The 55,243-nt window shown below is 58.0% G+C and carries 55 protein-coding genes, 1 tRNA gene and 5 pseudogenes (1 of these 61 cut by a window edge); 43 read left to right on the plus strand and 18 right to left on the minus strand.

The features are described from left to right. Window positions 1-127 (minus strand): annotated as a pseudogene (locus AAEZ06_RS22575) (ribonucleotide-diphosphate reductase subunit beta); the annotation flags it as partial. A 589-nt stretch (window positions 128-716) separates the two neighbouring features. Here AAEZ06_RS22575 and AAEZ06_RS22580 point away from each other — a divergent pair. The 3 genes from AAEZ06_RS22580 to AAEZ06_RS22590 are packed head-to-tail and all read left to right on the plus strand — an operon-like array spanning window position 717 to window position 1,471. Beyond that, complete coding sequence (locus AAEZ06_RS22580; RefSeq protein WP_350616427.1) at window positions 717-1,121, plus strand: colicin E3; 405 nt, start codon at window positions 717-719, stop codon at window positions 1,119-1,121. After that, window positions 1,051-1,209, plus strand: coding sequence for a colicin E3/pyocin S6 family cytotoxin (locus AAEZ06_RS22585; RefSeq protein WP_149415350.1), 159 nt, complete (start codon window positions 1,051-1,053; stop codon window positions 1,207-1,209). Before AAEZ06_RS22580 ends, AAEZ06_RS22585 begins: the two co-directional genes overlap by 71 nt. Then, a complete protein-coding gene (locus AAEZ06_RS22590; RefSeq protein ID WP_306108741.1) occupies window positions 1,181-1,471 on the plus strand; it encodes a colicin E3-like toxin immunity protein in 291 nt (96 codons plus the stop codon). Before AAEZ06_RS22585 ends, AAEZ06_RS22590 begins: the two co-directional genes overlap by 29 nt. Before the next feature lie 81 nt (window positions 1,472-1,552). On the opposite strand, the gene AAEZ06_RS22595 is transcribed toward AAEZ06_RS22590, so the two are convergent. Further along, the gene (locus AAEZ06_RS22595; RefSeq protein WP_149415349.1) at window positions 1,553-1,822 is read right to left on the minus strand and encodes a DUF2790 domain-containing protein; all 270 of its coding nucleotides are present in this window, start codon (window positions 1,820-1,822) and stop codon (window positions 1,553-1,555) included. A 394-nt stretch (window positions 1,823-2,216) separates the two neighbouring features. Between AAEZ06_RS22595 and acs the strand changes: the two genes are divergently transcribed. Then, the gene (acs, locus tag AAEZ06_RS22600) at window positions 2,217-4,172 is read left to right on the plus strand and encodes an acetate--CoA ligase (RefSeq protein WP_149415180.1); all 1,956 of its coding nucleotides are present in this window, start codon (window positions 2,217-2,219) and stop codon (window positions 4,170-4,172) included. Between the two features lie 132 nt (window positions 4,173-4,304). On the opposite strand, the gene AAEZ06_RS22605 is transcribed toward acs, so the two are convergent. After that, window positions 4,305-5,738, minus strand: a complete 1,434-nt coding sequence (locus AAEZ06_RS22605) for a M48 family metalloprotease (protein WP_133101888.1) — start codon at window positions 5,736-5,738, stop codon at window positions 4,305-4,307. A gap of 95 nt (window positions 5,739-5,833) precedes the next feature. Between AAEZ06_RS22605 and AAEZ06_RS22610 the strand changes: the two genes are divergently transcribed. Further along, complete coding sequence (locus AAEZ06_RS22610; protein WP_133101887.1) at window positions 5,834-6,073, plus strand: sulfurtransferase TusA family protein; 240 nt, start codon at window positions 5,834-5,836, stop codon at window positions 6,071-6,073. A 29-nt stretch (window positions 6,074-6,102) separates the two neighbouring features. After that, window positions 6,103-7,173 (plus strand): AI-2E family transporter, encoded by a 1,071-nt coding sequence (locus tag AAEZ06_RS22615; RefSeq protein WP_149415178.1) that lies wholly within the window; start codon window positions 6,103-6,105, stop codon window positions 7,171-7,173. A gap of 108 nt (window positions 7,174-7,281) precedes the next feature. Here AAEZ06_RS22615 and AAEZ06_RS22620 read toward each other — a convergent pair whose 3' ends face one another. Beyond that, window positions 7,282-7,755 carry a peroxiredoxin gene (locus tag AAEZ06_RS22620; protein WP_350616327.1) on the minus strand — a complete coding sequence of 158 codons (474 nt, stop codon included), beginning with the start codon at window positions 7,753-7,755 and terminating at the stop codon, window positions 7,282-7,284. A gap of 10 nt (window positions 7,756-7,765) precedes the next feature. Then, entirely contained in the window at window positions 7,766-8,326 is a 561-nt protein-coding gene (locus AAEZ06_RS22625; protein ID WP_350616329.1) for a glycine cleavage system transcriptional repressor, read from the minus strand. A 261-nt stretch (window positions 8,327-8,587) separates the two neighbouring features. Between AAEZ06_RS22625 and dapA the strand changes: the two genes are divergently transcribed. The 21 genes and pseudogenes from dapA to AAEZ06_RS22730 all read left to right on the plus strand — a co-directional run bounded on the left by dapA (window position 8,588) and on the right by AAEZ06_RS22730 (window position 29,163). Then, window positions 8,588-9,466 (plus strand): 4-hydroxy-tetrahydrodipicolinate synthase, encoded by an 879-nt coding sequence (dapA, locus tag AAEZ06_RS22630; RefSeq protein WP_350616331.1) that lies wholly within the window; start codon window positions 8,588-8,590, stop codon window positions 9,464-9,466. A gap of 17 nt (window positions 9,467-9,483) precedes the next feature. Beyond that, a complete protein-coding gene (gene bamC / locus AAEZ06_RS22635) occupies window positions 9,484-10,599 on the plus strand; it encodes an NlpB/DapX family lipoprotein (RefSeq protein ID WP_350616333.1) in 1,116 nt (371 codons plus the stop codon). Between the two features lie 6 nt (window positions 10,600-10,605). Then, window positions 10,606-11,364, plus strand: a complete 759-nt coding sequence (locus AAEZ06_RS22640) for an MBL fold metallo-hydrolase (protein ID WP_350616335.1) — start codon at window positions 10,606-10,608, stop codon at window positions 11,362-11,364. 28 nt (window positions 11,365-11,392) lie between these two features. Next, window positions 11,393-12,106, plus strand: coding sequence for a phosphoribosylaminoimidazolesuccinocarboxamide synthase (gene purC, locus AAEZ06_RS22645; protein WP_133101880.1), 714 nt, complete (start codon window positions 11,393-11,395; stop codon window positions 12,104-12,106). A gap of 83 nt (window positions 12,107-12,189) precedes the next feature. Further along, window positions 12,190-12,279: transfer RNA gene (locus tag AAEZ06_RS22650), tRNA-Ser, on the plus strand. Between the two features lie 723 nt (window positions 12,280-13,002). Beyond that, window positions 13,003-13,521, plus strand: a complete 519-nt coding sequence (locus AAEZ06_RS22655; protein ID WP_350616338.1) for an Hcp family type VI secretion system effector — start codon at window positions 13,003-13,005, stop codon at window positions 13,519-13,521. A gap of 134 nt (window positions 13,522-13,655) precedes the next feature. Beyond that, window positions 13,656-16,478, plus strand: coding sequence for a type VI secretion system Vgr family protein (locus AAEZ06_RS22660; RefSeq protein WP_350616340.1), 2,823 nt, complete (start codon window positions 13,656-13,658; stop codon window positions 16,476-16,478). Next, window positions 16,475-21,139, plus strand: coding sequence for an RHS repeat-associated core domain-containing protein (locus tag AAEZ06_RS22665; protein ID WP_350616342.1), 4,665 nt, complete (start codon window positions 16,475-16,477; stop codon window positions 21,137-21,139). The genes AAEZ06_RS22660 and AAEZ06_RS22665 overlap by 4 nt, the downstream gene beginning before the upstream one ends. 8 nt (window positions 21,140-21,147) lie before the next feature. Next, on the plus strand, window positions 21,148-21,540 hold the full coding sequence (locus AAEZ06_RS22670; RefSeq protein ID WP_350616344.1) for a hypothetical protein: 393 nt from the start codon (window positions 21,148-21,150) through the stop codon (window positions 21,538-21,540). Between the two features lie 117 nt (window positions 21,541-21,657). After that, window positions 21,658-22,416: pseudogene (locus AAEZ06_RS22675) on the plus strand (RHS repeat domain-containing protein); the annotation flags it as partial. Window positions 22,417-22,427: 11 nt separating this feature from the next. After that, window positions 22,428-23,036 carry a hypothetical protein gene (locus AAEZ06_RS22680; RefSeq protein WP_350616346.1) on the plus strand — a complete coding sequence of 203 codons (609 nt, stop codon included), beginning with the start codon at window positions 22,428-22,430 and terminating at the stop codon, window positions 23,034-23,036. A gap of 188 nt (window positions 23,037-23,224) precedes the next feature. After that, window positions 23,225-23,710 (plus strand): DUF4265 domain-containing protein, encoded by a 486-nt coding sequence (locus AAEZ06_RS22685; protein ID WP_350616348.1) that lies wholly within the window; start codon window positions 23,225-23,227, stop codon window positions 23,708-23,710. A gap of 36 nt (window positions 23,711-23,746) precedes the next feature. Next, the gene (locus tag AAEZ06_RS22690) at window positions 23,747-24,250 is read left to right on the plus strand and encodes a DUF4265 domain-containing protein (protein WP_350616350.1); all 504 of its coding nucleotides are present in this window, start codon (window positions 23,747-23,749) and stop codon (window positions 24,248-24,250) included. Window positions 24,251-24,422: 172 nt separating this feature from the next. Then, window positions 24,423-24,686 carry a PAAR domain-containing protein gene (locus AAEZ06_RS22695; RefSeq protein ID WP_350616352.1) on the plus strand — a complete coding sequence of 88 codons (264 nt, stop codon included), beginning with the start codon at window positions 24,423-24,425 and terminating at the stop codon, window positions 24,684-24,686. A gap of 51 nt (window positions 24,687-24,737) precedes the next feature. Then, window positions 24,738-25,682 (plus strand): annotated as a pseudogene (locus tag AAEZ06_RS22700) (RHS repeat-associated core domain-containing protein); the annotation flags it as partial. 251 nt (window positions 25,683-25,933) lie between these two features. After that, on the plus strand, window positions 25,934-26,455 hold the full coding sequence (locus AAEZ06_RS22705) for an Imm15 family immunity protein (RefSeq protein ID WP_350616354.1): 522 nt from the start codon (window positions 25,934-25,936) through the stop codon (window positions 26,453-26,455). A gap of 249 nt (window positions 26,456-26,704) precedes the next feature. Next, window positions 26,705-26,971: an Imm32 family immunity protein gene (locus AAEZ06_RS22710; RefSeq protein WP_350616356.1), complete on the plus strand. Its 267-nt coding sequence runs from the start codon at window positions 26,705-26,707 to the stop codon at window positions 26,969-26,971. 3 nt (window positions 26,972-26,974) lie between these two features. Beyond that, window positions 26,975-27,616 (plus strand): annotated as a pseudogene (locus AAEZ06_RS22715) (RHS repeat-associated core domain-containing protein); the annotation flags it as partial. Window positions 27,617-27,918: 302 nt separating this feature from the next. Continuing rightward, window positions 27,919-28,242 carry a hypothetical protein gene (locus AAEZ06_RS22720; RefSeq protein WP_350616358.1) on the plus strand — a complete coding sequence of 108 codons (324 nt, stop codon included), beginning with the start codon at window positions 27,919-27,921 and terminating at the stop codon, window positions 28,240-28,242. Between the two features lie 43 nt (window positions 28,243-28,285). Next, window positions 28,286-28,549 carry a PAAR domain-containing protein gene (locus AAEZ06_RS22725; protein ID WP_350616360.1) on the plus strand — a complete coding sequence of 88 codons (264 nt, stop codon included), beginning with the start codon at window positions 28,286-28,288 and terminating at the stop codon, window positions 28,547-28,549. A 467-nt stretch (window positions 28,550-29,016) separates the two neighbouring features. Then, entirely contained in the window at window positions 29,017-29,163 is a 147-nt protein-coding gene (locus tag AAEZ06_RS22730; protein ID WP_178114513.1) for a hypothetical protein, read from the plus strand. A 39-nt stretch (window positions 29,164-29,202) separates the two neighbouring features. Here AAEZ06_RS22730 and AAEZ06_RS22735 read toward each other — a convergent pair whose 3' ends face one another. Then, window positions 29,203-29,595: a VOC family protein gene (locus AAEZ06_RS22735; protein WP_149414101.1), complete on the minus strand. Its 393-nt coding sequence runs from the start codon at window positions 29,593-29,595 to the stop codon at window positions 29,203-29,205. Between the two features lie 59 nt (window positions 29,596-29,654). Here AAEZ06_RS22735 and AAEZ06_RS22740 point away from each other — a divergent pair, with 59 nt between their 5' ends. Beyond that, entirely contained in the window at window positions 29,655-29,837 is a 183-nt protein-coding gene (locus AAEZ06_RS22740) for a hypothetical protein (RefSeq protein ID WP_149414102.1), read from the plus strand. Window positions 29,838-29,873: 36 nt separating this feature from the next. Here AAEZ06_RS22740 and AAEZ06_RS22745 read toward each other — a convergent pair whose 3' ends face one another. Next, window positions 29,874-30,059 carry a hypothetical protein gene (locus AAEZ06_RS22745; RefSeq protein WP_149414127.1) on the minus strand — a complete coding sequence of 62 codons (186 nt, stop codon included), beginning with the start codon at window positions 30,057-30,059 and terminating at the stop codon, window positions 29,874-29,876. Window positions 30,060-30,188: 129 nt separating this feature from the next. Here AAEZ06_RS22745 and AAEZ06_RS22750 point away from each other — a divergent pair, with 129 nt between their 5' ends. Further along, window positions 30,189-31,118 carry a LysR family transcriptional regulator gene (locus AAEZ06_RS22750; RefSeq protein ID WP_149414103.1) on the plus strand — a complete coding sequence of 310 codons (930 nt, stop codon included), beginning with the start codon at window positions 30,189-30,191 and terminating at the stop codon, window positions 31,116-31,118. Window positions 31,119-31,198: 80 nt separating this feature from the next. Beyond that, window positions 31,199-31,564, plus strand: coding sequence for a 5-carboxymethyl-2-hydroxymuconate Delta-isomerase (locus AAEZ06_RS22755; protein ID WP_149414104.1), 366 nt, complete (start codon window positions 31,199-31,201; stop codon window positions 31,562-31,564). 28 nt (window positions 31,565-31,592) lie between these two features. On the opposite strand, the gene AAEZ06_RS22760 is transcribed toward AAEZ06_RS22755, so the two are convergent. The 3 genes from AAEZ06_RS22760 to AAEZ06_RS22770 all read right to left on the minus strand — a co-directional run bounded on the left by AAEZ06_RS22760 (window position 31,593) and on the right by AAEZ06_RS22770 (window position 35,596). Further along, window positions 31,593-32,534, minus strand: a complete 942-nt coding sequence (locus tag AAEZ06_RS22760; RefSeq protein WP_350616364.1) for a LysR family transcriptional regulator — start codon at window positions 32,532-32,534, stop codon at window positions 31,593-31,595. Between the two features lie 150 nt (window positions 32,535-32,684). Further along, a complete protein-coding gene (locus tag AAEZ06_RS22765; RefSeq protein WP_350616366.1) occupies window positions 32,685-33,872 on the minus strand; it encodes a cyanate transporter in 1,188 nt (395 codons plus the stop codon). Window positions 33,873-33,970: 98 nt separating this feature from the next. Continuing rightward, window positions 33,971-35,596, minus strand: coding sequence for a 5-guanidino-2-oxopentanoate decarboxylase (locus tag AAEZ06_RS22770; protein ID WP_350616368.1), 1,626 nt, complete (start codon window positions 35,594-35,596; stop codon window positions 33,971-33,973). Window positions 35,597-35,706: 110 nt separating this feature from the next. On the opposite strand from AAEZ06_RS22770, the gene AAEZ06_RS22775 reads away from it, so the two are divergent. Next, the gene (locus tag AAEZ06_RS22775) at window positions 35,707-36,573 is read left to right on the plus strand and encodes a LysR substrate-binding domain-containing protein (RefSeq protein ID WP_350616370.1); all 867 of its coding nucleotides are present in this window, start codon (window positions 35,707-35,709) and stop codon (window positions 36,571-36,573) included. 693 nt (window positions 36,574-37,266) lie between these two features. Here the strand turns inward: AAEZ06_RS22775 and AAEZ06_RS22780 are convergent. After that, window positions 37,267-37,881 carry an NAD(P)-dependent oxidoreductase gene (locus AAEZ06_RS22780; protein WP_149414109.1) on the minus strand — a complete coding sequence of 205 codons (615 nt, stop codon included), beginning with the start codon at window positions 37,879-37,881 and terminating at the stop codon, window positions 37,267-37,269. Window positions 37,882-37,914: 33 nt separating this feature from the next. Then, window positions 37,915-38,787, minus strand: coding sequence for an MBL fold metallo-hydrolase (locus AAEZ06_RS22785; RefSeq protein ID WP_149414110.1), 873 nt, complete (start codon window positions 38,785-38,787; stop codon window positions 37,915-37,917). A gap of 104 nt (window positions 38,788-38,891) precedes the next feature. On the opposite strand from AAEZ06_RS22785, the gene AAEZ06_RS22790 reads away from it, so the two are divergent. Both AAEZ06_RS22790 and AAEZ06_RS22795 read left to right on the plus strand, forming a co-directional pair. After that, window positions 38,892-39,797: a LysR family transcriptional regulator gene (locus tag AAEZ06_RS22790; RefSeq protein ID WP_350616373.1), complete on the plus strand. Its 906-nt coding sequence runs from the start codon at window positions 38,892-38,894 to the stop codon at window positions 39,795-39,797. Window positions 39,798-39,896: 99 nt separating this feature from the next. Next, on the plus strand, window positions 39,897-40,073 hold the full coding sequence (locus AAEZ06_RS22795) for a hypothetical protein (RefSeq protein WP_178114512.1): 177 nt from the start codon (window positions 39,897-39,899) through the stop codon (window positions 40,071-40,073). Here the strand turns inward: AAEZ06_RS22795 and AAEZ06_RS22800 are convergent. Continuing rightward, entirely contained in the window at window positions 40,066-40,956 is an 891-nt protein-coding gene (locus tag AAEZ06_RS22800) for a helix-turn-helix domain-containing protein (RefSeq protein WP_149414112.1), read from the minus strand. The genes AAEZ06_RS22795 and AAEZ06_RS22800 overlap by 8 nt on opposite strands. Before the next feature lie 189 nt (window positions 40,957-41,145). Here AAEZ06_RS22800 and pobA point away from each other — a divergent pair, with 189 nt between their 5' ends. Then, the gene (gene pobA, locus AAEZ06_RS22805) at window positions 41,146-42,330 is read left to right on the plus strand and encodes a 4-hydroxybenzoate 3-monooxygenase (RefSeq protein WP_178114517.1); all 1,185 of its coding nucleotides are present in this window, start codon (window positions 41,146-41,148) and stop codon (window positions 42,328-42,330) included. 72 nt (window positions 42,331-42,402) lie between these two features. Continuing rightward, window positions 42,403-43,935: an MDR family MFS transporter gene (locus AAEZ06_RS22810; protein WP_502948046.1), complete on the plus strand. Its 1,533-nt coding sequence runs from the start codon at window positions 42,403-42,405 to the stop codon at window positions 43,933-43,935. Window positions 43,936-43,939: 4 nt separating this feature from the next. On the opposite strand, the gene AAEZ06_RS22815 is transcribed toward AAEZ06_RS22810, so the two are convergent. From AAEZ06_RS22815 to AAEZ06_RS22825, 3 genes and pseudogenes are all read right to left on the minus strand, one after another. Next, complete coding sequence (locus AAEZ06_RS22815) at window positions 43,940-44,779, minus strand: cache domain-containing protein (protein ID WP_149414115.1); 840 nt, start codon at window positions 44,777-44,779, stop codon at window positions 43,940-43,942. A 127-nt stretch (window positions 44,780-44,906) separates the two neighbouring features. After that, the gene (gene cynS / locus AAEZ06_RS22820) at window positions 44,907-45,377 is read right to left on the minus strand and encodes a cyanase (protein WP_149414116.1); all 471 of its coding nucleotides are present in this window, start codon (window positions 45,375-45,377) and stop codon (window positions 44,907-44,909) included. A gap of 29 nt (window positions 45,378-45,406) precedes the next feature. Beyond that, window positions 45,407-45,823 (minus strand): annotated as a pseudogene (locus AAEZ06_RS22825) (carbonic anhydrase); the annotation flags it as partial. On the opposite strand from AAEZ06_RS22825, the gene cynR reads away from it, so the two are divergent. Further along, a complete protein-coding gene (gene cynR, locus AAEZ06_RS22830) occupies window positions 45,773-46,654 on the plus strand; it encodes a transcriptional regulator CynR (protein ID WP_350616376.1) in 882 nt (293 codons plus the stop codon). The pseudogene AAEZ06_RS22825 and the gene cynR overlap by 51 nt on opposite strands. On the opposite strand, the gene AAEZ06_RS22835 is transcribed toward cynR, so the two are convergent. Beyond that, window positions 46,629-47,408 (minus strand): transporter substrate-binding domain-containing protein, encoded by a 780-nt coding sequence (locus tag AAEZ06_RS22835; protein ID WP_149414118.1) that lies wholly within the window; start codon window positions 47,406-47,408, stop codon window positions 46,629-46,631. The genes cynR and AAEZ06_RS22835 overlap by 26 nt on opposite strands. 426 nt (window positions 47,409-47,834) lie before the next feature. Here AAEZ06_RS22835 and AAEZ06_RS22840 point away from each other — a divergent pair, with 426 nt between their 5' ends. The 5 genes from AAEZ06_RS22840 (at window position 47,835) to AAEZ06_RS22860 (ending at window position 52,600) form a co-directional block, all read left to right on the plus strand. After that, window positions 47,835-49,217, plus strand: coding sequence for a glutamine synthetase family protein (locus AAEZ06_RS22840; protein ID WP_350616378.1), 1,383 nt, complete (start codon window positions 47,835-47,837; stop codon window positions 49,215-49,217). Window positions 49,218-49,324: 107 nt separating this feature from the next. Then, the gene (locus AAEZ06_RS22845; RefSeq protein ID WP_149414120.1) at window positions 49,325-49,999 is read left to right on the plus strand and encodes a class I SAM-dependent methyltransferase; all 675 of its coding nucleotides are present in this window, start codon (window positions 49,325-49,327) and stop codon (window positions 49,997-49,999) included. Between the two features lie 122 nt (window positions 50,000-50,121). Then, the gene (gene rnd, locus AAEZ06_RS22850) at window positions 50,122-51,255 is read left to right on the plus strand and encodes a ribonuclease D (protein ID WP_149414121.1); all 1,134 of its coding nucleotides are present in this window, start codon (window positions 50,122-50,124) and stop codon (window positions 51,253-51,255) included. Beyond that, on the plus strand, window positions 51,252-51,545 hold the full coding sequence (locus AAEZ06_RS22855; RefSeq protein ID WP_149414122.1) for a YcgL domain-containing protein: 294 nt from the start codon (window positions 51,252-51,254) through the stop codon (window positions 51,543-51,545). Before rnd ends, AAEZ06_RS22855 begins: the two co-directional genes overlap by 4 nt. 122 nt (window positions 51,546-51,667) lie before the next feature. Further along, entirely contained in the window at window positions 51,668-52,600 is a 933-nt protein-coding gene (locus AAEZ06_RS22860) for a D-2-hydroxyacid dehydrogenase (RefSeq protein WP_149414123.1), read from the plus strand. A gap of 853 nt (window positions 52,601-53,453) precedes the next feature. Here the strand turns inward: AAEZ06_RS22860 and AAEZ06_RS22870 are convergent. Next, on the minus strand, window positions 53,454-54,047 hold the full coding sequence (locus AAEZ06_RS22870; RefSeq protein WP_350616381.1) for a nitroreductase family protein: 594 nt from the start codon (window positions 54,045-54,047) through the stop codon (window positions 53,454-53,456). A gap of 299 nt (window positions 54,048-54,346) precedes the next feature. On the opposite strand from AAEZ06_RS22870, the gene AAEZ06_RS22875 reads away from it, so the two are divergent. Both AAEZ06_RS22875 and AAEZ06_RS22880 read left to right on the plus strand, forming a co-directional pair. Next, window positions 54,347-54,796 (plus strand): YcgN family cysteine cluster protein, encoded by a 450-nt coding sequence (locus AAEZ06_RS22875; protein WP_350616383.1) that lies wholly within the window; start codon window positions 54,347-54,349, stop codon window positions 54,794-54,796. Window positions 54,797-54,807: 11 nt separating this feature from the next. Beyond that, a protein-coding gene (locus AAEZ06_RS22880) for a hypothetical protein (RefSeq protein WP_350616385.1) crosses the window boundary here: on the plus strand, window positions 54,808-55,243 show its 5' portion. The gene runs 803 nt beyond the window's last position; only the first 436 of its 1,239 coding nucleotides appear in the window; the start codon lies at window positions 54,808-54,810; the stop codon falls past the right edge of the window.

Raw genomic sequence — 55,243 nt, forward strand, 5'->3', positions numbered from 1 at the left:
CGATGGCGGCGGCAGCGCCGGCACCGTCGAGGCGGTCCATGTTGGCTTCGGTGGCGTGGCCGGCGTTGGCGCCTTTGGCGGTTACTTCGCCTTGCTCTTCTTTGTCGAATTCGTCCCAGCTCAGCATGACGTGTCGTCTCCTGCGTGAGGGCCAAAGGTGCCCGTGTGAAACCGGATGGTTGGGTGTTCACACGGCCCAGAGGCCGCGGTGGATCTTAAGGAATCGTTTCTTGCAACAGCTGACGCCAGGCATTAAACGGAAATTGTCTCGGGTGCTCTGCTTGAGGTTTGAGGTGCGCAGCGACGGTTGCTTGCTCCGGCGGGGCCTCAGGTCTGGCTCTTCGTCCCATGTAAAGGGATATTGCAGGTCCGATTTACTCGCGCATTATAGGGAAAAAATTGCTTTTGTGTTGCGGCAGATGGCCTCAGTGGCCGGCCAAAATGGCGGCATTTCAGGTCGGAGTGCTGGTTTTCAAGGGCTTGCGGCGTGAGGATTTTTTTGGTGGGTCGTGGGGGAGCTTACAGGCGGTCACTTCATCGCCCTGTGGCTGGCATATGTAAGGGTGCCTCCGTTAGGCACGCTGTGCCCTACGATCGTCCCCAAGTCAGCAGTACTTAACAGATCTGTCCTACATTCAGTCCCGTCCCGCTTGCAATAACGTCAGCCTCCCGGTTTCAACGCCGAATGTAGTTATGTAGCAAGCCAGGAGGGCGCGATGGCAAATAACAAGGACATACCCCAGGTCTGGCGGTCTTACGGGACCGGAACCGGTGGCTACCGGCGTCTCGAGCATATGAACGAGCGCGAACTGGCTGATCGTGACGCCCGGCAAAAAGCTTACGACGCCATGCTCGTCCGCCAGGAGGCTTACGAGGCCCGTGTCAGGGTTGAGCCCCAACCAGCATTACCGCCCTTTGTGGGCTGTGTATTCGCCAAATCCTGCAATCTGCCGCACGCGCACATCAATCACAACAACCCTTGCGGCTATATCCCTACGGAGCTGCTGGCGGATTACGGCGCCTTTGCGTTACTCGGTGGCCGCGAGCGGGATGACACTGGCTTATTACAATTGCGGCAGCTCGGGGGTACAAAGCCGCCTGCCGGGATATCGAGCACGTGATGGTAGTCATCTAGGTGCTTTCGCCCCGTTTACTGGCGAGCAGATAGGCTCGGCTAAAGATGAACGAAGCATCAGCAAATATCTGTGAGATAGAAATGGGTCTGAAAATAATACTTGAGTGGTATGACGTGGATACGGAGCTCTGCGAGGGAGAGGAGTCCTCGACGGATCTCGGGGAGGATAGCTCTGTGATGGATGCCATTGGCATAGCTAGCGCTGATAACGTCAACAACGGTGGCTTTGATGTTAAAAGCGACTGGATACCGACCCTGCAGCCATTTTTTGTTCACCCGATCAATCCAGTTGTCTACATCTATCAGGTGGCTTTTGAATATCGGGACGTAGAGTAGCCTCGGGGCTGGGTTTCTTTGCCGCAAGAACGATTTCTTGCGGCGAATACTGTCTGGGATAACTACCCACTAACGAGTTGATTAACCGTTAGAGCAACCATTGCCCATGACTTTGTAATTAAGAATATGACGCTGACCTTGATGGTCTTCATATTCCATACGCGCCGGTACAACTTCGCAAACATTCGGAATTGAGCTCATGGACACGACTTTGGCGATGTCCAGGTTGGAGGAGTAGCTGTACTCCTCGGTAATGGCGGTGTTCTGGCTGGCTACGTCAGTCGGGGTCTCGTCGGCCAGGGCGGCGGTAGCGCACAAGCTCGTAAGGGCCATAACTAATAAAGCTTTCATTTCTATTTTTACCTTTTGCGGTCGAAGGGGGTCACGGGGCCCTTGTGAGGCCACGTGTGTAACTTGATTGGAGAGTTCGGATTAACGTGCCTTCGTGGGGGCTGCAACTTGGTTAATCACGGTGCCTTTGTTGGCGAGGCTGATTTTAGGCGTCCTCGTTATATTCATATACCCGTGCTTTTGATAAAGACTGTTGGCGGTTTTTGTAACAATCCCGACTTGAAGGTTTTTTTGAAGCAGTGAAAAGCGACGTAGGCCGTGGGCCAGAGGGCTGTGGGCGTAAAGCAGGGTAATTTGTAGGGGCTTGTTACTACCATCGTCGAATGGTTCTATAGGCCCACCCCGGCTACAACAGGGGCATACAACAACAACTATTGTCACCGAGGTAAGAAAGATGAGTGCGGCTTCTCTGTACCCCGTTCGCCCCGAAGTAGCAGCAAACACGCTAACCGATGAGGCGACCTACAAGGCCATGTACCAGCAGTCGGTGGTCAACCCCGACGGTTTCTGGCGCGAGCAGGCTCAGCGTCTTGACTGGATCAAGCCTTTCACCACGGTGAAGCAGACTTCGTTCGACGATCACCATGTCGACATCAAGTGGTTTGCCGATGGCACCCTCAACGTTTCCTACAATTGCCTGGACCGTCACCTTGCCGAGCGTGGCGATAAGGCAGCAATCATCTGGGAGGGCGACGACCCTGCCGAGAGCCGCACCATCACCTATCGCGAGCTGCACGAAGAAGTCTGCAAGTTCGCCAACGCCCTGCGCGGCCAGGATGTGCACCGCGGCGACGTGGTGACTATCTATATGCCGATGATTCCCGAAGCTGTGGTCGCCATGCTGGCCTGTACCCGGATCGGTGCGATTCACTCGGTGGTGTTCGGCGGTTTCTCGCCAGAAGCTCTGGCCGGCCGGATTATCGACTGTCGTTCCAAGGTGGTGATCACCGCCGACGAAGGTATTCGTGCCGGTAAGAAGATTCCGCTCAAGGCCAACGTCGACGACGCCCTGACCAACCCGGAAACCAGCAGCATCCAGAAAGTCATCGTGTGCAAGCGCACCGGTGGCGACATCAAGTGGAACCAACATCGCGACATCTGGTACGAAGACCTGATGAAAGTGGCGGGCACCGTGTGCGCGCCGAAAGAGATGGGTGCTGAAGAAGCGCTGTTCATCCTTTATACCTCCGGCTCCACCGGCAAGCCCAAGGGCGTGCAGCACACCACTGGCGGCTATCTGTTGTATGCGGCGCTGACCCACGAGCGCGTGTTTGACTATCGTCCTGGCGAAATCTACTGGTGCACCGCCGACGTCGGCTGGGTCACTGGCCACACCTATATTGTCTACGGCCCGCTGGCCAATGGCGCGACTACGCTGCTGTTCGAAGGCGTGCCGAACTACCCGGACATCACTCGGGTGGCGAAGATTATCGACAAGCACAAGGTCAATATCCTCTACACCGCACCGACCGCGATCCGCGCGATGATGGCCTCCGGCACCGCCGCGTGCGAAGGCGCCGATGGCAGCAGCTTGCGTCTGCTGGGCTCGGTAGGCGAGCCGATCAACCCTGAAGCGTGGGCCTGGTACTACAAGAACGTCGGCCAATCCCGTTGCCCGATCGTCGACACCTGGTGGCAGACCGAGACCGGCGCAACCTTGATGAGCCCGCTGCCGGGAGCTCACGCCCTCAAGCCAGGTTCTGCGGCACGGCCGTTCTTCGGTGTCGTGCCGGCTCTGGTGGACAACCTGGGCAATATCATCGAAGGCGCAGGCGAAGGGAATCTGGTGATTCTCGATTCGTGGCCGGGCCAGGCACGGACGCTTTACGGCGACCATGACCGTTTCGTCGACACTTACTTCAAGACCTTTCGTGGCATGTATTTCACCGGCGACGGAGCGCGTCGCGATGAAGACGGCTATTGGTGGATCACCGGCAGGGTGGATGACGTGCTTAACGTTTCCGGCCACCGCATGGGCACCGCCGAGATCGAAAGTGCCATGGTTGCCCACCCCAAAGTCGCGGAAGCGGCGGTGGTTGGCGTGCCGCACGACATCAAGGGGCAGGGCATTTATGTCTATGTGACTCTTAATGCTGGCGAAGAAACCAGTGAAGCGCTGCGCCTGGAATTGAAAAACTGGGTGCGCAAGGAGATCGGGCCAATTGCTTCGCCGGATGTAATCCAGTGGGCGCCGGGCTTGCCGAAGACTCGCTCGGGGAAAATCATGCGCCGCATCCTGCGCAAGATTGCCACGGCCGAATACGACGGCTTGGGGGATATCTCCACCCTGGCCGATCCGGGCGTGGTGCAGCATCTGATTGAAACCCACAAGACCATGAACGCCGCGTAAGGCTGGTTGTGTGAATGAAGCCCCATTCGGTGTGAGCCGGATGGGGCTTTTTTTGTTGCGCTCAGCATGGGCGCACTCTTGTGGGTGAGCGTCTCGCCGTAAGGCTGCCCCTATGCCGATGGGGCGAGAGGTTTAGCTCATCATCCCTTTGACCAGGCGTTCCTGTTCGATCAGCTCACGCTGGCGAGCATCGATGCGTGATGACAGTGGGAAGTTGCTGCCGGCGCGGCGCTTGGCGAAGTCCAGTTGCTGAATTGCCTGCTGGAAGTCGCCCACCAGTGCGAAGTACTCGGCACGTGCCTGGTGCAGGCCAATGATGTTGCCCGACAAGCCGCGAGTTTCCGCGACCATGTACCAGACGTCCGGATCATCCGGGCGGGTCTTGAGCAATCCCTCCAGGGCTTTCTCGGCATCGGCGGTGCGATTCTGCTTGAGCAGCAGATCCACGCGCACCTGGTTCAGCGGATAGTTGCCGGGGTATTGCGCCAGCATCCGGTCTGTACGCTGCTGGGCGTCCGGTATGCGGTTGTTGGTGATGTCTAGCTCAATCTGCGCCAGGTTATAGGTGATGTCGTTGGGCGCCTTGGCCAGCAGTAGCTTGAGGTTTTCTCGCGCCTCGTTGAGCTGGGTGCCTTTGATCTGGGCGATGGCCAGGCCATAGCGTGCTACATCGCTTTTCGGATTTTCGTCCAGTTGGGCACGGAAGCGCTTGGCGGCCAGTCCCGGAGTGTCTTCGTAATACAACTGCACACGGGCGCGAATCAGTTGATAGCGCAGGCTGTCTTCCTTGCCGCCGGCCTTGGACTGTTCGGCGCGGTTGCGGGTGTCGGCGATCCGCGATTCGGTCACCGGGTGAGTCAACAGGAACTCGGGTGGCTTGGCATCGAAACGATACTGGCGCATCAAGCGTTCGAACATGGTCGGCATGGAGCGCGGGTCGTAACCGGCTTTCTCCAGGTTGAGAATGCCGATGCGGTCAGCCTCTTGTTCGTTTTGCCGGGAAAAGCGTCGCTGTTCCTGGATGGCTGCGGCCTGGCTGCCGGCAATCGCGGCAATGCCAACATCACCTGCCCCGGCTGCAGCCGCGATGATCCCGCCGAGCAGGGCGGCCATCATCGGAATCTGCATCCGTTGTTGGGCTTCGACGCCACGGGCGAAGTGGCGTTGGGACAAGTGAGCCAGTTCGTGGGCCAGTACCGAAGCATATTCACCTTCGGTCTGGGCGTTGAGGAACAACCCACCGTTGACCCCGATGATGCCACCGGGCGCGGCGAAGGCGTTCAATTGCGGGCTGTTGATCAGAATGAATTCCAGGCGCCGGTCATTGACCTGGCTGGTCTCCACCAGTTTGTAAACGCTGGTTTCGACGTAATCCTTGAGCTGGGGGTCGTTGAGTGCCGAGACCTGGCCGCGCAGGTAAGCCAACCACGCCCGGCCCAGTTGATATTCCTGCTGAGGCGAGACAATGGCAGAACTGGCGTCGCCAAGTGACGGCAGGTCGTCAGCGAAGCCTGGAGAGGCAAGCAGGCAAGCCAGCGTCAGCAGGGTAGGGCGCAAAAAAGTCATGCACAAAGCCTTTCGACAAAGACCTTACTGTAGCCGGACACTGAGCTTGGGACCAGATATTCTAAGCGCCCCCGATGCCCGCCAGGAGCTAAACCATGACCGACTCTGTCGCCTTTGATGCCGAGCTCGATGCCAGCGGCCTCAACTGCCCGTTGCCATTGCTCAAGGCCAAGATGGAGCTCAATCGGCTGGCCAGTGGCGCGGTACTTAAAGTGATTGCCACGGACGCGGGCTCCCTGCGAGATTTCCGGACTTTCGCCAAGTTGGCTGGTCACACATTGTTGCGCGAAGAAGAAGACGCTGGCGTCTATCGTTACTGGTTGCGCAAGGCCTGAAGCCTGCCCCCATTGCCCGAGGTTGATTGATGTTCAAAGTGTTACGCGACTGGATTCAGCGCTACTTCTCCGACGAAGAAGCGGTGATATTGGCAGTCCTGCTGTTTCTGGCCTTTACGGCCGTACTCACCTTGGGTGGCATGCTGGCGCCGGTATTGGCGGGGATGGTCCTGGCTTACCTGATGCAAGGCCTGGTAACAACCCTGGAGCGTATGCGCTTGCCGGGCGGCGTGGCAGTGGGGCTGGTGTTTGCCTTGTTCATGGGCCTGTTGCTGGTGTTTATCGTGGTGGTGCTGCCGTTGTTGTGGCATCAGTTGATCACGTTATTCAATGAACTGCCGGGCATGCTTGCCAAGTGGCAGTCGCTGTTGCTGCTGTTGCCCGAGCGCTATCCGCACCTGGTGTCGGACGAGCAAGTGCTGCAGGCCATCGAAGCCGCTCGGGGTGAGATCGGAAAGTTCGGGCAATGGGCGCTGACCTTTTCCCTGTCCAGCCTGCCATTGCTGGTCAACATCATGATCTACCTGGTGTTGGTGCCGATCCTGGTTTTTTTCTTCCTCAAGGACCGGGAAATGATCGGACGCTGGGCGCGCGGCTATCTGCCGCGCGAACGAGCGCTGATTACTCGGGTGGCCCAGGAAATGAACCGACAGATCGCCAACTACATTCGTGGCAAGGTCATCGAGATTTTCATTTGCGGTGGGGTGACCTACATCGCGTTCGTGACGCTGGGGTTGAACTACGCCGCGTTGCTGGCGCTGCTGGTAGGCGTGTCAGTGGTGGTGCCCTACGTCGGCGCCGTGGTGGTCACCGTGCCGGTGATGTTGATCGCACTGTTCCAGTGGGGCTGGAGCGATCAGTTCATCTACCTGATGGCGGTCTACGGCATCATCCAGACCCTGGACGGCAACGTGCTGGTGCCGCTGCTGTTCTCCGAGGCGGTGAACCTGCATCCGGTGGCGATCATCTGTGCGGTGTTGTTGTTTGGCGGGTTGTGGGGCTTCTGGGGGGTGTTTTTTGCGATTCCCCTGGCGACGCTGTTCAAGGCGGTGCTGGATGCGTGGCCGCGGCAGGAGCCGGTTGTTGCACCGCTACTGTAGGAGCGAGCTTGCTCGCGATGGGCGTGAACGATAACGCGCCCATTCTGAATGAGCGCGGTGTTTGCGAGTCCTTCGCGAGCAAGCTCGCTCCTACAGTTCAGGTATGAATCAAGCCTTATTCAAAGCCTGGGCCGCTGCCAAAACAGCATCCACATGCCCCGGCACTTTCACACCACGCCATTCCTGACGCAGCACACCATCCTTGTCGATCAGAAAGGTGCTGCGATCAACACCCAGGTATTCCTTGCCATACAGCTTCTTCAGCTTGATCACATCAAACAGCTGGCACACCGCTTCATCCTTGTCGCTGATCAGCTCGAAGGGGAATTGCTGCTTGGCCTTGAAATTTTCATGGGACTTCACGCTGTCCCGGGACACGCCAAACACCTCGGTGTTGGCCGCCTGGAACGCTGCGTACTGGTCACGAAAACCCTGGCCTTCGGTGGTGCAGCCGGGGGTGCTGTCTTTTGGGTAGAAGTAGATCACCGCTTGTTTGCCCTTGAGCCCGGCGAGGCTGAAGGTCTGCCCGCTGGTGGCCTGGGCTTCGAAATCGGCTACCGGTTTGTTGATGACTACCGCCATGAAAACTTCCTTACATTGGGTTCTGTGGGCGCCATGGCTCGATCAGTGCGTCGAGATTCAGGGCGTCGGCGAAATCCAGGAACTGGTCGCGCAGCCAACTGATCTGCACGCCGGCCGGCAAGGTCACGGTAAAGGTGGCGTTGAGCATGGTGCCGCCGGTCTGTGGGGCCTGATAGGTGTCGCAGGTCAGGTTTTCCAGGTCGACGTTATGGTCGATAAAGAACTGACACAGTTCGTTGACGATGTCCGAACGGTAGGCCGAACTGACATAGGCGACGTAGGGCAGGGCCTGTGGACGACTCTCCAGGGCGGCGCTGCGCACCATGTTAACGGTGAAGTCGTGCTTCTTGGCCAGGCCCGGCAAACCGGTCTCCAGGCGTGCAAGAGCATCCCAGGTCCCGGATATCTGCAGGACCAGCGCGCTGCACTCGCCATGGCGGGTCAGGCGGGAGGTTACGACGGCGCAGCGGTTTTCATGGCTGGCGCGGCACAGGACGTTAGTCAGCTCCATGGGGTTGGCGCCAAGGGCACTGATGACAAGGAATTGTTCGCGGACTGTGGGGGTGGACATGCAGCCTTCCTAAAGCGATGAGCGGTCGATACGTCGATAGGCGTCTCGATCAAAGGATGAAGGGTAGCGAAAACCGTCGCCGAGGGCTAGGAGGTGGCGTTTTCATTACGTAATCACCCTCATCAAACCCTGCTTTCTCCCAATGATGGCGTCGACGAGCGCTAAGTTGATCCAGAACGCACACTCAGACGGTACTTCGCTTGTACAAGCATCTTGGCGCCAGTACCATTACGGCTCTCTTTTTCCGGCAGGAGCGGTTGCATGATTGCGGGCAGTATGGTGGCACTGGTCACACCCATGGATGCACAAGGTAATCTCGACTGGGACAGCCTGAGCAAACTAGTGGACTTTCACCTGCAAGAGGGCACCAACGCCATTGTGGCGGTCGGCACCACTGGTGAGTCCGCGACGCTCAGCGTGGAAGAGCATATCGAGGTGATCAAGTTTGTCGTCAAACAGGTTGCCGGGCGCATTCCGGTGATCGCCGGTACTGGCGCCAACTCGACCCGCGAAGCGATCGAACTGACCACCAACGCCAAGAAAGCCGGCGCCGATGCCTGCCTGCTGGTGACGCCGTACTACAACAAGCCGACCCAGGAAGGCCTGTACCAGCACTTTCGCACCATCGCCGAAGCCGTCGACATCCCGCAGATCCTCTATAATGTCCCAGGCCGTACTGCTTGCGACATGCAGGCTGCGACCGTGATTCGTCTGTCTACCGTGCCGAACATCATTGGCATCAAGGAAGCCACCGGTGACCTGCAACGCGCCAAGGACATCCTGGCTGGCGTGAGCAGCGATTTCCTGCTGTATTCCGGTGACGACGCGACTGCTGTCGAGCTGATTCTGCTGGGTGGCAAGGGCAACATTTCGGTAACGGCCAACGTTGCTCCCCGTCTCATGAGCGAGCTGTGTGCCGCTGCCATCGCTGGCGATGCCGTCAAGGCCCGTGCGATCCATGAGCAACTGGCGCCGCTCAACAAAACCCTGTTTATCGAATCCAACCCTATTCCCGTGAAATGGGCGCTGCATGAGATGGGTATGATGCCGGACGGTATCCGTCTGCCGCTCACCTGGCTCAGTGAAGCCTGTCACGAACCGCTGCGACAGGCCCTGCGCCAGTCCGGCGTCCTGGTTTAATTGAGGAAGCACTACGCATGAAGCGATTGGCCGGACTTTCCGCACTTGCCTTGATTATCTCCAGCACCAGTGGCTGCGGTTGGATCTGGGGCCCGGAAGGCTACTTCCGTGACCGCGGCAGCGATTACCTGGAAGCACAACAAAGCGCACCGATGCAATTGCCGCCGGACGTTAACGTCGCCAAGCGTCTTGACCCGTTGCTGCCGATTCCGCGCAACGTGGCCGACGACACCGTCAAGGGCGAGTACGAAGTGCCACGCCCACTGCCGATCTCGGCCGTGGCCGATGCTAGCGACTACAGCCTGCAGAAGAGCGGTGATTCCCGTTGGATCATGGCTCAGCGCCCACCTGCCGAAGTCTGGCCGGTAGCCTTGCAGTTCTTCCAGGACAACGGTTTGCGTATCGATGAGCAGCGCCCGCAGACCGGTGAGTTCACCACCGCGTGGCAGCAGCCTAATGAATTATCGGCCAACATGGCCAAGCGCCTGCAAGCCGGTGGCATCGCGGCTGACGGCGAAAGCCGCATTCGTGTGCGCATCGAACCTGGCGTGCAACGCAATACCAGTGAAGTCTACGTAGTCAGCGCCGAGCGTCCTGCCGGCAGCACCGCCAACGTCGACTTCACCAATCGCTCGGTCAACACCGGTGTCGATTCCGCGCTGGTCGACGAGATGCTCGCCAGCATGAGCCGCATTTCCGAGAAGGGCGGTTCCGTCTCCCTTCTGGCCGCTCGCGATTACGACACGCCTAACCGCGTCAGCCTCAACGAAGACGGCAGCGGCAACGTCGTGCTCAACCTGGGTGAAGACCTGGACCGTGCCTGGTCGAGTGTCGGCCGTGCGCTGGAGCAAGGCGAATGGCGCGTTGAAGACATCAACCGCAGCCTGGGCCTGTACTACATCAACTTGGCCGAAAAAGCCGAGAAGAAAGACGAAGAGCCAGGTTTCTTCGGCAAATTGTTCGGCAGCAAGCCAAGCAAGGAAGAAGTCGAAACCCGCGCCGAGCGTTATCAGGTTCGCCTGAGCAAGGTAGGCGACAACGTGCAAGTCACCGTCGAGAAAAACATCAACACTGTGGCGCCGGCAGAAGTGGCGCGCAAAGTGTTGGGCGTGATTCAGGACAACCTGGGCTGATATCCGATGCGGTTTGCCGTTCTCGGCAGCGGTAGCCAAGGGAACGGCACGCTAGTAGCCCACGACGACACGTACGTCCTGGTGGATTGTGGTTTCTCCCTGCGGGAAACCGAGCGGCGCCTGCTGCGCCTGGGGGTTCACCCCTCGCAGCTGAGCGCGATTCTGGTGACCCACGAACATGCCGACCACGTGCATGGCGTGGGTTTGCTGTCTCGGCGCTACAATCTTCCGGTGTACCTGAGTCGCGGTACCTTGCGCGGGATGCGCAAACCCATAGAGCCCGCAGGTTTGTTGGCCGGTGGCGAGCAACTGCAGATTGGTGCCTTGAGCATTGACGTCATTGCCGTGGCTCACGATGCCCAGGAACCGACGCAGTACGTATTCAGTGGCGGTGAGCGACGCTTCGGTCTGCTCACCGACCTGGGTTCCTACTGCGCCAAGGTGCTGGACGGTTATCGGGACCTCGATGCATTGATGATCGAGTCCAACCACTGCCGTGACATGCTTGCCCGTGGTCACTACCCGTACTTTCTCAAGCAGCGGGTTGGTGGGGAGCTGGGACATTTGAACAACCATCAGGCGGCGTACCTGGTGTATGAGTTGGGCTGGCAAGACCTGCAACACCTGGTCCTGGCCCACCTGAGCAGCAAGAACAACCTGCCGCAGTTGGCCCGGCAATGTTTTGTCGACACCCTCGGGTGCGACCCGGACTGGCTGCAACTGGCCGATCAAGATTCAGGGCTCGACTGGCGACATATCGCCTAGCCCACCTACTTAGCAAGCGGAGCCCATCATGGAAAAACGTGAAGAACTCTACCGCGGCAAAGCCAAATCGGTTTACAAGACCGACGACGCCAACCGCTTGATCCTGCTGTTTCGCAACGACACCTCGGCGTTCGACGGTAAGCGTATCGAACAGCTCGACCGCAAAGGCATGGTGAACAACAAGTTCAACGCCTTCATCATGCAGAAACTCGAAGAAGCCGGCGTGCCGACTCAATTCGACAAACTGCTGGGCGACAACGAATGCCTGGTGAAAAAGCTCGACATGATCCCGGTCGAGTGCGTCGTGCGTAACTACGCCGCCGGCAGCCTGGTCAAGCGCCTGGGCGTGGAAGAGGGCCTCAAGCTCAACCCCTACACCTTCGAACTGTTCCTCAAGGACGACGCCAAGGGCGACCCGTTCATCAACGAATCCCACGTCGTGGCGTTCGGTTGGGGCACCGCTGAACAGCTCGTGCGCATGAAAGAACTGTCCCTCAAGGTCAACGACGTCCTGAGCAAACTGTTCGACGATGCTGGCCTGTTGCTGGTCGACTTCAAACTCGAATTCGGCGTGTTCCACGACGGCTCCATCGTCCTGGGCGACGAATTCAGCCCGGACGGCTGCCGCCTGTGGGACAAGGAGACTCGCAAGAAGATGGACAAGGACCGCTTCCGCCAGGGTCTCGGTGACGTCATCGAAGCCTACGAAGAAGTCGCCAACCGTCTCGGCGTACCGCTGTAATCGACGCAAGCATCTGATAGCACGGAAAAAAATCCACCAGGAGCTTTGCTTCCCGGTAACAGGCTGTTATGATGCGCGCCGTTGGAGAGATGCCAGAGTGGCCGAATGGGACGGATTCGAAATCCGTTGTACCTTCACCGGTACCTAGGGTTCGAATCCCTATCTCTCCGCCATTATTGAACAAGACTAAGCCCCTGTAATCGTTAGAGATTACAGGGGCTTTTTCGTTTCTGACGTATTTGTTAGGGCAAGTTTAGGGCATTTTTTCAGCTTTAAGGGCCGCCGTAGACCGCTACAGACCCTTCCTGCAAAGCAGCGACCAAGCATTATGGGGTGGGCAGCATGGCTGTGGAGGGAGTCGTTGCTAAGGCGAGGTGGATAGTTGCGAGCCTTCTCAGCATGCTAGGTGGTGTTTGAATGGCTAGTGTTGCTGCATGTCCAGACGCTTCGCGGGGCTGGTTCCTCCTCAACTGCAAGGCGCTTTGAGCGCGGTATGTTGCTGTCATGCAGATCAAAATCAGGTCTGAAAATGCATTAGGAAATTCCTGCAAGCCTGATGCTTTCTGGATACTGCAATCACTGCGCAATATTGTATCGCCAGTATGCGCCAAAAGTTGCACACTGAAATGTGGATAACCCTGTGAACAAATCTCTACAGGGCACGCACTTAAATACTCACAGGCAAGTGCGCAAGAAGTTGCGCAGCATTGCGCAACTTCTTGCGCACTTTTATTGATAGCTCCTATGCAAGTAATTAGTTAAATCTACGACTTTCCAGTCATGATACTGATAGATAAGGACTTTAATTTTGTTGGCATACATCTTGTAGGTAGTTATGGAGCCTGCAATGCAAATATTGCCTGTGGGTTCCTATATTTTTAGCAAGGAGAGCATCCATGGCTACGCCAGCGTATATGTCCATCACGGGTACCAAACAAGGTCTGATCACCGCCGGTGCTTTCACCGCTGACTCGGTCGGCAACACCTACCAGGAAGGTCATGAAGACCAGGTCATGGTTCAGGGCTTCAGCCACGAAGTGATCATTCCTCGCGATCCGCAATCGGGCCAACCGACCGGTCAACGCATTCACAAGCCTGTCAAAATCACCAAGGTGTTCGACAAGTCCTCGCCGCTGCTGCTGGCTGCACTGACTTCCGGCGAGCGTCTGACTGAGATTACCATCCAGTGGTACCGCACCTCGGCAGCGGGTACTCAAGAGCACTACTACACCACCAAACTCGAAGACGCGATCATCGTCGACATCAAGGATTACATGCATAACTGCCAGGATCCGGCGAACTCACACTTCACTCACCTGGAAGACGTGGAATTCACCTACCGCAAAATCACCTGGACCCACGAAGTTTGCGGTACTTCTGGCTCTGATGACTGGCGCACCCCCGTCGCTGGCTAAGGCTGGCTGACCGTTTCACCGCATCGACCCGCTCTGCTGGTCGATGTAGTTTGTTTAACACCAGATTTTTTATCTTTGTTTGATTCCCACTTTGGGCGTCAACGAAGGTCGTTGCATTGCGCAAGGAACAAAGGATGTTCTCACCGGCCAATCAGCCCAGTTTTACGTTGACCCTCGACGGCGCAGACTTTCAGGTCCTCTCCTTCAAGGGCCGCGAAGCCCTGAATACACCGTTTGAATTTGAACTCGAACTGGTCAGCGAGCGCGCCTTCCTGGATCTCGAAAGCCTGTTGCACCAACTGGCCTTTCTCCAGTTCGCGCCAAACGGCAGCGGCATTCACGGGCTGGTCTATAGCGTCGCCCAGGGCGAAGCCGGTAAACGTCTGACCCGTTATCGGATTTCGTTGCGCCCGAAGTTGGCCTACCTGGCCCATCGGGTCAACCAGCGCATCTTCCAGCAGCGGACGGTGCCGCAGATCATTATCCAGGTCCTGGAAGAGCACGGGATTTTGGCGGGTGATTACACGTTTCAGCTTAGCGGCCTCTACCCCGAGCGCATCTACTGCGTGCAATACGACGAGTCGGACCTGCATTTCATCCAGCGTTTGTGCGAAGAAGAGGGGATCCATTTTCATTTTCAGCATACCGCCCAAGGTCATGTGCTGGCGTTCGGTGACGATCAGACGGTATTTCTAAAGCTCGCCCCCGTGACCTATCAGCAAGACACCGGGTTGGTCGCTGACACGCCGATGGTCAAGCGTTTCGGTTTGCGGGTGGCCGCCCGCACCAGTCGAGTCACCCGGCGTGACTACGATTTCACCAAACCGCGCATCGAACTGGAAAGTGCCGCCAAGAGCGCCGTCCAGCCGGATCTGGAAGATTACGATTATCCGGGGCGTTTCGACGACCGTGAACGCGGCAAACACCTGGCCAATCGTAGCCTCGAACGCCACCGCAGCGACTACCAACTGGCCGAAGGCCGAAGCGATCAACCGCTGTTGGTCAGCGGGCATTTTCTGCCCCTGACCAACCATGCCAATGGCGCGTGGAATAACCTGTGGCTGTTGACGGAAATACTCCACGAAGGCAAGCAGCCGCAGGTGCTGGAGGAGGTGGTCAGCAGCGACGTCACTGACCTCAACGATGGCTTTCATCAGGGCTATCGTAACCAGTTCAGCGCGATCCCTTGGGATGTGTTCTATCGACCGCGACTCAATCACCCGAAACCGAAAGTCCTGGGCAGCCAAAGCGCGATAGTCACTGGTCCGGCAGGCGAAGAAATTCACTGCGACGAATACGGCCGCGTCAAAGTGCAATTTCACTGGGATCGTGAAGGCCAGGGCGACGACAAAACCAGTTGCTGGATGCGTGTGGCTTCGAATTGGGCCAGCCAGAATTTCGGCGCGATCAACTTGCCGCGCATTGGCATGGAAGTGCTGATTACGTTTTTGGAAGGCGACCCGGATCAACCGTTAATCACCGGGTGTCTGTACCACGGGGCGAACCTGCCGCCGTACAAACTGCCGGACTTTAAGACCCTGGCCACGGTCAAGAGCAAGGAGCACAAGGGCAGCCGCGCCAACGAACTGAGGATCGATGACACCACCAGCCAGATCAGCATCGCGCTGCGCAGTGATCACGGTGCCAGCGCGATCAACCTGGGCTACCTAACCCATCCGCGTCCATCTGGCGGACAGCCACGCGGTGAAGGCTTTGAGCTGCGTACTGATCGACATGGTGCTGTGCGTGCCGCCGCCGGTTTGTTGATCACCACCGAGCCACGCCCGAACGAATCCAAGCATCACAAGGACTTGCCGGAAACCGCCGAACGGTTGGCCACCGCCAGTGATCAGCAGGATGGCTTCTCGATGCAGGCTATCGAAAGTCAGGCCCAGGAAGCGGGCGATCAGGATGACGTGGCCAAGGCGCTGTATGCCCAGCATCAAGGCATTCTCGGTACTGCCGACTTTAGTTCCAATGAGTTTGCGGAGTTCACTCAGCCGCACCTGGTACTCGCCAGTCCGGCCGGTATCGCGCTGACCACCCCCCAGTCCACTCATATCGCGACCGGCGAACACCTGGCCTTGAGCAGCACCGGGCACACCAGCCTGTCGGTCGGCAAAAAGCTGCTGGCCAGTGCCAGTCGCGGTATGCGCCTGTTTGTACAAAGCTTAGGTTGGCGACTGGTCGCGGCGTCCGGTGATATTGACATGCGGGCGCTGAAGGACAGCATCAACCTGCTGGCTAAGCTGAACATCACCGCCAACGCTGACCGCATCACCCTTACCGCCAAAACCGAATTGGTGATCCAGGGCGGCGGCAGCGCCACCACCTACAACGCTGGCGGCATTACCCACGTCACCACCGGGCCTTACACCGCCCACGCGGCGAACTTCGCCCACACCGGGGCGAAAAGTCTCGCGGGCGTATTCCCCGAACCGCCGAAAGCGGGCAAGGGCAATCTGGAGTTGTTCAATCAGTACGTAGGACTTCAGGGCATCAAGGGCGGAGACTTTGAAGTGATCGACGCCTTGGGCAAAAGCCTCAAGGGGGCGCTCAATGCCAAGGGCTTTTCGGCGGTCTCCGGTACTGCACCGGGGCCAGCACGAGTGCTGTTCGGCAAGGATCCATCGGACACCTGGAGCACGGGCAGCTACATCGGAAAACCGCAATGGCCGCTCAATCCGCCGAGTGCGCAGGACACTCCTTCACCGGTACAAGCCCTGATCGCCAAAGCGCGACCCAGTGCGGGCGGCAGTACCGCGCCGCCAGTCAACGGTCTGGTGCCGAGCGCAGTAGCTGGATTGTCTCAGCTTGCTGGCACCGCGATGCCGAGTACGTCGAGCCTCCTAGGCGCAGCGAGTAAGAACGGCAAGCTGCCGAGTCTGCCGACTGTAACGCCTCCCAAGACCTCCTTTAAAACCCCGGGCCTGCTGGCGGGCGAGATGTTGTCATGACCACTGAAATTGTAAAACGTGAACCCCAGGTTGCCATCGTCCCGCTGAGCGCGATCGATATTCAGGATGTTGCCAGCAGTGCGGCGTCCTTCGACGCCTGGCTTCAATCCGTCAGTGGAGGCGTGGTCACGCTCGACCGGATTCAAAACGTCGCGGGCGCCTTGCCGGTGGTGGGCAATATCATGGCGTTGGTGGATGCGCTGGGCGACATCGTTACCCTGTCGAGCGCGCAGAAGCGCGACCTGCTCGCTTGGGCTAGTCTGGGTATCAACCTGATTGGCGTGTTGCCGCTGCCACCGGCCATGGCGGCAGCACGCATGACCCTGCGCCCGACCCTGTTTCTGGTGCGTCAGGAGATGAAGGCGTCCAGCAAGATGCTGCTCAGTGCGTCGGTGATCGAAATCCTGATCGGCCACTTGAACGCCTCGATTGTCGGCACCCTCGACGACTTCGTGGAGCAAGCCAGGGGTAAGTTACCGGGCATTTTGGCAGACGCCGGTAAGCTTGGCGAAGATGTCATCAACGAGATCGCCAAAGGCCTCGAAGCGGTGGCCAACGGCAAGCTCGATGCCAAAGGCGATGCTCAGGCTGCCAGTCAAAAAATCAGCGCCGCTGGCGATCATCTGCTCAATGACCCACTCTTGGCGCTCGACAATATCTTCGGCGCCGCCGCCAGCGCCTATAAGGCCGCAGGCAAGGGCCTGGCCAACAGTGCAGCCGATCACCTGTTACCTAATGACATCAAAAAGCTGATCGCGACCGAGACTGAAAAATTGCGAGCGATGGGGCCGGAGCTACGTACCCAGTTGAGCAAACTGGACGATGAAGCCGTCCAGAACTCCATCGGCTGGTTGCTGCTGATCCTGTCCAGCGCCGTCACCCTCTGGCGTAAGCGTAATCTCGGCGGTCAGAGCGCCGTGATTAAAGCGGATAAAACCAGTCAGGCCAAGCACACGGCTTCCGAGGGAAGTTTGGGCGCTACCAGTCGACAGGTGCCGGCCACTCACGCCCCCTCCGCCAAGAAAAACGGCACGTGCTCCAGTACGTGTCACAGCATCAGTTTTTCACTGGGTTCGGAAACCCTGAGCCATACCGACTTCAGCCTGCCAGGGCCGTTTCCGGTCGAATGGTCGCGTACTTATCACTCACGCCTGGGCGCTTACGACTACAGTGAACTCGGCGCTCGCTGGATCACTGAGTTCACCACACGCTTTGACTGTGTCGCCGATGGCCTGATGTTTCACGACTCCGACGGTCGTAGTCATGACTACCCGCTGCCCAAGCTTGGCAAGTACCACTACGACGCCATCGAAAACCTCAGCATTGTCCGCACCAGTGAAGACCAGTTGCTGTTGTGCCGTGGCTTTGAGCGTAAGGAAACTTACGTTCGTCAGGGCCAACGCTTTGTACTGAGCGGTGTGGTACTGCGCAACGGCGCCGGGATAATGCTGCATTACGAGCATCGCCACGGCGAACTGCCCGTACTGTCGGACCTGATTACCTACCAAGACAACGACATCACCAAAGTTCACCTGAACCTCGGCACGCTGATGGATGATCAGGGTCGGCTGATCGGTCTCTGGGAGATCCGCGACGGTGCGCCGCTGCGTCAGCTGTGCGCTTACCAATACGACAATGCCGGTGACTTGATTCAGGCTCAGGACGAGAACGGTGCCGCCTGGAGCTATCAGTATCAGCAGCACCTGATCACCCGTTACACCGACCGCAGCGGGCGTGGCATGAACCTGCAATGGCAGGGGCAGGGCGCCGATGCCAAGGCGGTGCGCGAGTGGGCCGATGACGGCAGCTTCGACACCCGCCTGGAATGGGACGAGAACATCCGTCTGACTTATGTCACCGATGCCCACGGCCACGAGACTTGGCACTACTACGACATCCTGGGCTACACCTACCGCATCCGTCATGCCGACGAACGTTCGGAATGGTTCTTCCGTGACAACGCCAAAAACGTCATCCGTCATGTTCACGCGGACGGCAGCAGCGACCGCTACAGTTACGACGAGCGAAGCAACCTGCTCGAACACATTCGGGCTGACCACAGCGTCATGCACTACGCCTACGACGATCAAGATCAACTGATCAAAATCAGCGATGCCGAGAACGGGCTGTGGCTACGCGAATATGATGACCAAGGCAACCTCGTTGAAGCCGTTGACCCGCTGGGCAATAAGACGGAGTACGCCTACAACGCGGCGGGTTTACCCACCGCCATCAAGGACGCGAACGGCAACGAAAAGGCGCTGGAATACAATGATGCGGGCCAGTTGATTGAGTACACCGACTGCTCCGGCAAAACCAGCACCTGGGCATACAACACCTTCGGGCTCATGATTGGCTTCACCGACGCTGCAGGGAACAACACCGAGTACCAGTACACGTCTGGGCAACTGGTACTGATCAAACATCCAGATAAGACCGAGGAACATTTCAGCCGCGACGCTGAAGGCCGTCTGCTAGCCCATGTCGATGGACTGGATCGTTGTACCACTTGGAGTTACACCGCCGCTGGTTTGATCGCCGAGCGGATCGATGCTGCCGAGCAGACGTTGCGCTACCGCTGGGACCGACTCGGTCAGTTGCTGGCGCTGGAAAACGAAAACCAGCAACAGGCAAAATTCCAGTACGACCCGGTGGGCCGCTTACTTAAGGAGACGGGCTTCGACGGTCACAGCACGGTGTACAACTACGATCCGAGCACCGGTCGATTGGCCAGCGCCATCAACGGGCAGCGTGTCACTGAAGTGCAGTTCGACCCCATGGGGCGATTGATCGAGCGGTGTGCGCGTTTGGGCGAAACCTCGCAAAGGGAAACTTTCGCCTACGATGGCAACGGTAATCTGGTCATGGCCAGCAACGCGGACAGTCGCCTGCAATGGTTCCACGACCCCGCCGGTAACTTGTTGCGCGAGCACCAGCACTACCTGGGGCTGCAAAAGCCGATGGTTGCCGTCTGGGAACACGAGTACGACGTGCTTAACCAGTGCATCGCCACGACCCGTCCAGACGGCCACCGCGTTAGCTGGCTGACCTATGGCAGCGGCCATCTACTGAGCATGCGTTTGGATGAACATGAACTCATCGGCTACGAGCGCGACGACTTGCATCGCGAAGTCGCCCGCCATCAAGGCAATCGTCTGTTGCAAACCCAGCAATGGGATCCGGCAGGACGCTTGCAAGCACAACTGCTGAGCGGCAGCGATGACAAATCCACGCTGCTCAAGCGCGAGTACCAATACGACGCGGCGGGTCAACTGACTGACATCAACGACAGTCGCCGTGGCCCACTCGCCTATCGCTACGATTTGGTGGGCCGACTGCTCAGTGCCAACACCCGTCAAGGCGTGGAAACCTTCGCTTTCGACCCGGCCAGCAACCTGCTGGATGACAAAACAACGGACATCCGCCGCCCACTGGATCAAGACCCCAAACGCAACAAACTGATGGACAACCTGCTGCGCGAATACGCGGGCACCCATTACGAATACGACGAGCGTGGCAACCAGATTAGGCGCTGGCACAACGGCCAACACAGCCAGATGCAATGGGACCTGTTTGACCGACTGGTGCGCTTTGAAGACAGCCGCCTGAGCGTCGATTATGCCTACGATGCGCTGGGGCGTCGTCTGCACAAAAACTCCAACGCCCACCACCGGCAACGCTCGGAAGCGGGCTCACACTGGAACCACAACGAACACGCCCGCAAACAACAGGAGCATGGCTGCGGCTTCACCCTGTACGGCTGGGACGGTGACAACCTGGCGTGGGAAAGTAGCCCAGCTCAGGCCGATGGTGGCGCGGGGCGCACGGTGCATTACCTGTACGAACCTGGCAGCTTCGTGCCCGTGGCCCAGGCCATGCGGCACCAGCCGATTCGCCTGCTGGCTCAACCGACTTACGAAGGCGCCTATAACCTGGATGATGATCCGCTGTGGAACCACAAGCCGACAGCACAACCCATTGATGTGCTGGCGTGGTATCAATGCGACCATCTGGGCACGCCGCAGGAGCTGACTGACCACAAAGGGCGCATCGCCTGGAGCGCGCAGTACAAGGCTTGGGGGACGGTACAAGAGCAGCGTTCGGAATGGGCGCAGCGTGAAGGACTGACCAATCCGCTTCGGTTTCAGGGTCAGTATCACGACCATGAGACAGGGCTGCATTACAACCGGCATCGGTACTATGATCCGCAGGTTGGGCGGTTTATTTCACAGGATCCTATAGAGTTTGCTGGAGGCATTAATTTCTATGCTTACGCACCCAACCCGGTTGAATGGGTTGATCCATTAGGGCTTGCGAAAACTCAGGGGAGCGCTGGTAGGAAGCCAGTGTCGAGTAAGCCGAATCAGAATGCCAAGTGCCCGTGCAGAAAAACATGGGAGATGAATAGATTTGATCGGATTTGTGAAGGAAATCTCAACGGGACAACCGTCAAATACTATCGAGATCCTAAAACTGAACTGTGGTGGTCGGCTGACACTACCGGCCATGGTAGCTCGGCATGGAAGGTCATGGCTGAGGAGCGCAATGAGCTCGTTCACCAAAAAGATGCGGATATCTACGGAGATTTTATGGATAAGCACAAAGGCGAAACCGGAAAAGTCATGCCGATGAAAAAAATGAAATGTCGAGACGCTAAGTGAGGTGGCCAGTGATAAATAGTGCTGAAGAGTTCAAGCGTTATATTCAAAGTGATAATGAGATTGAAAGAGCCAAGGCAGAGGATATCGCCTCAGATGAGGTTTGGTTTGAAGTCCTATCAAAATATCCTGAGCTTGCACGTCAAATTGTTGCGAATAACACCATCTCAGTAGAAGTGTTGGATCGTCTTTCATTAACTGAAGATGCTACGGTTAGATGGGATATTGCCATGAAGCGGAGGATAAATAGACCGACTTTTGAGCGATTGGCATTCGATAGAGATACAAAAGTTAGGCATCGAATTGCGTGCAATCCCAAAGTGCCTAAAGATATCCTGGCTAAACTTGTAACGGATAAGGACGAGATGGTTTCCGCCGCAGCGAAAAAGCGATTAAGCGATTGAGTGCGAGGCGATGAAGCAAAGGACACAGTTAAATGCAGTGGAACCTGTTTGACCGACTGGTTCGTTTCAAAGATAGCCGCCTAGCTGTGGACTGTGCCTACGACTTACGAAGGTGCCTACAACCTCGATGATGACCCTCTGTGGAACCACAAGCCGACAGCACAACCCCTGGATGTGCTGGCGTGGTATCAATGCGATCATCTGGGCACGCCGCAGGAGCTGACTGACCACAAGGGGCGAATTGCCTGGAGCGCACAGTACAAGGCTTGGGGTGAAGCGCAAGAAAAGCTGTCGGAATGGGCGCAGGGTGAAGGACTGACCAACCCGCTTCGGTTTCAGGGGCAGTATCACGACCATGAAACGGGGCTGCATTACAACCGGCATCGGTACTATGATCCGCAGGTAGGGCGGTTTATTAGCAAGGACCCAATTGGGTATGCGGGTGGCTTGAATCTCTATTCCTACGGCTCCAATCCCATTAGCTTGGTTGACCCCCTTGGGCTTGCAGGTCATAAAATCGGGGCGAACACTGCTGGACAAGATGTATTGGCGCGAGGTGTTCACGTAAACGTAAGTGGGTCTGGTCTTCCTCCATCGGGTGGTCACATTGCTTTGAAACCGAATGTCGAGGGAACGCATGTCGTGCTTGAGCCAGCGGATAAAGCAACTCGGGATATGCCGAACTCGCAGTGGGGAAAGGCATGTGAGTGTGTTGTCAAGTATCTTGATAAATCAGGTAATGTCGATCGCCTTGCCAAAGCTGCTCAAGCCGGAGTTGACGCCAACCGGAACTCTGGGCGTGTATCGGAGCTTAAGAGTGTCGGCCGAATTTTAAGTGGTCATCATGCCACTGGTACTAATCCCATAGCCAAGTGAGTGATGAATTTATGTTGCTGAAGAATTTTTTTGAGCTCTTCGTTCTCAGTGTGGGGAGAGGAGGTATTCGGTGTCCCGAGATATTCGGGCTCAAGGATTTTTCTAAGTCTGAGCTTGAGGTAAAAGGATTTGAGTTGGTCGGAGATTCATCTGACTTTCATTTTTATGAAAAGGAATATGGGTTAGTGCATTGCAATCGCTTGTTAAGTGTGGCTTTAAAGCGGTATTTTTACATTGAGGATGCTTTAGGTAGTGGCTTGTCAGTATCGGTGGGCGCAAGGCTGGTTACGTTGCTTAGGCAACTTTCAGAGTTTAGGTCGGAAAATAAAGACAGTGCTGTAGATGTAGTGTTTTATTTTTCAGATGATAAAAGTGAGGGGGCAGTAATTATTGATGGTGTGATGGTGGTTCGGTTTTGTCAGTGGGGCAATAGAAGTGCTTATATGGTTTCGACCATTGAAAGTGATTTTGAAGAAGGTAAAGTGTTCAAAAGCGTTGCGACGGATGCAGTAAAGCACACCATGGTGCGTTATGATTCAGGTTATATAGGGCGCGATGCTAAATATCGGGGAGCAAACTCTGCATTTGGTCGGCTTGTTCGGTTTTTGTGGAAGCAATAGGTGCTGTTGTGTTGTGTAGGATGCCAACTCCACACGCTCAAACGCGAGTACCGATAAGAGGCGGCGGGTCGACTGACTGACATCAACGACAGTCGCCGTGGCCCACTCGCCTAACCTGAGTGCAGGGAGTAGCGGTTACGTTAAGGAAGGGATGTCGTGTATTGAACGCGGAAGCTGTGGAGCACCATATGGTCGATAAGCAATCAAGTGAATTAATTCGAATTTATGCGGGAGACAATGATGAGGGCCCAGTTTTTGAGCAGCTTCCCGCCCGCAAGATTGATGAGTATACGTACGAGTTACTCTCTTCGCCGGGCCTTGCATTGAATTTGGCGCGGGGAGACATTATTTCAATTAAGAATCAGCAGACACACGCGGAAGTTTTGAAGAGGGGAGGGAATTTCTGTATCCATATTTACGCAGATCATATTCCCCAGGAATATTTAACCGCATTAGAGGTTGATGTTGGGGATGAGTTGAACGGCACTCTTGACGGTGTATATAAGGGAAACCTATCTTTAGCTATCCCCTCGAGAAATGGGATGGTTAAAGTAGGTGAGTTTTTCAATAAATTCCGGGAAAAAACTGGGGTCCAGTGGTATTACGCGAATGTCTATAAAAATCTCGACGACGATGAGGATGAAACCCTTTTGTATTGGTGGCTGGACAGCTAATCGCCTACAGGCACCTATACCGCGAGTACATCCATTATGAACGATCGATTTCACAAGATAGTTTTCGAACTGACAGCTGAGGACGATTACCCTCCGGTTTCGGCTGAATCGCTATGGGGGACTCAAGAAGGTGAAAATACATACAAAATGGATAACACACCCTACTACGTATTTGGCGTTAGTCAGGGGGACTGGGTACTCGCCCGAGCCGGGGACGAAGAGTTGATAGCAGCCAGCGTCATAAAGCAAGGCGGCCATTCGACTGTCCGAGTGTTTGCCAGTGATCAGAAAGAAAAATCGGAAATAATAGATAAGCTCCAGCAGATGGGTGCGGGATGTTCATTCACTTCTGAGTTGTCACTGTTTACCGTCGATATTCCTACTGGCTGTGATTTTTTTGAAATAGACGAATATCTTTCGTCAATCGCAAATGGAGATAATATCGCTTATGAAGATGCCTGTTTGCAGCATCAGGAAATAGACGCTGCACGGCGCGCTGAATGTTCTTCACTGGCTTCAATCCGGATAGTGACGCACTGAAAATCGAATGGGATGTAGTTCACTGCTAAGTGCCCGAACAGAAGTTATGCAGGGCCCTGGCTGATTGATACGTCAAGCTGAAATCCTAGTGCTGTATAGCTTTCCAGAAAAGCTCATGCACTGAAAACACCCCTGATAACTTTTTTCTGGTACTCAAGTAGAGCAAAATATCATGAAAGACATTATTCGCCTCGGCGACCCCACTACCCACGGTGGAGCCGTACTTGAAGCCTTCTCCCAAACCGACCTCAACGGCAAACCGATTGCTGGGATTGGGCATAAGGTCAGCTGCCCCCTGTGCAAAGGTGTCTTCCCTATAGCCGAGGGTAGCAGCACCTACACGGTCGGTGGCGTAGCTGTAGCGCTGGATGGCATGAAAACCGCCTGTGGCGCAAGCCTGATCGCCAGCGGCCCGAAAGGGGCTGTGATCAGTTGATCCTGACAAATATCAGGAGGGATGATGCCGTTCCATTCGGGCGCACGGGTAAGTTTCGACCCGGCCAGCAACCTGCTGGATGACAAAACAACGGACATCCGCCGCCCACTGGATCAAGACCCCAAACGCAACAAACTGATGGACAACCTGCTGCGCGAATACGCGGGCACCCATTACGAATACGACGAGCGTGGCAACCAGATTAGGCGCTGGCACAACGGCCAACACAGCCAGATGCAATGGGACCTGTTTGACCGACTGGTGCGCTTTGAAGACAGCCGCCTGAGCGTCGATTATGCCTACGATGCGCTGGGGCGTCGTCTGCACAAAAACTCCAACGCCCACCACCGGCAACGCTCGGAAGCGGGCTCACACTGGAACCACGACGAGCACGCCCGTAAACAACAGGAGCATGGCTGCGGCTTCACCCTGTACGGCTGGGACGGTGATAACCTGGCGTGGGAAAGTAGCCCAGCTCAGGCCGATGGTGGCGCGGGGCGCACGGTGCATTACCTATACGAACCCAGCAGCTTCGTGCCCGTGGCCCAGGCCATGCGACACCAACCGATTCGTCTGTTGGCTCAACCGACTTACGAAGGCGCCTATAACCTGGATGATGATCCGCTGTGGAACCACAAGCCGACAGCACAACCCCTGGATGTGCTGGCGTGGTATCAGTGCGATCATCTGGGCACGCCGCAGGAGCTGACTGACCACAAAGGGCGCATCGCCTGGAGCGCGCAGTACAAGGCTTGGGGGACGGTACAAGAGCAGCGTTCGGAATGGGCGCAGCGTGAAGGACTGACCAATCCGCTTCGGTTTCAGGGTCAGTATCACGACCATGAGACAGGGCTGCATTACAACCGGCATCGGTACTATGATCCGGGAGTTGGGCGATTTATTAGCAAGGACCCGATTGGGTATGCGGGTGGCTTGAATCTGCATCAATACGCGCCGAATCCGGTGGATTGGATCGATCCGCTGGGCTTGGCTAAAAACAGCGTACGATCAGGTGGTACACCTAAACAAGCGCAGTCAAAGGTTAATAAAGACCAAGCCCCAGCGGAGATTACCCGTATTGATGAACCAGAACATAGTGTGCCTAACAGTCAATGGCATGCGCACTGTAAGTGTGGGTCGGGCTATAATCTTGATGGGTCAATTCATGACAAAGGCAAGGGGGATGTGACTTTTTCCAGAAAAACAATCGACTGGCTAAATAATCACGGATGGAGCATCCCCCCTAAATGAAGCTAACAGATCTTTATAATAAAATAATCAGCCAAGAGCCGTATAACGATATGAGTGTATTTTTTTCAAGCTATGAGAGCTTTGAAGAAATACCGCTGATCTCAAGATACAGCAGATTGAAGCTTTTAAAAAATAGGATGAGCGATGACAGTGTTTCCGATTTTTTAGTCGGTCTCTCTTTTTTTCTTTTGAACTCAATCAAGGCGCTGTCCCTAAAGGCAGCAGATGATAGTATATTTTTTGCAGTGACCTTTACAGGTTTTGAAATTCTGGAAGAGCAAGGCGTCATAATTCCCAATATTTTCATTTACCCAAAACCGGCCTCTATTAATTTTCTGGAGAAAATACAAAAAAATTCCAGTAATGAAAATTCGCAGGAGGTGAAAGAAGTCAAGAGACATTTCTTAAGGTGTAACTTGGATAATATATTTGATTTCTATGAAAGTAGATTTTATGATTCTGCCTGCGGTGAAGATATTGTAAGAGTTTTTGTTATCCCTAAAAGCTTCAAAAAATAAGTAATCACCTAGCAGTGCGGAAAGGGCGATCTCAAGATGCCACAACATCTGATGTAAAGTGCACTCGGTGTTTGAGGCTGCCCCCTCATGTCGAGAATACAACTCAACAAGTTCATGCTCACTGCCAATGCCAATCAAGAAAGACAGAGGTTGTAGTTAACCAAGACGGATCTCAGAGCCATGGTGCGCGCGGCGATTTATCCTAACTCGAAAAGAGAAAGAATACCTACGGCTGCAAGGATTTAAATTATGAAAAAACTAAAAGCATTTGCTGTTCATGGGACAGCAGTTGGAAGTGATAAGAGTATAAAACTAGGCGAGATATCAATTCTCGCCGATCCAGAAAATCTGAAAGACTTAGGTGTTTTTTTGATCAGCGCATCGTACGAAATGGCAAGAAATGGAATAGAACATTTGCACCTGCAGGATTTGATCGAGAATTTTTCGCACAAAAAGCATGTGGATCTCATTGCGCTCAACCAAGAAGTGATAAAGCCCGTAAGAAGTGATCACTAAAATCAACAACGCTCGGAAGCGGGCTCGCAGTGGAACCACAACGAGCACGCCCGTAAACAACAGGAGCATGGCTGCGGCTTCATCCTGTACGGCTGGGACGGTGACAACCTGGCGTGGGAAAGTAGCCCAGCTCAGGCCGATGGTGGCGCGGGGCGCACGGTGCATTACCTGTACGAACCTGGCAGCTTCGTGCCCGTGGCCCAGGCCATGCGGCACCAGCCGATTCGTCTGTTGGCCCAACCGACTTACGAAGGCGCCTATAACCTGGATGATGATCCGCTGTGGAACCACAAGCCGACAGCACAACCCATTGATGTGCTGGCGTGGTATCAATGCGACCATCTGGGCACGCCGCAGGAGCTGACTGACCACAGCATCGCCTGGAGCGCGCAGTACAAGGCTTGGGGTGAAGCGCAAGAAAAGCTGTCGGAATGGGCGCAGGGTGAAGGACTGACCAACCCGCTTCGGTTTCAGGGTCAGTATCACGACCATGAGACGTGGCTGCATTACAACCGGCATCGGTACTATGATCCGCAGGTAGGGCGGTTTATAAGCAAGGACCCGATTGGGTTCGAGGGCGGTCTTAATGTCTATCAGTACGCACCAAACACAACGGTTTGGATTGATCCGCTGGGATTGGCTCGAATATACAAAGATGCCCCGTATCACGGCACCTTAGATAATGCAGTAAAAAGTCGTGCGCCAACGGATGGCCAAATTGCACTGAACAACTCTGTTCAAGTTAAGGAAACCTCTCCAAGATGGGTCGGAATTGATGCGAGCAATAATGAGCTTGTTGTCATGGATAAGACCAGAACCCATCCTAATGGGGATGAGGAATTTCATGGTCACGTCCGCTGTTGGTGTGATTTGCACAATGATCAACAATCAGCACTCAAGAAGGTCGGCGTGGTAACTGGTAAGGGAAAAATTAAAAGGTGAGAGCTATGAGCAAAAAACACAGCAAAGAAGAGCTTGAAATCATGTTGCTATCCAATGATGGCGATGTGGTGATAGATGCCCTTCTTTATCTATGTTTCAGCATCAATGACCCAAAGTGGGTTCAGGCCAAATGCATTGAAGCAATCCAGGGTACAGGTAATGACGACATCAAGGGGTTGGCCATAACTTGCATAGGGCATGTTGCACGCATCCACTCGGAAGTTGACAGATCGTTGGTTGTGCCAGTTTTAAGTGACAGACTCACGGATAACATTTTGTCCGGTAGAGCCCAAGATGCTCTTGATGATATTGACAAGTATATCAAGTAAATCAGCACAGAAGAGCAACGCGGCAATGACGAGGCGGGACTAAGTGAAAGACATCATTCGCCTCGGCGACTCCACTACCCACGGTGGAGCCGTACTCGAAGCCTTCTCCCAAACCGACCTCAACGGCAAACCGATTGCAGGTGTCGGCCATAAGGTCAGCTGCCCTCTGTGCAAAGGTGTCTTCCCTATAGCCGAGGGTAGCAGCACCTACACGGTCGGTGGCGTAGCTGTAGCGCTGGATGGCATGAAGACCGCTTGTGGTGCCGCTCTTATTGCCAGCGGCCCAAAGGGTGCGGTGAGCAGCTAACCGCAACAACATAAGCGCAAACATTGATATTCGCGTGATAAGGCGTAGGAATACTTCCCCCAAAGGCGCTATTCACATGGGTGAGTTGTAGCAGCTATTCATTACTACTATTCCCGAGCAAACATAGACGTTCGATTTCCTATCTCTCCGCCATACATAGAAAAGCCCCGCAAATCAATAATTTGCGGGGCTTTTTCATTTCCGACTGTACTACTCAGTGGTACTACTTTTCTCCCGCGCTATCAGCTGGATTCCGGTATCTCGCTCAGAGCATGCTGCGCGGTAATCTCTCCGTCATCTCTAGGTATTTGATAGTTTTTATTGCCTCAGCATCGGAATTCTAGCTGCGATGGCGGATGCATTCGTATCGAGGGTATCAAACACACCCAAACCAATCCTGTCACGCAAGAACCTTCTCTGTTCTATGCTTGCCCAGTGTGTCCAATTCTTACGGATGGGAGGTGGGTATGACCAAAGAACAAAAGCAGCAGGAAGATTCGGATCACGAGCGCTCCAAACCAGGTCATGAGGAAGAACGGCCTCAGACTTGGAAGCATCCGGACGATGGCAAGGAGCTTTCCGAGCGGGACGAAGAGCGCCCGCTCAAGCCATGACCCAGGCGTCGGAGCCCCGCCTAGTAGCGGGGCTTTTTTTCAGCCTTGAATTGGGGTGCACAGCTCCACCAATGTTCCGTCCGGGCAACGCACATAAGACACCACCTGCCCCCAGGGTTTGGCGCTGGGCGGTGACAATTCAATAGCCCCCTCGGCCAGTGCCTTGGCGTGTGCGACGGTGACATTATCCGTGACAAAACCCAGCTCCATCCCCAGAGGCTGCCTTGATGCATGAGCCTCAATATGCCCACCGCTGAAATTCATCTCACCCAATTCATGCGCCGCGAAGGAAAGGGTGGTACTCCCCGTTTCCAACTCGCCATACGTGCCCGATTCATGCAGGAAACGGCGGGTAAATCCGAAGGCGTTTTCGAAAAACTGCAGCGAAGCGGATACATCGGGAACGTAGACGATGGTGTAGGCGAATTTCATGGGTGAGCGATCCTTGCGTACGTGGTTGAAATGAGCGGCCAGTTAATCATCAACGGGCCATGACGGTCACCACCACATGCAGCGGTGGTTGTGCACTGGGGCGGCGGGCCCGTGCCACCGGTTATTTCCTCTTGGGCGTATGCCTGGCCAACATTATCGGCGGCCCTGGCGGCGCTGCGTTTGCGGCAGGGGCGACTCGGTGCCGGGGGGCTGATCTGATGGCGGTGTTGTGGCTGACGTAGCCTCGCTGGGGCTCGACAACTGCTGCGGTACGGGGGTCAGCCAGACGAGAGCAGTAATGAGGTGGGAAATCCTGAAGCGAGAAACAAAAACGCCACGATGGCCGCCAGGCACACTCCGACAAACACCCGCAACAGGGTCCTGGCGGTCGGATGGGCAATGAATTTGATTAGCCAGATAAAGAACCCGGCCATCAGGACGGCCAAGGCAAGAATGACCAGCACGTTGGTGTTCTCGTAACCCGTGGAAGCTGATTTATAGTCCCAATGAAGGCGGTTGGATAGTCTGCGCATAGACGTAGGGCCCACTGTGTTTCTAAACTGCCCCTTGTTTTGGGCAGTGGGCGGGCGCCGATGAATCGTAATGAACTACGCAAGGCCGACATCAACCTGATGGTGGTCTTCGAAACGCTGATGCTTGAGCGCAATGTGACGCGGGTGGCGGAGAAGTTGTTTCTCGGCCAGCCGACCATCAGTTCTGCCCTCAATCGCCTGCGCACCCTGTTCAACGACCCACTGTTTATCCGCGTCGGCCATCGCATGGAGCCGACGGCGCGGGCCGAGGAAATTATCCGGTATTTGTCGCCGGCCCTGGACTCGTTGTCGGTGGCCTTGAGCCTGACCCATGATTTCGATCCGACCATCAGCACCATGACCTTTCGCATCGGCCTGTCCGATGACGTCGAGTTCGGCCTGTTGCCGCCGTTGCTGCGCACCCTGCGAGTGGAAGCGCCCCAGGTAGTGTTCGTGGTGCAGCATGTCGATTACTGGCGCATTCCGGACCTGCTGGCCTCCGGCGATATCACCGTCGGCATTACCCAGACCCGTGGCTTGCCGGCCAATGCCAAGCGCAAGTTGCTGCGCCATATCCGCCCCAGCGTATTGCGCGCCGATGCCTCGGATCGCCCGCTGACCCTCGATGAATACTGCGCGCGGCCCCATGTGCTGGTGTCCCACACCGCCAACGTCGCCGGATTTGCTGATGAATGGCTGGCGGAAATCGGCCGCAAGCGCCATGTGGTGTTGTCGGTGCCGCAATACAGCTCTCTGCCGGCGCTGTTGGCCGGCACCGACATGATCGCCAGCCTGCCGGACTACACCGCCCAGGCCATGGCCGCTTCGGGCAACCTTTTCTGCGAGCCGTTTCCGTTCGAAACGCCGACCCTGGACTTGTCCATGGTCTGGCTCAGCCATGTCGACACTGACCCGGCGGAACGCTGGATGCGCTCGCGGTTGGAAGCGTTCATGAGTGATCGGGAATTGTTGCCGCTGGCAAAGTCCTGAGTAAAACCGCTTTCATCCGGGGCACTTTGCGTCTCGTGCTATATCTATGACTCTTTTCCTACAATAACTCGGAGCCTTTCATGCCTCACCTGCATCTGGAATACACCGCCAACCTGCCGGAGCTGGACACTGACAAGGCCTTGTTGCGGCTCAATCACACCTTGGTGGCCTCGGGGCAGTTCGGTGCCGAGTTCGACATCAAGAGCCGTGCGGTGAAGGTCGAAAGCTTTCGTGTGGGTACTGCGATGAACCCACGCGGTTTTGTCGCGGTGAGGTTGGCCTTGCTCAGCGGGCGTTCGCCGCAGATCAAGAAGCAACTCTCGGAAAACCTGCTGGCGGTGTTGCAGGAGTTGGGGCCGTGGCCTGCCGATATTCAAGTTCAACTCAGTGTCGAACTGCTGGATATTGATCGCGAGTCCTACAGTAAGGTCGCTATAGGACAGTAGCTGCAAGCTATCGAAGTTCTTGCAGCTTTTAGCTTATAGCTTGTAGCTCTCCCGCACACACCTTCACCACTTGCTCGCGGAACCAGGCGTTGGCGCAGCCTTGCTCGCTTGACTTGTTCCATTGCATGTCCAGGGTGAAGCCCGGCAGGCCGTTGGGCGCTTCGCAGTGGCCAAATACCGGTTCCAGCGCCAGCAGCTTTTGCACTCGGCGGGGCAGGGTGACGATAAAGTCGGTGCCAGTAATCATCTTCAGCGCCGCACTGTAGCTATTGGCGCGGGCAATCACCTGGCGCTTGTGGGCCTGGCGTGCCAGCCAGCCGTCGATCATGTTGGTGGTAGAGGTCCAGGGCGTCGGAAACACATGACGGCGTGCGACGAAGGATTGCAGGCTGAACGCTGGTTCCCGTGGCGCCGCATGCTTGTCAAAGACACACACCAAGTCATCTTCCAGCAGCCTCTGCGTCTTCAAATCCTTGTGCTCGCGATGAAAGTGCGGCCCGAAGCAGATCACCAGGTCCAGTCGTCCGTCGCGCAAGGCCTCGGCGGGAATATCGGTTTCCAGCTTCTGCACATTAACGACCACCGGCAGGTCGGCCTTGTCGAAGTTCTTCAGCAGGCGAGGCAGGATCAACTGCTCAAAATACTCGGGGGCACAGACGTTGAACGTCGCGGCTTTTTGGGTCGGGTCGAACACCTGGCTGCCTGCGTGGCACAGGTTGATGCTTTCCAGAATCTTTTGCACATGAGCGTACATGGCACCAGCCTTGTAGGTCGGACGCATGCCCGCGCGGGTGTTGATAAACAACTCGTCCTCGAAGCTGGTACGCAGCTTCTTCAGGCTGTAGCTGACCGTGGACTGGCTGACAAAGAGGGTTTCGGACACGTCGGTGACGCTGCTTTGCTCATACACAGCGATAAATACCATCAAGTCCTGCATATCGAGCTTTCTAAGCAAGTTGCTGTTTAGCATCTGTTCCGTCCGGTAAGCCCTTGGCACTGGTACAGCGCACGACAAGGGCAAAATGTTAACGGAACGCTCGTACCAATAGAAAGGTCTGTGGGGCTTTTCTATGTTTGGTGTGGGACAAATAATGTTTCGAACGCGACGCTCTAGCCCGCGCTATTGAATATGCCGCTGGTAATGCCGTGGATCGAAGCGCAACACGATCAGCAGCATCACGACCACGACGGCGGTGAGCGACCACCAGGCCCATTCGAAACTGCCCAGTTGATCGCGGATTATCCCGGCGATCAGCGGCGACAGACCCGCGATCAAGTAGCCGATGCCCTGCACGAAGGCCGCCAGGCCACCGGCGCGGCGCGGGTTGTCCAGGTGATCAAGGGACAGGATCAGGCTCATTGGAAACAAACCGCCAATTCCCAGGCCCAACAGACACGGCCACAGCAGGCTAAGGTGTTGCGGGGAAAGGATCAGGCCACAGAAACCGGCGATGATCAGCACCAGTAACACCGCCACCACGCTACGCTTGTCCCGGCGCCGGTTGGCGATGGCCGGTGTGATCAGGCCGGAAACCACTTCCATGGCAGTCAGAAAACCCAGCAGCAAACCGGCGTTCTGTTCGCTCCAGCCTTGCTCCACGTAGTACGGTGCCAGCCAGGCCAGAACGCAGGTGTAGGACGCGGTGCCAAGACCAAAAAAGATCGCCAGCAACCAGGCCCGGCGATTGCCGAAAAACGACTCCTGAGGGCCCGCAGCGGTTTGCGGCAGCGGCGGCAGTGCCGAGCGTTGTGCGTACCAGAACACCAGCGCCAGCACCGCGAGCACGGCCCAGATTGCCAGGCCGATGCGCCAGCTGCCGGTCTGTACCTGGACAAACGGCGAGAACGACGCGGCGAGGGCGGCACCGCCCATGATTGCGGTGACGTAAAGGCCCATAAACAGCGAAACGTTATCGCTGAAACGGGATTTGATCAGCGCCGGCATCAGCGCCTGAATCATCGCAATGCCCACCCCGGCGGCAATGGCGCTGACGATCAACTCGGCGGCGGAATCGAGAAACAGCCGCGACGCAGTCGCCAGGCCAATCACCAGTAGCGACGCGACGATACTGCGGTGCTCACCAAAGCGCTTGGCCAGGCCCATGCCGAAAAACATCGCCAAGCCCATGGCCATCACTGGCAACATGGTCAGCAACGCCGCACTGCTGAAACTCAACGGCACATCGCCGCGAATCGATGACAGCAAGGGGCCGACCGCCGCCATCGACGGGCGCAGGTTGAGGGCGACCAGTACCACGCTGATCATCAGCCAGAGGGCGGTGGCGGGTTTTGCGTGAACGTTTTCCATGGGCGGGCCTTGAAATGACAAGGGCATTATTAGGCCGCGCACGGGGGAGGGGCGCAAATGAGAAAGTCGCTGGGGCTATTGAAAAAATGCGCCGACGCTCATACCAATACTGCCTTGGTCCAAATGCCTTGATCGATTTCAATCAACGTCGGCCCCTGGCGATCCATGGCGGCGCGCAATGCCTGGCGCAGCTCTTCAACACCCTTGATCGCCTGCGCCGCACACCCCAGCGCCTTGGCCACGCCGATAAAGTCCGGGGTGTAGATGTCCACTCCTACGGGTTCGATGGCGCGGTTGACCATGTATTTCTTGATCTCTTCATAGCCCTGGTTATTCCACAGCAGCACGATGATTGGCGTGCGTGCTTCCACCGCGCTGGCCAGTTCTGCCAGGGTGAATTGCAGGCCGCCGTCGCCGATCAGGCACACCACTGGCGCAGTAGCGCCGCGCCCCAGCCACGCACCGATGGCCGCTGGCAAGGCATAGCCGAGGGTGCCGTAGCCAGTGGATGAGTTGAACCAGCGGCGTGGCTGGTCGAGGTTCAGGATCAGGTTGCCGGTGTACACCGGTTGAGTGGAGTCGCCCACGATCACGGCGTCGGGCAACTCTTCCAGCACTGTATTGAGGAACAGGGTTTGCGCGCGAGTGGCAGCATCCCAGGTGGGCGCCAACTCAGCCCAAAGGCGGGCGACGCGGTTTGTGCCCCAGTCAGTGTTGCGAGGGGCCATTGATTGAGCACTCAACTCGGCCAGCAACGCTTTGGTGGCGATCTGTGCGTCGGCCACCAGCGCCACTTGCGGCGGGTAGTTGCGCACGGTCTGGTCGGGGTCGATGTCGATGCGCAGCAAGGCGCCGGGAATCTCGAAGCCTCCCGCGAAGGTGACGTCGTAGTCGGTTTCTGCCAGTTCCGTGCCGATGGCCAGCACCACATCAGCCTCGGCCACCAGGGCGCGGGTGGCGACCAGTGTTTGAGTCGAGCCGATCAGCAGCGGATGATTGGCCGCCAACATGCCTTTGGCGTTGATGGTCAGTGCCACTGGCGCGCCGAGGATTTCGGCCAGGCGGGTCAACGCGGGAGCGGCGTCAATGGCGCCTCCGCCAGCGAGGATCAACGGGCGTTTGGCGGTGGCCAGTAACTGGCTCATCTGCTTGATTGCCGTGGGCGCGGCACCGGCGCGGGACACGCTGACGGGTTCACTGCCCAGCAGGGCGTCGGCGTTTTCCACCAGAACGTCCAAGGGGATTTCGATATGCACCGGGCGCGGTCGCCCGGCCTGAAACAGCGCAAAAGCCCGCGCCAGTACGCCGGGTAATTCTGCTGCCGACATCAAGGTATGGGAGAACGCCGAGACGCCCGCGATCATCGCGCCCTGGTTCGGCAGTTCATGCAACTTGCCGCGCCCGCCGCCCAGCTGGTTGCGGGACTGCACGCTGGAAATCACCAGCATCGGGATCGAATCGGCGTAGGCCTGGCCCATGGCGGTGCTGATATTGGTCATGCCAGGGCCGGTGATGATGAAACATACGCCGGGTTTTCCGCTGGTGCGTGCGTAGCCGTCGGCCATGAAGCCGGCGCCCTGTTCGTGGCGTGGGGTGACGTGGCGGATGCCGGAGCGGGCCAGGCCACGGTACAACTCCACGGTATGTACGCCTGGGATGCCAAACACTTGTTCCACGCCGTAGCCTTCCAGAAGGTTGACCAATACTTCGCCGCACGTCGCCATATCGTCGCTCTTGTTATTGATTGAAGGCGGTATTGGAACGGCTGGGCTGTAGCGACAACAATCGATTAAAAGTCATACTAGCCATGTCCTCAGCTCATGGCTGTCATCCGATGAAACGCCTTCCGCCGCTGCCCGCATTGCACACGTTCTGGGTCACCGCCCAGTGCTGCAACTTCACCCGCGCGGCCGAGCAGTTGCACATCACCCAAGGCGCGGTGAGCCGGCAGATTGCCGGGTTGGAAAGCCATTTGGGTTACGCGCTGTTCCAGCGTCAGGCCCGAGGCTTGAGCCTGACCGAGGAGGGCCGTGAATGGGCGCTGCGGGTGCAACAGGTATTCGGCCTGATCTCGCAGGCGGTAGAGCAGATTGGCTCCCGTCGCGAGACCTTGCAGTTGAAAGCCTCCACCTGCGTGATGCGCTGGTTGCTGCCGCGCTTGATGCAGTGGCAACAGGAACGGCCGGACGTGCCGGTGGAACTGACCACTACCGTGGCCTACACCGTGGACTTTCGCCGCGAGCAGTTTGATGCGGCGGTGGTCTACGCCCCGATTGCCGAGCAGTCGGCCCAGGCCAGGCATTTGTTTGATGAGCAACTGACGCCAGTGTGCGCGCCGGCCTTGCTCGGCGGCCTGTGTACCCCGGCGGACTTGCAGCAGCAGGTGCTGTTGCACCCCACGCGGGATGGTCGGGATTGGGCGTTGTGGCTGAAGGCGGCCGGTACGCGGTTGAGTAACCTCAGCCAAGGGCATCATTTTGAAACGCTGGATCTGGCCATGACCGTGGCTTCCCAAGGTTCTGGCGTGGCCATTGGCGACAGCGCGCTGATCGGCGAAGACCTCAAGGCCGGGCGGCTGGTGACACCGTTTGAATTGAAGGTGCCGACGGGGATGGGTTATTACCTGGTGTATCCACCGGGGACCGAGCCTTCGGTGGAGCTTGAGGCGTTGATGAACTGGTTGGTCGGGCAGGCGCAGTAATCGGCACAATGAAGATCAAAATGTGCGAGCTGGCTTGCTCGCTATAGCCATAAGTATCTACACATTTCTTGAGGTTGCTGATGGCTGGGTTCTAGGGGGGTTATTGAGTACATATCCGTTGTTGCGGTAACGGCTGCTTAGGGTTATGCCCTTACGGCGTGTCACTTTCGAAAACCGGAATGCCGGCCCAGACGAAAGTAACCAAAGCGCTCCTGCCCTACCTATCGGCGCCTCGCTGTGGCTCGGCGTGCCCGAACGAAGGCATTGCTCCGTGGGTCGCCGCGATGGACTTACAAGTACGGCGTTCATCCAGAAAACCCATGTCATCGTTAACGACCATCGTCGGAACGCCGCTCGGAGCAAGCTCGCTCCTACAGTGGCAATAGATCCGCTCTTGCTTCTCACCACTCAGGTCGGCTACCAGGCCGCCGTGCTTTTGATTTTGATCTTAGGCGCCCCGTTAACCACGATGGCCCATCGCGGCGGCCCACGGAGCAATGCCGCAGAGAGGGCATGCCAAGCCACAGCGAGGCACCAAGTGGTGGGGCAAGAGCGCTTTGGTTACTTTGCCGCTTTTGCAAAGTGACACGCCGTAAGGGCGTAACCCCAAGCAGCCCCAACCAAAATAACGGATATGTACCCACCCAACCCAACCTATGCCCGCAACCCACTCCCACATAGCCCGCGCCAGCCTTAATACCCGACGGTAAACCGCTGGCGGGAATGCTTCGGTGTTTCCACTTCATCCACCAACGCAATGGCATAGTCAGCAAAGCTGATCCAGCTCCTACCTTCACTGCTCACCAGTAAATCATCCTGGCCCACGCGGAATTTGCCGGTGCGTTCGGTCTCAACGAACTCCGCCGACGGCGAAAGAAAAGTCCAGTCCAGTTCTTTCTCCTGACGCAGAGTGTCAAGAAACACACTGCCAGCGCTGGCCTCAGCCTTGTATTCCTCAGGGAAGCCAGCGCTGTCGATCACTCGCTGACCACCAGGCAGCAACAACGAACCCGCACCGCCCACTACCAACAGTCGTTGCACCCCGGCCTTTTTCACTGGGCCGATCACGGCGGTGGCAGGCAGCGTAGCGAAGTGCGCCGCGCTGATCACTACGTCGCTACCACTAATGGCCTTTTGCAGAGCTTCGGCGTCCAGGGCATCCACTTGTTTGATGGTCACTCCAGGACGTGTTTCGATCTTGTCGGTGTTACGGGCGATGGCCGTGACGCTGTGGCCACGACGCAGGGCTTCTTCCAACAGCTGGCTACCGGCGCGGCCGGTGGCACCAATGATTGCAATCTTGCTCATGACGTTCTCCAGTGCGGTAAGGGTTGGATCAATTCACCACTTCATTTCGCCTTTGGCGACTTTGGCGCTCAGCTCCAGGGAGCTTTCGTCGGCCAGGTTCGGGTAGCGCTTTTTCATTGCATTGATCAGTGCGGCAGAGTCCTTGGCCTTGGCGGTTTCTTGGTCGAAGGCCTTGATGTAGTCAGCCGTGAGCGCCACCGATTTCAGCGAAGGCGTGCCCAGGTAATGACCCGGCACCACGGTGTTCGGTTTCAGGCTTTCAATGCGTTGCAGGGTCGCCAGCCAGTCGGCGTGGGATTGCGCGCTTTGGGTATCGGCCATCCACAGGTGGATATTTTCCGAGACCACCACGCCACCGACCACGGCCTTGATCGATGGAATCCACACGAAGCTGCGGTCCGGTTGCGGGCCGTCCAGGCCGATCACTTCCAGGGTCTGCCCTTCGAGGGTCAGGCTATGGCCTTCAAGCACGTGCGGGATGATGGTTTTAGCGGGTTTGTCGGCGCCCATTTTCGGCCCCCAGAACGCAAGTTTTCCTGCAACCGTGGCCTTGATATGGTCCACCACCGGTTGCGGTGCCAGGACTTTGGCATGGGGGAATGCTGCGGTCAGGGTGTCGAGGCCGAAGTAGTAGTCCGGGTCGCCATGGCTGATGTAGATGGTGGTCAGTTGCTTGCCGCTGGCGCGGATTTTCTGCACCAGTTGCTCGGCCTGGCCCTTGCCGAATTGCGCGTTCACCAGGATGGCGTCTTTCTCACCGCTGACCAGCACCGAGCTGACCGGGAAGATTGCCGCCTCGCCTGGGTTATAGACGTCCAGGCTCAGGTCGGCGGCTGCGGCATGGGCGGCAAAGCCCAGGACGGCGCAAGCCAGTGCAAAGCGCTTGAGGGTCGAGAATCCAAACATGTGCAACTCCAGCAATCGGTAGGCGATGGGCAGAGCTTAGTTGCACTGAACACTACAAAAAATGCGATGCTGGGACATAGTTTGTTTCTAAAATCGGGCAAATCATGGATCGTCTTCAAGCAATGCGGGTGTTTGTCGCGGTGGTCGACCTGGGCAGCCAATCGGCCGCTGCCGATCATCTGGATCTGTCGCGTCCGGTGGTGTCGCGCTACCTGGCGGAGCTGGAGGACTGGGTCGGCGCGCGCCTGATGCACCGCACCACGCGCAAACTCAGCCTGACCGCCGCCGGCAGCGAAACCTTGCCTCGCTGCCGACAGATGCTGGAGCTGTGCAGCGACATGCAGGCCGCCGTCAGCGAGCCAGATGACGCGCCCCGTGGCCAGTTGCGGCTGAGTGTCAGCACTTCGTTCGGCCAGGCGCAATTGGCGGACGCCATGGCTGAATACGTCAAGCGCTACCCGCTGGTCAGTGTCGACCTGCAGATGCTCGACCGCACGGTGAACCTGGTGGATGAACGCATCGACCTGGCGATCCGCACCAGCAACGACCTGGACCCCAGCTTGATCGCCCGCAAGCTGACGGTATGTCGTTCGGTGATCTGCGCATCGCCCGCTTATCTGCTGGAACATGCCCAGCCACAACGGGTGGAAGACCTGGCGCGGCACAACTGCCTGACCCATTCCTACTTCGGCAAAAGTCTCTGGCACTTCGAGGAAGACGGCGAGCCCGTCTCGGTGCAGGTGCAAGGCAATATCACCGCCAACGAGGCCAGCACTTTGCTAAAGGTGACACTCGCCGGAGCGGGAGTGGCGATGTTGCCCAGCTACCAGGCCGGCGATTACATCCGCAGTGGCGAACTGATCCGCCTGTTGCCTGACGCCGAGCCGCGGCAGATGAACATGTACGCGGTGTATGCCTCACGCAAACACATGCCGTCGGCGCTGCGCAGCCTGCTGGATTTCCTGGTGCTCAGGTTTGCGCAAGAGCCGGCGTGGGATGTCGGTCTTTAAGCGTCATAAAGGTGCTGAATACCGGCCGATACTGGCAACTCGTCTTGGCTGGCCTATGCTTAATACAGCACCTTCTTGATCTGCTCAGAGGTCAATGCCATGACGATCAAAACAAGAAAGTACCTGATGATTTTCACCCTGTGCGCCGGCGCTACACTGCTCTACGGCACTGCCGCGTATCGCGCCGAACAGACCCGCATGCAGCCGAGCATGGCTGCCAGTTGCAACCATGATCAATGCATTCCGTATACAGCGACGTTGAGTGCCCTCAGATAGTTGCCTGGGAATCGACCTTCAACTGCTCCCGAAACGCCTTGGGCGAAAACCCGACACGTCGGCGAAACAGCCGTGAGAAATTGGTCGGGTCGGAAAAGCCCAACACTTCCGACATTTCATTGATGGTCATGCTGGTGTAGGTCAGCAGGCGCTTGGCCTCCAGCAATTGGCGGTCATGCATGATCTGCAGTGCCGGTTGGCCCCCCAGTTCCCGGCAAGTGCCGTTGAGGTGCGACACCGAGATCCCCAGCTTGTGCGCCAGGTCCTCGATCTTCGGGTGTTCGCGGTAGTGCTGCTCCACCAGCTGGGTGAAGCGGCGAAAGTACTCGCGCCCCCGTGGCGCCCGTGGATGGCGGTGCCGGATGGCCTGACGGCTGACCCACACCAGCAGCACGCTGACCAGGGCGTGCATCATCATGTCCCGCGCCGGGAAGTCGTCGTTGTATTCGTCCTGCAGGCGGGCGAAGAGACTGTTGAGATAGTCATTATCCCTACCCGCCGGATAATTGCCCAAGGCGCTCAAGCCGTCTACCGTCGAGCCCAGTTGCCCCTGCAAATGCGCCACCAGCGGCGCCGCCAGCGTCACCACATAACCTTCGATGTCCTCGGAAAAACGAAAACCATGCACGCACAGCGGTGGCAGCACCTGCAGCGTCGACTCGGTCAGCGTACTGCGCTGGCCTTCGATCTCCAGTTGCGCCTGGCCCTTGTGCACATACAGCAACTGACACAGGTCCGCGTGCCGGTGGGGCTGGATCTCCCACTGGTACTCACGGCTGCGCCGGGAGATGGTTTCACAGTGCAACAAATCCGGCGTCGGCCACTGCTGGCTTTCTCCGTAGAGTTTGAACACCGGAATCACGGGGCTGGCAGTTTTGGTCATGTTTTAAATCCGATACTCAGGGTGGTGGTGCGGTAATCGCCCCGATTGGCAAAAAGCGCAGGGTTTGGCGCAGTTTTCACCTTCTCATGCCGGCCACTCAAGTGAAAAATGCCAGCAGCAGAACCAAAGACAACTCTTTCACCGAATACGTTCGCGTGAAGTTTGCGGGCCATAAAAATAATGAAAACGCTGAAAACCCAAGTCGCCATTATCGGCGCAGGTCCCTCCGGGCTGTTGCTCGGCCAGTTGCTGCACAACGCAGGCATTGAGACCCTTATTCTAGAGCGCCAGACGCCCGGCTATGTGCAAGGTCGTATCCGTGCCGGGGTGCTGGAGCAAGGCATGGTCGATCTATTGCGTCAGGCTGGCGTCAGCCAACGCATGGACGCTGAAGGCCTGGTCCATGACGGTTTTGAGTTGGCGCTGAACGGCCAGTTGAAACATATCGACCTCAAGGCCCTGACCGGCGGCAAGACGGTGATGATCTACGGCCAGACCGAAGTCACCCGCGACCTGATGGCCGCACGTAAAGCCGCAGGCGCCATCACGCTGTATGAAGCCAGTAATGTGCAGCCGCACGCTTTGAAAAGCGAACAGCCCTGGCTGACCTTTGACTATGAGGGCGAAACGTTTCGCCTGGACTGCGACTACATTGCCGGCTGCGATGGATTCCATGGGGTGGCACGCCAGACGATCCCGGCCGACGCCCTGAAGATTTTCGAGCGGGTCTACCCGTTTGGCTGGCTGGGCATTCTCGCCGATACCCCGCCGATTCATGATGAACTGGTGTACGCCAAACACGAGCGTGGCTTCGCCCTGTGCAGCATGCGCTCGGCCACCCGCAGCCGCTATTACCTGCAAGTACCCGCAGAGGAGCCGATTGAAGACTGGTCCGATCAGCGCTTTTGGGATGAGTTGAAAACCCGTCTGCCCCAGGACCTGGCTGCGCAGTTGGTGACCGGGCCGTCCATCGAAAAGAGCATCGCGCCGCTGCGCAGTTTCGTGGTCGAACCGATGCAGTACGGCCGCCTGTTCCTGTTGGGGGACGCCGCTCACATCGTGCCGCCCACCGGCGCCAAGGGCTTGAACCTGGCGGCCAGCGATGTCAGCACCTTGTTCAATATTCTGCTCAAGGTTTACCGCGAGGGCAGGGTGGACCTGCTGGAGAAATACTCGGCCATCTGCTTGCGGCGGATCTGGAAGGCCGAACGGTTTTCCTGGTGGATGACCTCGATGCTGCACCACTTCCCGGAGGCGGACGGATTCAGCCAGCGCATCGCCCAAAGTGAACTGGAGTACTTTGTTGACTCCGAAGCGGGACGCAAAACCATCGCAGAAAATTACGTCGGACTTCCTTGTGAGGCTATCGAATAGCGACCTATCGAGTACACTGACGAGCATTCCCGCGGGCCCTTTTCCTCGTGGGCCTTGCCTGCAGGCTCTGCCGTGACCAACCTCAATCAGTGCGCTCAATCCGCTCAACCCAAGCCAGTCATTGCCATCCGCAGTGTCCTGGTCGCCCTGATGCTGGCGATTTTTCTTGGGGCCCTGGACCAGACCATCGTCGCCGTGTCGATGCCGGCCATTTCCGCGCAGTTCAACGACGTTAACCTGCTGGCCTGGGTGATCTCCGGCTATATGGTGGCGATGACGGTGGCGGTGCCCATCTACGGCAAGCTCGGCGACCTGTATGGGCGGCGGCCAATGATGTTGATTGGCATGGGCCTGTTCACCATAGCTTCGCTGTTTTGTGGCATGGCGCAAAGCATGGAGCAACTGGTGCTGGCGCGCATCCTTCAGGGCATCGGCGCGGGCGGGATGATTTCGGTGAGCCAGGCGATCATTGGCGACATTATTCCGCCCCGTGAGCGCGGCCGTTATCAGGGGTATTTCAGCAGCATGTACGCGGTGGCCAGTGTGGCCGGGCCGGTGCTGGGCGGTTATATGACCGAGTACCTGTCCTGGCGCTGGGTGTTCCTGATCAACCTGCCCCTGGGCGCTGGCGCCTGGTGGGTGGCCCATCGCACCCTGGTGGGGCTGCCGGTGCCGCAGCGCAAGCCGATCATCGATTACTTCGGCACTGTGCTGATGATCGTTGGCCTCACGGCGTTGCTGCTGGGTATCACCCAAATCGGCCAGGGCCATCACTGGCGCGATGATGAAGTCCTGGGCCTGCTGGTTTGCGCGCTGGTGGCATTGACGGTGTTTGTCTGGCACGAGCGCCGGGCGCGGGAGCCGCTGCTGCCCATGCACCTGTTCGCCAACCGCAGCGCGGTGTTGTGTTGGTGCACGATTTTCTTCACCAGCTTCCAGGCGATTTCGTTGATCGTGCTGATGCCCCTGCGCTACCAGACGGTCACCGGCGCCGGTGCCGACAGCGCCGCGTTGCACCTGCTGCCGCTGGCTATAGGGCTGCCGATGGGCGCCTATTTTGCCGGGCGGATGACCTCGGTGACTGGCCGCTATAAACCGATGATCCTTGGCGGTGCGCTGCTGGCGCCCATTGCGATCCTCGGCATGGCCTTCAGCGCGCCCCAGGCGCTGGTGTTGAGCAGCCTGTTCATGTTGCTCAGTGGGATCGCCTCCGGCATGCAGTTCCCTACGTCCTTAGTGGGCACGCAAAACTCGGTGGAGCAACAGGACATCGGCGTCGCCACCAGCACCACTAACCTGTTTCGCTCACTGGGCGGCGCAGTGGGGGTGGCGTGCATGTCGGCGTTGCTGCTGGCGCTGTTGCAGGACTCCAGTTTCGCCCACTTGGCCAGCGGTGCGCTGATGGCTGAAGGCAGCTCCGGGAATGTGTTGCTCGACGGCCTCAACGCCGCACCTGGCCCGGCGCAGGATGCCCTGCGCGGGGAGTTGTTGAAGACATTCCGGCATTTGCTGATGGTCAGCGCGGCGGTATCGCTGCTGGGGTTGGCGGCGGCAATTGCCATGCCCGATCGCTTGTTGCGCGGGCGGGAAGACAAGGCCAGCTAGGCCCTCAAGGGCTGTAGTAACCCACAGCCACCAGGAAATGCCCGGTCTTGCGCAGGTAGGCATGCTTGTTCTCAATCTTGCCAGTCACTGGGTTTTTCCAGCGGTACTGGTATTCACCTTGGCCCTGTTCGGCCATCAACTTGAGGATCGGCTCGCCCACCGGCTTGCCGTCCGGGTCCTTGATCTTGGCAAAGTCGGTGTTGATCAAGCGCAGGTTGGTGCCGTGGGCTACGTAGCGCCCGGTGTTGAGGTCAACCACAAACACATACAGGTCATCCTGCAGAAACCCGCCCTGCAGTGAGTTGATGGCTTTTAGTGTGCCCTGTTCATCCTTGTCCAGGTCCCTCACCGCCTTGTCCCGCAGTGCCTTGGCTTGCTCGGGCGACGCCCGTGGCAGGTAATAACCTACTGCCAGGATGCGCTGGCCGATGCGCTGGTAGAACACATGTTTGCGTTCGACCTTGCCGTCGTTCCAGTTCTGCCAACGGTAGTCGGCTTGCTGGATGCCATTGCCTTCGGGCACCTTCAGCGCTTTCTTGAAGGACTCACGCAGGTCTGGCCCCAGCACTTCGGAGACATCGCGGCCGATCAGCGCGGACGACGGGCCGCCACTGGCCAGCAGCACGCCCTTGGTGTCGACCACGAACACATAACGGTCCTTATCGATAAACTCGCCCTGCCGACTGAATGCTGCGAACGCTTTGTCTCCATTGTCGTGGTAGTACGCCAGGGCTTTTTCCAGCAGGGCCTTGGCCGCTTGGGCGTCCTGCTCCTGGGTGGTCGCGGCGTGGACCTGGCTGAAACACAACAGTAGCAGCCAAGTAATGCTCAATACTCCCTTCATTGCCCATCCCTCGTTCTTGTTGGTGCTGCAAGCTTAGACGGCTGCAGCCAATGCAGGAACATTCACAGGGCACACGCAAACATGCAAGAGCCGGCAAGCGGACTCCTGCGCAGAACAGGTCATGGGGTCAGAACGGCTTGGTCGGCAAGTACTTGCCATCCAGCGTAATCACTGCACGGGAACCACCGTCCGGATCGTCGACCTTCTTGATGTCCAGCTTGAAGTTGATGGCGCTGATGATGCCGTCGCCAAACTGCTCGTGAACCAGGGCCTTGAGGGTCGAGCCATAAACCTGAAGCATTTCATAAAAGCGGTACACCGCCGGGTCGCTGGGAATGCCACCGGGGATGCTGCCACGCAAGGGTACGCTTTGCAGCAGGCGGCTGGCGTCCTGGTCCAGGCCGAGTTTTTCGCAAACTACGTCAGCGGCGTCCTTGGGCAGCGGGTGCTGGCCGAGCAGGGCGGCAGTGACGAAGGCCAGGCTCAGGCCGGTACCTTCGGTAAGGTCCTGCCAGGACAGGTTTTTGCGGGCCTTGATATCGATGATGGTGTCGGCCAGGGCCAGGCGTGGAGCTTGAGCAAATTGGGATTGCAGCATGATGATTTCCTCGTGGGTGAAAACAGGGTTCAGGCACCGTGCTGCGCAGTGGTTGAGACTGCGCGGGTCTGCGGGTGGTCGATCAGGGAAATAAAGCGGTTGGTAGCGCCATCCAGGGCGGCGATGCTGCCGCTTTCGATGTCATAGACCCAGCCGTGCAGGTTCAGTCGGCCCTGCTCCAGCGCCAGGGCCACCGAAGGGTGAGTCTTGAGATTGGCCAGTTGTGCGACCACGTTTTCCCGTACCAGTGAATCCAGCCGCGCCGCGTCCGTGGCATGGGTACGGGAGGCATTGATGACCTTGGCCGACTCGGCGTGACGCAACCAATTGGCCACGGCGGGCAGGTGGTCCAGGCATTTTCAGGTAGAAATGGCGGTCATCGCGCCGCAGTTGGAATGACCGCAAATGACAATGTCGCTCACGCCCAGCACGGCCACTGCAACTTCACCCGAGCCGCCGAAGCCTTGCATGTGTCGCAGCCGACCTTGTCCCAGCAGATCAAACAACTGGAAGACACCTTGGGCGCGCCGCTGCTGGACCGCGCAGGTCGCAGCGTGCGGCTGACCGATGCCGGGGAGGCTTACGTGCGCTTTGCCAGGCTGGCGTTGCAGGATTTGCAGGCGGGTACGCGGGCGATGCATGACGTGCAGGACTTGAGCCGAGGCAGCTTGCGCCTGGCAATGACTCCGACCTTTACCGCTTACCTGACGGGCCCACTGCTGGCGCGATTTAACAGCCTGTATCCAGCGATTACCTTGACGATCGAGGAGATGACTCAGGACCGTATCGAGGCGGCATTGGCGCAGGATTTGTTGGACATCGGCATCGGGTTTACCGGCGAGCATTTACCGGATATCGAGTGCCAGGGGCTGTTTGTCGAAGAGTTGAGCCTCGTGGCCAGTGCCGCCCATCCGACCTTGAGCCGAAAACAGTGGCTCAAGCTTGCTGACTTCAAACAGCATCCGCTGGTGATGCTGAACTCAGACTTCGCCACCCGCCGTTACATTGACGACTATTGCCGAGGGCTGGACGTAAAACCGCAGATCACCATGGAAGCCAATTCCATCAGCGCCATCATCGAAATTGTACGCAGCACTCAACTGGCGACCATTCTGCCCAGTGCGGTTACCCGTGCTCAGGCGGGCTTGCACGCCGTTCAGATTCGCCCGCCCTTGCCCCAGCGCACGGCCGCCTTGCTCAGCCGCAAGGGCGCCTACCGCAGCGCCGCGTGCATGGCCTTCGTTGAGTTGATCAAGGCGCCGCCAGCCATTGGTTGACGATGCCTTCGTAGATGCCAGTGACGGTGCTCAGGTGCAGCCACTGGTCTACGTAGCTCTTCCAGGCCACATCGTCGCGAGGCAGTAAAAAGGCTTTCTCGCTGTATTGCATATAGCGTTCGGGGTTGACGGCACACAGTCCCGGCTTGAGCTTTTGCTGGAACCGCGCCTCGCTGGCGTCAGTGATCATCACGTCGGCCTTGTTGGCCAGCAGTTCTTCGAAAATCGTTACGTTGTCCGGGAACAGCGTCAGTTGCGCCTTGCCCAGATGGGCGCGGGCGAAGACTTCGTTGGTGCCGCCCGCCGGCTCGATCACCCGCACCTGCGCCTGGTTGATCTGCTCGACGGTCTGGTAACGCTGCACATCGGCGCAGCGCACCAGCGGGATCTTGCCGTCGACCCCCAGTGGCTGGCTGAAAAAGGCTTTTTTCTGCCGCTCCAGGGACACGGAAATACCGCCGACGGCGATGTCGCAGCGCTGGGCCAGGAAGTCCGGCATCAGGGTTTTCCAGGTGGTCGGCACCCACTTGATCTGCACGTTGAGGCTCTTGGCCAGTGACTGCGCCATGGCGATGTCGATGCCTTCGTAGCTGCCGTCCTGGCGCAAATAGGTGTAGGGCTTGTAGTCACCGGTGGTGCAGACGGTCAGTTGGCCGCGCTGGATAACCTCGTCCAGGCGCGATGACGGTTGGGTGTCGGCCAAGGCAGGTGTCGCCAGGCTCGCCATGATGCACAGTGCTGGAAGGGCTTTCATGCAGTCGAGTCCTTGGGGGCATGATCAGGGGCGGCTATTATTTCCACCTGCCGGGGCGACTGGCAAGGCGTCCTGAATGTTTAGTAACGCCGCAACTAAACTCCGTCAAGACTGAATTTAACCACCTGACCTGCCATGTGACGCTGCTGGGTATCTCTTTACTGTGATCCTCATATGGATGGTTCGCCCGACACTCACCCCGAGACTTCGCCTGGCACAACAGTGTCAAGTTGCTCGGCCCGTCGGGGAATCACCGCCGATGCACTCCCTTCTGAACTGGCCTTCTGGGCGCTATGGCACTGCCGCCATGCGCGCCCACCGGATATTTCTCCCCTGCGTTGATTGCTCCCATGGATGCCGCGAGACAGTGCGCATCTGACCGGCAGCGCCTGTGCGCTTGCCTGACGCTAACCTATGAGAAATCCCATGAGTGTTGCCCCCACCGCCTTTGCCTCCCTGCACGAAGCCCAATCCTTCCTGGAATTGAACCCGGATATCGAGATGTTCGAACTGTTCATCCTCGACAACAACGGCGTACCGCGTGGCAAGTTGCTGCACCGCGATGAGTTGCTGGCGGTCTATCAAAGCGGTCGCCCGCTGCCCAGTACCATCCTCGGCCTGACTATCAATGGCGACGATGTGGAAAACTCTGGGCTGGTCTGGGAAGTGGGGGATATCGATTGCCGCGCCTACCCGGTCAGCGGCAGTTTGCAGCGCATGCCATGGCGGTTGATTCCGACGGCGGCGGTGCAGGTCAGCATGCACCCCGAGGAAGGCATGCCGGCCACCGTGGCCGATCCGCGGCACTTGCTGGCCAAGGTCATCGAAGGGCTCAAGGCTGACGGTTACTACCCGGTGATGGCGGCGGAACTGGAGTTCTATTTGCTCGACCAGAAGCCCGACAGCAACGGTCGCCCGCAACCGGCGCGGGATGTCGACGGCGGCCGCCCGCGTTCGACCCAGGTTTACGGTTTACGTGAGCTGGAGCAGATCGAACCGTTTCTTGCTGACTTGTACAGTGCCTGCAAACTGCAGGGGATTCCTGCGCGCACGGCGATTTCCGAATATGCGCCGGGGCAGGTGGAAATTACCCTGGAGCACCGCAGCGATGCCTTGCAGGCCATGGACGAGGCTGTGCGCTACAAGCGCCTGGTCAAGGGTGTGGCTCACAAACACGCGATGACGGCTTGCTTCATGGCCAAACCCTTCGATGATCTGGCAGGTACCGGCATGCACATGCACGTCAGCCTGGCGGACGCGCAGGGCAACAATCTGTTCGCCAGCGAAGCGCCCGATGGCACGCCGCTGCTGCGCCAGGCGGTAGGCGGCATGCTCAGCACCTTGCTCGATTCATTACTGATGTTCTGCCCCAACGCCAACTCCTACCGGCGTTTCCAGACCAACAGCTACGCCCCGCTGGCGGCGACCTGGGGCGTCGACAACCGCACCGTAAGCCTGCGGGTGCCCGGCGGCCCGGCGTTTTCCCGGCATATCGAACACCGGATCTGCGGCGCCGACGCCAACCCGTACCTGGCGGCAGCGGCCATCCTGGCTGGCATTCATCGCGGTATCCGCGAGCAGCGCGATCCCGGCGTTCCGGTAGAAGGCAACGGCTATGCCCAGGCCAAGGAGTTGCTGCCCACTGACTGGCTGACCACCTTGCGCGCCCTTGAAGGTTCAGCCTGGGCTCGGGAAGCCTTTGGCAGCGAGTTTCTGGGCGTGTACCTGGCCGTCAAACGTGCCGAATATCGACAGTTTATGGGCGAGGTGGGCGAGCAGGACTGGCGCTGGTACCTGCATCAAGCCTGATCGAGTCAGTGATGGGCGGTGAATCCTTCGACCTTTTTTTCACGAGGCGCTGGTTAAGCTGTGAATCCAAGGTCGTTTGACACCGATTCATCCACAAGAGCCCGCTGATGTCGTCGCACACCCCTTCGTCCATCGAGACTGAATTCGCCGAGCGCTGCGGCCGTGAGCATGCCCAGGTCTGTGGAGACACGCGCCCACCGGGTCTGCTGCGGCGTTTGTGGTTGTGGCGTGATGAGCGCCTGGTGCGCCAGGCTTTGAAAGTGGCGGGGGAGCCGGGCCTGGTGCTGGACCTGGCCTGCGGCTCGGGGCGTTTCTGGCCGGTGTTGGCCGAACACGGCAACCGGGTGATCCTCGCGTCGGACAACTCCCAGGCCATGCTCGACCACGCCCAGACCCACCATGGTGCGGTACTTCTGCGGCGGGTGAAGACCTTCCAGGGCTCGGCGTTCAATATCGGTCTGTCGGCCAACGCCGTGGACTGCATTTTTTGCCTGGAGTTGTTTCGTCATGTGCCCGGTGCCGAGGCCAGGCTGGCGCTGTTGCGCGAATTTCACCGGGTCAGTCGCGACACGGTGATCGTCTCGGTCAACAGCGATAGCCGCCACCGTGCAGCGCAGGGGCCATCACCAGGGCTATCGCAGGAGGTCGGGCTACCGCCGGTCATCCATCGGGCCGAGGTGGAAGCCGAGTTCAAACAGGCCGGTTTCAAGATCCTCAACCAGCAAGAGTTCATGCCCGGCTCAGCCCTGTGGCGGGTTTACGTGCTGCGTAAAAGAGGATAACCCTTAGCTGTCGGACTATTCTTCGGCACCTGTCAGAGTTTTCATGACGGCGGGTACACTGCGAATGCTCGCAAATCCCTTTAGCGATATATACTGCGCGCCATTCTTCAAGGGAGAGCCGTGTGGCCATCGATATTCACTGGATCTGCGACAACGATAGCCTCGGCCAGCATTGCGCCGAATGGCAGCAGTTGCCATTCGTCGCCCTCGACACCGAATTCATGCGGGTCGACACTTTTTATCCCATCGCCGGGCTGATCCAGATTGGTGATGGCGTACGCGCTTATCTGATCGACCCCCTGACCATCGATAACTGGCAACCCTTGGCCTCCTTGCTGGAAAACCCTGCGGTGATCAAGGTGGTGCATGCCTGCAGCGAAGACCTGGAAGTGCTGCTGCGTTTGACCGGCAGCCTGCCGGCGCCATTGTTCGACACCCAACTGGCAGCCGCCTACCTGAACCTGGGCTTTTCCATGGGTTACTCGCGTCTGGTGCAAGCCGTGCTCGATATCGACCTGCCCAAGGGCGAGACCCGCTCCGACTGGCTGCAGCGGCCACTGTCCGAGACACAAATCAGCTACGCCGCCGAAGACGCCGTGCACCTGGCGCAGGTCTACATACGCCTGCGCCCACGGCTGTCTGACGAGAGGTACGCCTGGGTTGTGGACGATGGCGCCGAACTGGTCGCCAACCTGCGCCGTGAAGTCGACCCGTTCGAGGTGTACCGCGACGCCAAGCTGGCCTGGAAACTTTCCCGCGCCCAGCTCGTTGTGTTGCGTGAACTGTGCGCCTGGCGTGAGCAGCAAGCCCGCGCCCGTGACCTGCCGCGTAACCGCATCATTCGCGAACACTCGTTATGGCCCCTGGCCAAATCCCAGCCGGATAACCTCAGCGCCTTGGGTAAAATCGAAGACATGCACCCGCGCACCGTGCGCCATGACGGCGAGTTTTTGCTGGACCTGATCAAGTGCGCCGGTAGCGTATCCATGGACCAATGGCCACCGGCCGTTGCCGAGCCGTTGCCGGTTGACGCCGCTGTGTTGATCAAGCAACTGCGCGCCCTCGGCCAGACGTTCGCCGAACGCCTGGACATGGCGCCGGAACTGATGCTGCGCAAGAAAACCCTCGAAGCGCTGGTCAAGAGTGGCTACCCCGAGGGCCCTTACCAATTGCCTGACTCGCTGCGTGGCTGGCGCCGCGAGCTGATGGGCCAGGCGCTGCTGGACAGCCTGGCCACTGCCGGAGAACAGCCTTGAAACGTATTTGCTCCATCTATCGCAGCCTCAAACGCAACGAAATGTACCTCTATGTGCTGAAAAGCGATGCCCTGGAGCGTGTCCCGGAAAGCCTGCTGGCGGCGTTCGGCAAGCCCCATCACGCCTTTGACCTGGTGTTGAGCCCCGAGCGCAAGCTGTCTCGCGAGGACATCGTCGCGGTTCTGGAAAACCTCGACAAGCAGGGCTATCACCTGCAAATGCCGCCGGCCGAGGACGAGTACATCGAACACTTGCCCGAAGAGCTGCTGCGCCGCAATGACCCGCTGTGATGGGTAAGTGCCCTGTCTGGGGCACGTTCATAAATGAAATCGAATTATCTGGCAGTGGCCCCGAGGAATGCAGCGAACTGCGCCTGTGGCCCCGCCTGCACTGTTTTTGAAAGGTTTGAACCATGCGCGTTCTGATTGCTGAACACGATCACCCGCTGTACGCCCGACTGTTGCGCGAAGCGGCGCCGGACCTGGAAGTGATGACCAGCGGCGACTCGGCCGAACTGTCGAGCCTGGCCGCCGATTGCCCGGTATGGCTCGGCCAGCCGGACCTGCTGGCGACCCTGCTGCGCCAGGGCAATCATCCTGCATGGCTGCAATCGACCTGGGCCGGCGTCACGCCGCTGCTGGCCGAAGGCTTGCCACGGGACTATCGCTTGACCCGCGCCGTAGGGATTTTTGGCCAGGTGATGGCCGAGTACGTGCTGACTTACATGTTGGGTCACGAGCGCGAAGTGCTGGCACGGCTGGTTAGCCAGGTCGAGCGCAAATGGGACAACCGCATGGGCCAGAGCCTGGCTGGGCGCAAGGTGCTGATTGTCGGCACCGGCGATATCGGCCGCAGCGTGGCGCAGTTTCTCTTGCCGTTTGGCGTGGAGCTGTATGGCATCGCCAGCGAAGCACGGGAGCAGGCGCCGTTTATCGAAGTGGCCGGGCTGGATCAACTAAACCGGCTGGTGGGGGAGGTGGACTACGTGGTCAACCTGCTGCCTAACACCGCGAACACCCACGACCTGTACGACGCGGCGCTGTTCAAGCAGTTCAAGCCTACCGGGGTATTTATCAACGTTGGCCGTGGTGTTGCCGTGGTGGATGCCGATCTGGTGGAAGCCCTGAAAGAAGGGCATTTGGCTGGTGCGGTGATCGACGTTTGCCGTCAAGAGCCGTTGCCCCAGCGCCATCCGTTCTGGACCGCCTGGGGCTTGTTGTTGACCGGCCATAGCTCGGCGCCGACTTCGCCGAAGATGATGGTGGAGTTGTTTGTCGAGAACCTGCGCAAGTATCAGGCTCAAGAAGTGTTGCGTGGGGAAGTGAGCTTCGAGCGCGGTTACTAAACACACCACATGGACCCATGTGGGAGCCGGGCTTGCCTGCGATGGCTACACATCTCTTGAGGTTGCTGATGGCTGGGGGCAGGCCCCAGGGGGCGATGAGTACATATCCGTTGCTGCGGTAACGGCTGCTGGCGGTTTCGCTCTTACAGCGACTCACTTTCGAAAAGCGCGAAAGTAAGCAAAGCGCTCCTGCCCTACCTATCGGCGCCTCGCCTAGGCTCGGCGTGCCCTCACTCCGGCATTGCTCCGTGGGTCGCCGCGATGGGCCATCCCTGGCCCAGCGCGGCTAAACCGGCATCCTTGCCGGTTTACCCACTGCGCAACACCTGCGTTCGGCCTCTGGTTTTATGGGCAGGCAGATCAAGAGCCATCCGTTTTTCTGTAGGAGCGAGGGGGACGCCTAGTTCTTGCTCGCGAAGAACCTGAGGGCACCGCGGTGATTCAGGAAGCCAGCGTCATCGTTAACGACCATCGCGAGCAAACTCGCTCCTACAGTAGTGGGCAGTAGATCCGCTCTTGCTTTTCACCACTCAGGTCGGCTACCAGGCCGCCGTGCTTTTGCTTTTGATTTTGATCTAAGGCGCCCCGTTAACCACGATGGCTGAACGCAGGTATTGATCCGTGGGTAAACCGGCAGGACGCCGGTTTAGCCGCGCTGGGCCAAGGATGGCCCATCGCGGCGGCCCACGGAGCAATGCCGGAGTGAAGGCATGCCGAGCCTAAGCGAGGCACCAAGTGGTGGGGCAAGAGCCTTTTGGTTACTTTTGGGCTCTTTTCAAAAGTGACACGCCGTAAGGGCGTAACCCTAATCCGCCCCGACCAACATAACGGATATGTATCCAGCCCAGCCTCTTCAGAGATCAAAATCACCTTCTGAAACCAACTCACTCAACGGTCGGCGCGGGCTCGGAGTTTCCCGGGCTTGCAGGTACTCGACCAGTGTCGACTTATCCCCCAGCTTGCCAATCGCCACCGCTGCATGCAGCGCATAGCCTTCGGGGATCTTCAGCTCCTTGCGGGTCAGTTCCTGGTCGAAACCGGCCATGCCGTGGGTATGCCAGCCGCTGATGCTGGCTTGCAGCGCCAGATGGCCCCAGGCCGAACCGGTGTCGAAGGTGTGCCACAGGGCCGGGGTTTCTTCGGTGGCGCCGGGCACGGCGAAGTCGGTTTTCGACACCACGATCACCAGGGCCGAGGCATGCTGCGCCCAGCCACGGTTGAATTCGTTCAACAGGCCGAGGAAGCGCTCCCAGTTCGGTGTGTCACGGCGCGCATAGAGAAATCGCCAAGGCTGTGAGTTGTAGGCCGACGGCGACCAGCGGGCCGCTTCGAAGAAGCTCAGCAAGGTCTCGACCGGGATGCTCTCGCCGGTAAAGGCGCGTGGCGACCAGCGCTCGGTGAATTGGGAATGAATGGGGTAATCGGCGATGCGTGGGTTTGTGCTCATGAACAGTTCCTGATGACGGGTATGGGCTACGTTGCTACATTTATGAGGCAGAGCGCAGATCAAAAAACTGGGTGCGCCGATGAACTCGGCGATGGGTTTTTCAGGGCCGTGTCGCGCGCCTGGGGCAATGCGGTTGAGCATTTATGGCACCTGGCGCAGGGCTTTTGCGGCCCTCAAAGCTACTTCGCCCAGCGAAAGCTGACAAGTCTTGTTATACCGGCAGTCGTAAGCGCTTGGCCCTTGGCGCCTTGGGCACTAGACTGGCGGCCTTTTAACCGCACCGATACTGATGTAGAGCCATGGCCGCTAAAGTCGAACCTTTCTGGATACGCAAAACCCTCGAACACCTCGATCAGGAGGAGTGGGAGTCGCTGTGCGACGGTTGCGGCTTGTGCTGCCTGCAAAAGCTCGAAGATGAAGACGACAACAGCGTCTATTACACACGTATTGCCTGCAAACTGCTGGACCTGAAAACCTGCCAGTGCACCGATTACCCTAACCGCCGGGACTCGGTGCCTGATTGCATCCAGCTCACGCCGGGCCAGGCCGATCAGTTCAAATGGTTGCCGCCGACCTGCGGTTATCGGCTGGTCAGCGAGCGCAAGGATTTGCCGCTCTGGCATCACTTGGTCTGTGGCGATCGCGATGCCGTGCACCGCGCACGCATTTCCCAGTCCGGGCGCATGGTCAGTGAAGGCAGCGTGTCTGAGGACGATTGGGAGGATTACCTGATTTTTCGCGCAGGCTGAAAGGAGTGTCTATGACGGTTGCAGGCAAGCTGGCGGTAAGCCTGGTGTTGCTGGCGTTGAGCACGTCAGCGTGGTCCGCGAAAAAGGTCGATCTCGATTATCACGTCAAGTTGTTGCCCCAGAGCGATCAGGCCGAAGTGCGCCTGAGCCTGTCCCAGGGCTCGGCGGTGCGCAGCCTGAACTTCGACCTTGGCCGCGACGGCGACTACAGCGACTTCAAGGCCGATGGACAGTGGCAAGTTATGCCCGGCACTAGCGCCGGAGCCAGCCGTGGCCTGTGGCAACCCAGCGCCGACAAGGCCAGCCTGACCTACCGCGTGCGCCTCAGCCATGCCCGCAAGGCGGGTATCTATGAAACGCGGATGACGCCGAATTGGGCACTGTTTCTCGGTGAAGACCTGGTGCCCAAGGCCCGTCTCGACCAGCAAGACGGCATCGAGCTGGTGT

Origin of the sequence: Pseudomonas sp. HY7a-MNA-CIBAN-0227, from assembly GCF_040310325.1 — a bacterium.
Lineage (GTDB): Bacteria > Pseudomonadota > Gammaproteobacteria > Pseudomonadales > Pseudomonadaceae > Aquipseudomonas.

Excerpts from the sequence above, each read along its gene's own strand:
- AAEZ06_RS22580 (WP_350616427.1), top strand. The coding sequence starts at position 717 with ATGGCAAATAACAAGGACATACCCCAGGTCTGGCGGTCTTACGGGACC.
- AAEZ06_RS22585 (WP_149415350.1), top strand. The coding sequence starts at position 1,051 with ATGACACTGGCTTATTACAATTGCGGCAGCTCGGGGGTACAAAGCCGC.
- AAEZ06_RS22590 (WP_306108741.1), top strand. The coding sequence starts at position 1,181 with ATGAACGAAGCATCAGCAAATATCTGTGAGATAGAAATGGGTCTGAAA.
- AAEZ06_RS22595 (WP_149415349.1), bottom strand. The coding sequence starts at position 1,822 with ATGAAAGCTTTATTAGTTATGGCCCTTACGAGCTTGTGCGCTACCGCC.
- acs (WP_149415180.1), top strand. The coding sequence starts at position 2,217 with ATGAGTGCGGCTTCTCTGTACCCCGTTCGCCCCGAAGTAGCAGCAAAC.
- AAEZ06_RS22605 (WP_133101888.1), bottom strand. The coding sequence starts at position 5,738 with ATGACTTTTTTGCGCCCTACCCTGCTGACGCTGGCTTGCCTGCTTGCC.
- AAEZ06_RS22610 (WP_133101887.1), top strand. The coding sequence starts at position 5,834 with ATGACCGACTCTGTCGCCTTTGATGCCGAGCTCGATGCCAGCGGCCTC.
- AAEZ06_RS22615 (WP_149415178.1), top strand. The coding sequence starts at position 6,103 with ATGTTCAAAGTGTTACGCGACTGGATTCAGCGCTACTTCTCCGACGAA.
- AAEZ06_RS22620 (WP_350616327.1), bottom strand. The coding sequence starts at position 7,755 with ATGGCGGTAGTCATCAACAAACCGGTAGCCGATTTCGAAGCCCAGGCC.
- AAEZ06_RS22625 (WP_350616329.1), bottom strand. The coding sequence starts at position 8,326 with ATGTCCACCCCCACAGTCCGCGAACAATTCCTTGTCATCAGTGCCCTT.
- dapA (WP_350616331.1), top strand. The coding sequence starts at position 8,588 with ATGATTGCGGGCAGTATGGTGGCACTGGTCACACCCATGGATGCACAA.
- bamC (WP_350616333.1), top strand. The coding sequence starts at position 9,484 with ATGAAGCGATTGGCCGGACTTTCCGCACTTGCCTTGATTATCTCCAGC.
- AAEZ06_RS22640 (WP_350616335.1), top strand. The coding sequence starts at position 10,606 with ATGCGGTTTGCCGTTCTCGGCAGCGGTAGCCAAGGGAACGGCACGCTA.
- purC (WP_133101880.1), top strand. The coding sequence starts at position 11,393 with ATGGAAAAACGTGAAGAACTCTACCGCGGCAAAGCCAAATCGGTTTAC.
- AAEZ06_RS22655 (WP_350616338.1), top strand. The coding sequence starts at position 13,003 with ATGGCTACGCCAGCGTATATGTCCATCACGGGTACCAAACAAGGTCTG.
- AAEZ06_RS22660 (WP_350616340.1), top strand. The coding sequence starts at position 13,656 with ATGTTCTCACCGGCCAATCAGCCCAGTTTTACGTTGACCCTCGACGGC.
- AAEZ06_RS22665 (WP_350616342.1), top strand. The coding sequence starts at position 16,475 with ATGACCACTGAAATTGTAAAACGTGAACCCCAGGTTGCCATCGTCCCG.
- AAEZ06_RS22680 (WP_350616346.1), top strand. The coding sequence starts at position 22,428 with ATGTTGCTGAAGAATTTTTTTGAGCTCTTCGTTCTCAGTGTGGGGAGA.
- AAEZ06_RS22685 (WP_350616348.1), top strand. The coding sequence starts at position 23,225 with ATGGTCGATAAGCAATCAAGTGAATTAATTCGAATTTATGCGGGAGAC.
- AAEZ06_RS22690 (WP_350616350.1), top strand. The coding sequence starts at position 23,747 with ATGAACGATCGATTTCACAAGATAGTTTTCGAACTGACAGCTGAGGAC.
- AAEZ06_RS22695 (WP_350616352.1), top strand. The coding sequence starts at position 24,423 with ATGAAAGACATTATTCGCCTCGGCGACCCCACTACCCACGGTGGAGCC.
- AAEZ06_RS22705 (WP_350616354.1), top strand. The coding sequence starts at position 25,934 with ATGAAGCTAACAGATCTTTATAATAAAATAATCAGCCAAGAGCCGTAT.
- AAEZ06_RS22710 (WP_350616356.1), top strand. The coding sequence starts at position 26,705 with ATGAAAAAACTAAAAGCATTTGCTGTTCATGGGACAGCAGTTGGAAGT.
- AAEZ06_RS22720 (WP_350616358.1), top strand. The coding sequence starts at position 27,919 with ATGAGCAAAAAACACAGCAAAGAAGAGCTTGAAATCATGTTGCTATCC.
- AAEZ06_RS22730 (WP_178114513.1), top strand. The coding sequence starts at position 29,017 with ATGACCAAAGAACAAAAGCAGCAGGAAGATTCGGATCACGAGCGCTCC.
- AAEZ06_RS22735 (WP_149414101.1), bottom strand. The coding sequence starts at position 29,595 with ATGAAATTCGCCTACACCATCGTCTACGTTCCCGATGTATCCGCTTCG.
- AAEZ06_RS22740 (WP_149414102.1), top strand. The coding sequence starts at position 29,655 with ATGACGGTCACCACCACATGCAGCGGTGGTTGTGCACTGGGGCGGCGG.
- AAEZ06_RS22750 (WP_149414103.1), top strand. The coding sequence starts at position 30,189 with ATGAATCGTAATGAACTACGCAAGGCCGACATCAACCTGATGGTGGTC.
- AAEZ06_RS22755 (WP_149414104.1), top strand. The coding sequence starts at position 31,199 with ATGCCTCACCTGCATCTGGAATACACCGCCAACCTGCCGGAGCTGGAC.
- AAEZ06_RS22760 (WP_350616364.1), bottom strand. The coding sequence starts at position 32,534 with ATGCTAAACAGCAACTTGCTTAGAAAGCTCGATATGCAGGACTTGATG.
- AAEZ06_RS22765 (WP_350616366.1), bottom strand. The coding sequence starts at position 33,872 with ATGGAAAACGTTCACGCAAAACCCGCCACCGCCCTCTGGCTGATGATC.
- AAEZ06_RS22770 (WP_350616368.1), bottom strand. The coding sequence starts at position 35,596 with ATGGCGACGTGCGGCGAAGTATTGGTCAACCTTCTGGAAGGCTACGGC.
- AAEZ06_RS22775 (WP_350616370.1), top strand. The coding sequence starts at position 35,707 with ATGAAACGCCTTCCGCCGCTGCCCGCATTGCACACGTTCTGGGTCACC.
- AAEZ06_RS22780 (WP_149414109.1), bottom strand. The coding sequence starts at position 37,881 with ATGAGCAAGATTGCAATCATTGGTGCCACCGGCCGCGCCGGTAGCCAG.
- AAEZ06_RS22785 (WP_149414110.1), bottom strand. The coding sequence starts at position 38,787 with ATGTTTGGATTCTCGACCCTCAAGCGCTTTGCACTGGCTTGCGCCGTC.
- AAEZ06_RS22790 (WP_350616373.1), top strand. The coding sequence starts at position 38,892 with ATGGATCGTCTTCAAGCAATGCGGGTGTTTGTCGCGGTGGTCGACCTG.
- AAEZ06_RS22795 (WP_178114512.1), top strand. The coding sequence starts at position 39,897 with ATGACGATCAAAACAAGAAAGTACCTGATGATTTTCACCCTGTGCGCC.
- AAEZ06_RS22800 (WP_149414112.1), bottom strand. The coding sequence starts at position 40,956 with ATGACCAAAACTGCCAGCCCCGTGATTCCGGTGTTCAAACTCTACGGA.
- AAEZ06_RS22815 (WP_149414115.1), bottom strand. The coding sequence starts at position 44,779 with ATGAAGGGAGTATTGAGCATTACTTGGCTGCTACTGTTGTGTTTCAGC.
- cynS (WP_149414116.1), bottom strand. The coding sequence starts at position 45,377 with ATGCTGCAATCCCAATTTGCTCAAGCTCCACGCCTGGCCCTGGCCGAC.
- cynR (WP_350616376.1), top strand. The coding sequence starts at position 45,773 with ATGACCGCAAATGACAATGTCGCTCACGCCCAGCACGGCCACTGCAAC.
- AAEZ06_RS22835 (WP_149414118.1), bottom strand. The coding sequence starts at position 47,408 with ATGAAAGCCCTTCCAGCACTGTGCATCATGGCGAGCCTGGCGACACCT.
- AAEZ06_RS22840 (WP_350616378.1), top strand. The coding sequence starts at position 47,835 with ATGAGTGTTGCCCCCACCGCCTTTGCCTCCCTGCACGAAGCCCAATCC.
- AAEZ06_RS22845 (WP_149414120.1), top strand. The coding sequence starts at position 49,325 with ATGTCGTCGCACACCCCTTCGTCCATCGAGACTGAATTCGCCGAGCGC.
- AAEZ06_RS22860 (WP_149414123.1), top strand. The coding sequence starts at position 51,668 with ATGCGCGTTCTGATTGCTGAACACGATCACCCGCTGTACGCCCGACTG.
- AAEZ06_RS22870 (WP_350616381.1), bottom strand. The coding sequence starts at position 54,047 with ATGAGCACAAACCCACGCATCGCCGATTACCCCATTCATTCCCAATTC.
- AAEZ06_RS22875 (WP_350616383.1), top strand. The coding sequence starts at position 54,347 with ATGGCCGCTAAAGTCGAACCTTTCTGGATACGCAAAACCCTCGAACAC.